Consider the following 57,671-nt stretch of genomic DNA (forward strand, 5'->3'; position numbering starts at 1 on the left):
CCGTTCCTGGTGGGGAAGGGGCAATGGCAGCTATTTTAGGTGCTGATCCAGATATGCTGAAACGAGTTACAGAAGAAGTAACAAGTGAAGGGTATGCAGTACAGATTGCAAACATGAATAGTACGAAGCAAATTGTAATTTCTGGAACAAATCAAGGGGTAGAACTTGCTTCTCAAAGAGCGAAAGAAAATGGTGCTAAAAGAGCAATTCCGCTTAAAGTAAGTGGACCATTTCATTCCTCTCTTATGAAGCCAGCTGCTGAGAAGTTTCAAAGTGTGTTAGATGAAATTACAATTCAGGATACGAATATTCCTGTTATAGCAAATGTTACAGCAGATGTTATTACACGTGGTGCAGATATTCAAGAGAAGCTAATTGAACAACTGTATTCACCTGTATTATGGTACCCATCTATTGAAACTATGGTGAAACAAGGTGTGGATATATTTATTGAAATTGGACCTGGAAAAGTACTTGCTGGGCTTATGAAGTCGATTGATTCATCAGTGAAAGCATATGCCATATATGATGAAGCGACATTAAAAGATACCATTTCAAATTTGAGAGGAGAAAACTGATGTTAAAAGGGAAAGTAGCATTAGTAACTGGTGCTTCACGTGGAATTGGTCGCGCGATTGCAATCGATTTAGCGAAACAAGGGGCAAATGTAGTAGTAAATTATGCTGGTAATGAACAAAAGGCGAATGAAGTAGTAGATGAAATCAAGAAATTAGGTTCAGATGCAATTGCGGTAAGAGCAGATGTTGCAAATGCTGATGATGTTACAAATATGGTGAAACAAACAGTAGATACATTTGGACAAGTCGATATTCTTGTAAATAACGCTGGCGTAACAAAAGATAATTTATTAATGCGTATGAAAGAAGAAGAATGGGATACAGTTATTAATACAAACTTAAAAGGTGTATTCTTATGTACAAAAGCAGTATCTCGTTATATGATGCGCCAACGTCATGGTAGAATAATAAATATTGCTTCTGTTGTTGGTGTTGTAGGAAATCCAGGGCAGGCTAATTATGTTGCTGCTAAAGCTGGTGTAATTGGATTAACAAAAACATCAGCAAAAGAATTAGCAAGTCGAAATATAACTGTTAATGCAATTGCTCCTGGATTTATTGCAACTGATATGACGGACGTATTAGATGAAAATATAAAAGGTGAAATGTTAAAAGTTATTCCGGCTGCACAGTTTGGTGAAGCGCAAGATATCGCGAATGCTGTAACGTTTTTTGCTTCGGATCAAAGCAAATATGTTACAGGACAAACGTTAAATGTTGATGGCGGAATGGTAATGTAATAAAAGAATCGATTTCATCTAGTTTTTTTGGACAATATTTAATATAATATTTGAGGGGAGGTGAATGGAATGGCAGATGTTTTAGAGCGTGTAACAAAAATCATCGTTGATCGTTTAGGTGTAGAAGAAACTGAAGTAGTACCAGCTGCAAGCTTTAAAGAAGATTTAGGCGCAGACTCCCTAGATGTAGTAGAACTTGTAATGCAATTAGAAGATGAATTCGAAATGGAAATTTCTGATGAAGATGCTGAAAAGATTGCTACTGTTGGCGATGCTGTGACTTACATAGAGAGTCATCTATAATGCTTAAGTGAAGTCCCGTTATTTAGCGGGGCTTTCTCGGCTTATATCTGGAGGGACCTATGCCGTACCGAAAATATAAAGAAAAAAAATACGAAACAAAATATCGTGAAGCGTTTAAAGTGTTTCAAGAAAAGATAGGTATTACGTTTACAGATGAAAAATTATTGACTCAAGCATTTACGCATTCATCGTATGTGAATGAGCATCGAAAAAAACCGCATGAAGACAATGAGCGTCTCGAATTTCTTGGAGATGCAGTATTGGAACTTACTGTATCGCAGTATCTGTTTCAAAAATATCCGACAATGAGCGAAGGAGAGTTAACAAAACTACGTGCAGCTATTGTATGTGAGCCATCTCTTGTTCGTTTTGCAAATGAGCTGTCATTTGGAAGCCTTGTTTTATTAGGGAAAGGTGAAGAAATGACAGGTGGACGTGAACGACCAGCTTTATTAGCGGATGTCTTTGAAGCGTTTATTGGTGCCCTTTATCTTGATCAAGGGCTAGAAACAGTTTGGGGATTCTTAAAAGAAATTGTGTATCCGAAAATTAATGAAGGTGCTTTTTCTCATGTGATGGATTATAAGAGTCAATTGCAAGAATTGATCCAGCGTGATGGTAGTGGCAACATTGAGTATCAAATTTTGCAAGAAAAAGGACCAGCCCATAATCGAGAATTTGTGTCACGTGTTACATTAAATAATGTAGCGTTAGGTCTTGGTAGTGGTAAGTCGAAAAAAGAAGCAGAGCAACAAGCTGCTGCAGAAGCATTGAAAAAATTAAAAGAACAACTATAAGGAATCCCCCTTTGAATAGGGGGATTCCTTATGCATAGAATGAAACTTTTCTTTTGTAGATAAATGAAAGGAAAGTAAATCCGTATTATAGCTTGGTTTCGTACAGACAACGTATATAACAACGGAGAATAGGAGGAAGACCTTTCGTGTTTTTAAAAAGATTAGAAATAGCAGGATTTAAATCTTTTGCTGAGCGTGTATCTGTCGATTTTGTTCCAGGTGTTACGTCTGTAGTAGGGCCTAATGGGAGCGGGAAAAGTAATATTACTGATGCAATTCGCTGGGTACTTGGTGAACAATCTGCAAAATCATTACGTGGTGCAAAGATGGAGGATGTTATTTTTGCTGGTAGTGAAACGAGGAGAGCGGTTAATGTAGCTGAAGTAACATTAACTTTAAATAATGAAGATCAACGTTTACCGATTGAATATAACGAGGTGAGTGTAACGCGCCGTGTATCTCGTTCAGGTGATAGTGACTTTTATATAAATAAACAATCTTGTAGATTGAAAGACATTATCGATTTATTTATGGACTCTGGCATGGGAAGAGAAGCCTTTTCAATTATTAGTCAGGGGAAAGTGGAAGAGATTTTAAGTAGTAAATCAGAAGAACGTCGCGGTGTATTTGAAGAAGCGGCAGGTGTGCTGAAATACAAACTTCGCAAAAAGAAAGCTGAAGGGAAATTAGCGGATACACAAGAAAACTTAAATCGTGTACAAGATATTATTCATGAATTGAGTATTCAAGTAGAACCGTTAGAGAGACAAGCTTCTATTGCGAAAGATTATCTCGAGAAAAAAGAAGAGTTAGAGAAAGTAGAAGCTGCGCTTATTGTACATGAAATTGAAGAATTGCATGAGAAATGGGAAGCGCTTCGAAGTCAGTTTGGGCATAATAAAAACGAAGAAGCTAAAATGTCAACGCATTTACAAAAAAGTGAAGAAGAGCTTGAGGAGTTACGTGGACAATTACAAGCGGTAGATGAGTCTGTAGATTCCTTGCAAGAAGTTCTTCTTCTTTCTAGCAAAGAGCTAGAAAAATTAGAAGGACAACGTGAGCTGTTAAAAGAGAGGAAGCAAAATGCTACGACGCATTGTGCACAACTTGAACAGTTAATTGTTGAATTGACAGAAAAAGCTAAAAGTTATGATGGTGAAATTGAATCAAGTACAGAAGTGTTAATGCAATTTGTAGATCAAGTAAAAGAATTGGAGAGAAATTTGCTTGATAATGAACAACTGCTTGCAACTTTTGCGGATAATTTAGAGGAACAGATTGAGAATTTAAAAGGGGATTATATTGAACTTTTAAATCAACAAGCTAGTCAGCGTAATGAATTATCTATGATTGAAGAACAGTCTAAACAGCAAAACTCTAAAAATGAACGTCTTGATGAAGAGAATGCGAAGTATGTAGAAATGCGTATGGAAATCACAGCGAAAAAGACGAAACTTGTTGAAAGTTATGAACAAGTGAAAGAAAAAATAGCTGGTATCATTTCGAACATACAGAAAACAGAAGCGGCGCTTGGGAAATGTAAGGCGCAGTATAGTGAAAATGAAACAAAACTGTATCAAGCATATCAATTTGTACAACAGGCGCGCTCACGAAAAGAGATGCTAGAAGAGATGCAAGAGGACTATTCTGGTTTCTACCAAGGTGTACGTGAAGTATTGAAAGCTAGAGAAAATAGGTTGCAAGGTATCGAGGGTGCTGTTGCGGAACTGTTAACGGTACCGAAAGAATATGAAGTTGCAATGGAAATTGCTCTAGGTGCAGCAATGCAGCATATCGTTGTACAAACAGAGGAACATGCTCGTAATGCAATTGCATTTTTAAAGCAGAATAAACATGGACGTGCAACGTTTTTACCGCAAGCTGTTATTAAAAGTAGATCGTTATCATTTGAAAAGTTACGTGTTGTGAATCAACATCCATCGTTTGTAGGAGTAGCGGCAGAACTTGTGCAGTACAATAATAAATACGAGAATGTCGTTTCGAGCCTATTAGGTACAGTTGTTGTTGCGAAAGATTTACGCGGTGCAAATGAATTAGCGAAACAATTACAATATCGCTATCGTATTGTAACACTTGAAGGTGACGTAGTGAATCCTGGGGGTTCAATGACTGGTGGAGCTGTAAAACAGGCGAAATCTTCTTTATTAGGACGTCAGCGTGAACTTGAAGAATGGACTAAAAAGCTCACTGATATGGAAGAAAAAACAACGAAGCTAGAAAACTTTGTTAAAGCAGTAAAGCAAGAGATTCAAGAAAAAGAAGTACAAATACGCGAACTACGCCAAGGTGTAGAAACTGAGCGTGCAGATGAACAAAAATTAAGAGAAGAAATTAATCAATTAGAATTAGAAGAACATCGAATTAATGATCGCTTATCTATATACGACTTAGAGATAGAAGGATTTTTACAAGATCAAGTGAAAATGCAAGGACGTAAAGGAGAGTTAGAAAAGATTTTAGCAACTCTTCAAGCAGAGATTTCGGAATTAGATAGCAAAATCGTCGCGTTAACGAAACAAAAAAGTGAGCAACATTCTTCAAAAGAAAAAGTTCAGAAGGAAATGACTGAGCTGAAAGTACAAGCGGCTGAACAACAACAACGTTTGTCTAATCAAAAAGAAAAAGTTGAACGATTAACGAAGGAAAAAGAAGAAACTGATACAACACTTGTAAAAACAAAAGAAGATTTAGCATTCTTAAAGCAAGAAATGACATCTAATTCAAGTGGTGAAGAACAAATTACGAATATGATTGAGAAAAAAGCATATGATCGTAATCAAACTTCAGAATTAATTCGCTCTCGCCGTGAACAACGTATATCATTACAAGAGAGAGTGGAGCATTTAGAACGCAATGTGAAGGAAACGTTAGGCAAACATAAATATATTCTTGAGTTGTTGAAAGATCAAGAAGTGAAAATTAACCGACTTGATGTTGAGTTGGAAAATAGATTGCAACATTTACGTGAAACATATACGATTTCATTTGAAGCAGCAAAACTGAAGTATACAATGACGATGCCTGCAGAAGATGCGCGTAAAAAGGTGAAATTAATAAAACTATCCATAGAAGAGTTAGGTACAGTAAACTTGGGTGCAATTGATGAATACGAGCGAGTAGCGGAACGTCATACGTTCTTACTAGAGCAACGAGATGATTTAGAAGAAGCGAAAGCGACATTGCACCAACTTATTACTGAGATGGATGAAGAAATGAAGAAACGTTTTTCTACTACTTTTGAAGGGATTCGAACGGAGTTTCAATCTGTATTTACTGAATTATTCGGAGGCGGTAGAGCGGATTTAGTAATGACGGATCCTGGAGACATATTAAATACTGGTATTGATATTGTTGCACAACCACCAGGAAAGAAATTGCAGAACTTAGGTTTACTGTCAGGTGGAGAACGTGCTTTAACGGCAATAGCGCTTTTATTTGGTATTTTAAAAGTACGCCCAGTACCATTCTGTGTACTAGACGAAGTAGAAGCGGCTCTAGACGAAGCGAATGTTGCTCGTTTTGCGCAATATTTAAAGAAATTTAGTGATGAGACGCAGTTTATTGTAATTACACACAGGAAAGGTACAATGGAAGAGTCTGATGTATTGTATGGTGTAACGATGCAAGAATCAGGTGTATCTAAGCTTGTTTCTGTTCGTTTAGATGACGGGGAAGAACTTGTGGCGAGTAAATAGGAAGGATGGGAAGCATGAGCTTTTTTAAAAAACTTAAAGAAAAAATTTCAAAACAAACGGATACAGTAACAGAGAAATTTAAACACGGATTGGAAAAAACGAGAAATTCATTTGCGGATAAAGTAAATGATTTAGTCTATCGTTACCGTAAAGTAGATGAAGATTTCTTTGAAGAGTTAGAAGAGATTTTAATCGGCGCAGACGTAGGGGTTTCGACTGTAATGGAATTAATTGATCAGTTGAAAGAAGAAGTGCAGCGCCGAAATATTCAGGACCCAAAAGAAGTACAAGCTGTTATTTCGGAAAAGTTAGTTGGCATTTATAAAGGTGACAGCGACTTTAGTAATGAAATCAATATGCAAGAAGATCAATTAACAGTTGTTTTATTTGTAGGTGTTAACGGTGTAGGGAAAACGACGACAATTGGTAAACTGGCACATAGATTTAAATCAGAAGGTAAGTCAGTCCTATTGGCAGCAGGAGATACGTTCCGTGCTGGCGCGATTGAACAATTAGAAGTATGGGGCGATCGCGTTGGTGTAGAAGTCATTAAACAAGGGTCTGGTTCTGACCCTGCAGCGGTAATGTATGATGCTGTACAAGCTGCAAAAGCGCGTAAAGTAGATGTATTACTATGTGATACAGCAGGACGTTTGCAAAATAAGGTGAACTTAATGAAAGAGTTAGAGAAAGTGAAGCGTGTAATTGAGCGTGAAGTACCAGGAGCTCCTCATGAAGTGTTACTAGTTATTGATGCAACAACAGGTCAAAACGGTTTAAGTCAAGCGAAAACATTCCGTGAAGCAACGAATGTTACTGGTATTGTTTTAACGAAGTTAGATGGAACTGCTAAAGGTGGTATCGTATTAGCAATTCGTAACGAAATGGATGTACCGGTGAAATTTGTTGGCTTAGGAGAGCAAATGGATGATCTGCAGCAGTTTGATCCAGAACAATATGTGTATGGTCTATTTGCAAATTTAGTAGAAACAGAAGAAGTATAAATGAAAGAAGCGGTATTACCGCTTCTTTTTCTATAAAAAATAAGTGATGTTAAGAAAAAAACTTGACACTCTTTTATACTCCATGTAAACTAATTGATGTAAAGGGAAATCACTTAACAAAGGATGATCCAACATGCTCGAGAAAACAACGAGAATGAACTATTTATTTGATTTTTATCAATCGTTGTTAACGCAAAAACAAAGAAGTTATATGTCGCTTTATTATCTAGATGATTTATCTCTTGGTGAAATTGCGGAAGAATTTGATGTAAGTCGCCAAGCCGTGTATGATAACATTAAACGGACTGAAGCGATGCTTGAAGAATATGAAGATAAATTAGTATTACTTCAAAAGTTTCAAGAGCGACAGCGACTTGTTGCAAAGCTAAAACAGCTAATCAGCGAAGAAGAGCATGTGAATGAAGAAATGAAACAAGTTGTTGAAGCTATCGAAAAATTAGATTAGGAGGGCGGCAATATGGCATTTGAAGGATTAGCCGACCGACTTCAACAGACAATGCAAAAAATCCGCGGCAAAGGAAAAGTTTCTGAAGCCGATGTGAAAGAAATGATGAGAGAAGTTCGTCTAGCTCTTTTAGAAGCGGATGTTAACTTTAAAGTAGTAAAAGATTTTGTAAAGCGTGTGTCTGAGCGTGCTGTCGGACAAGATGTAATGAAAAGTTTGACACCTGGACAACAAGTAATTAAAGTTGTACAGGAAGAACTTACAGAACTTATGGGCGGAGAGCAAAGCAAAATTGCTGTTGCTAATAAGCCACCGACTGTTATAATGATGGTTGGTCTGCAAGGTGCGGGTAAAACGACGACAACAGGTAAGCTTGCGAATTTGCTTCGTAAAAAGCATAATCGTAAACCGATGCTTGTTGCAGCGGATATTTACCGTCCAGCAGCGATTAAACAGCTTGAAACATTAGGGAAGCAATTGGACATGCCTGTTTTCTCTTTAGGAGATCAAGTAAGTCCTGTTGAAATTGCGAAACAAGCGATTGCAAAGGCAAAAGAAGATCATCACGATTATGTTTTAATCGATACAGCAGGTCGCCTGCATATTGATGAAGAACTAATGGATGAATTAGCGAAAGTGAAAGAAGTTGCGAATCCGGATGAAATTTTCCTTGTTGTCGATGCGATGACAGGACAAGACGCGGTAAATGTTGCACAAAGTTTCCATGATCAGTTAGGGTTAACGGGTGTTGTATTAACGAAACTAGATGGTGATACGCGCGGTGGTGCGGCATTATCTATTAAGGCTGTAACAAATACACCAATTAAATTTGCTGGTATGGGTGAAAAACTAGATGCGATTGAAGCGTTCCATCCAGAACGTATGGCATCCCGCATTTTAGGGATGGGCGACGTCTTAACATTAATTGAAAAAGCGCAAGCTACAGTTGATGAAGAGAAAGCAAAAGAACTTGAGCAAAAAATGCGTACGCTTTCGTTTACACTTGACGATTTCCTAGAACAACTTGGACAAGTGCGTCAACTTGGACCACTTGACGAATTGTTAGGGATGCTTCCTGGTGCAAATAAAATTAAAGGGCTGAAAAATGCGCAAGTTGATGAAAAGCAAATTGGGCATATTGAGGCAATTATTCGTTCTATGACTAAATTAGAACGTGAACAACCGGAAATAATTAACGCTAGTCGAAAAAAACGCATTGCCAAAGGTAGCGGTACAACCGTACAAGAAATCAATCGTCTAATCAAGCAATTCGATGATATGAAGAAAATGATGAAAACGATGACTGGAATGCAAAAAGGTAAGAAAAAAGGACTAGGTGGAATGAAGTTTCCATTCATGTAAGAAAAAAAGATGGCTCTGTTAAGAAAAAATACTTTACAAAGCAATAGTCTTTTTGCTAATATAATTATCTGTGTGAAATAAATTCGGAGGTGCTTTATAAAATGGCAGTTAAAATTCGTTTAAAACGTATGGGAGCTAAAAAAACTCCTTTCTATCGTGTAGTTGTTGCAGATTCTCGTTCTCCTCGTGACGGACGTTTCATTGAGGAAATCGGTACTTATAATCCGGTTGCTCAACCAGCTGAAGTTAAGATCAACGAAGAAGCAGCATTAAAATGGTTAGGAAACGGTGCTAAACCATCTGATACAGTTCGTAACTTATTCTCTAACCAAGGTATCATGGAGAAATTCCACTTATCTAAACAAGGTAAGTAATTGAGGCAATGACTATGAAGAAGTTAGTCGAGACGATTGTCAAGCCTCTTGTCGATCATCCTGAAGATGTAAAAGTTACACAGGAACTTTACAACGGAGAGATAAAGTATCGATTAACTGTACATCCTGAGGATGTTGGAAAAGTCATTGGTAAGCAAGGGAGAGTTGCGAAAGCGATTCGAATGCTCTTGTATTCAGTGGGACATCATAATGATGAAAAAGTAACACTGGAAATTCAATAAACGTAAAAAGGGCGAGGAGTTACATCCTCTCCCTTTTTTAACATTTAAAGAGAAGTTGCATGTTCCATATGTGAAATGGAGATGCTTAATTTATATAGAAACCAGGGGTGACATACTATTTATGACAAAATGGTTTAATGTAGGGAAAATTGTAAATACTCATGGCGTAAGAGGAGAAATTCGTGTTATTTCTCGTACTGATTTTCCGGAAGAGCGATATAAAGTAGGAAACACTCTATACATATCGAATGAGAAAAGTACAGACTTCCTTCCGGTGAAGGTAACTTCTCATCGTCAACATAAGACATTTGATTTATTAACATTTGAAGGATACAACAATGTAGATGAAGCAGAAAAGTTTAAAGGTTCTTTAATAAAAGTACCAGAAGAGCAGTTAGGCGAACTTGCTGAAGGTGAATACTACTATCATGAAATTATTGGTTGCAGTGTTGTTACGGAAGAAGGAGAAGCGTTAGGAACGATTAAAGAGATTCTATCTCCTGGTGCAAATGATGTTTGGGTAATTAAACGTCCAAAGGGCCAAGATCTTTTAATTCCTTACATTGATGATGTTGTACTTCAAGTTAATATTGAAAATAAATTAGTAACCATTCATGTAATGGAAGGGCTACTATAATGAAAATTGATATTTTAACGTTGTTTCCAGACATGTTTACCGGTGTATTTGGGTCTTCCATCTTAAAGAAGGCGCAAGAAAAAGAAGCGGTAAGCCTTCGTGTTGTTAACTTTCGTGATTATACAACGAGTAAGCATAATAGTGTAGACGATTATCCTTACGGCGGAGGTGCTGGTATGGTGCTTACTCCTCAGCCTATTTTTGATGCGGTGGAAGATTTAACGAAAGAAACAGAGCGTAAGCCGAGAGTTGTCTTAATGTGTCCGCAAGGGGAAAGATTTACTCAGAAGAAAGCGGAAGAGCTTGCAGAGGAAGAACATTTAATCTTTGTATGTGGGCATTATGAAGGGTATGATGAACGGATTCGTGAGCATCTCGTAACTGATGAGATTTCTATTGGTGACTACGTATTAACAGGTGGAGAATTAGCCTCTATGGTTATTACTGATAGTGTAGTACGTCTCCTGCCAGGAGTACTAGGAAATCATGCTTCACAAGTGGAAGATTCGTTTAGTACAGGGTTATTGGAACATCCACATTATACACGTCCTGCTGATTTTCGTGGTATGAAGGTACCAGATGTTTTAATGTCAGGAAATCATAAAAATATTGATGAATGGCGCCATAAAGAATCTTTGCGTCGTACGTACACACGTAGACCGGATTTATTGGAAGAAAGAGAATTATCTAAGCAAGAAAAGAAATGGTTGGAACAGATTAAAGAAGAACAATAAGGGCTTCATATATTTTCTATTGCAACAGTCCTAGCAATATGCTATTATAACATTTGTGCTACTGAAATCAGTAGCCGTATTAACGATGTTCCGCTGTAATTTAATAAGACTTTATAAGAGCATCTGTTTAAAGGAGAGAATTTAATATGCAACAATTAATCGCAGAAATTACAAAAGGCCAATTAAAAACTGACCTTCCTTCATTCCGTCCTGGAGACACTTTACGTGTACACGTAAAAGTAGTTGAGGGAACTCGTGAAAGAATTCAGCTTTTCGAAGGTGTTGTAATCAAACGTCGTGGTGGCGGAATCAGTGAAACATTCACAGTTCGTAAGATTTCTTACGGTGTAGGTGTTGAGCGTACATTCCCAGTTCACACGCCAAGAATCGCGAACATCGAAGTACTTCGCCGTGGTAAAGTACGTCGTGCTAAGTTATACTACTTACGTAACCTTCGCGGTAAAAAAGCACGTATTAAAGAAATTCGATAAGACATGTATGGGAGCTTGTAAATGCGCAAGCTCCCTTTTTCCAATCTATATAAAATTTTGGTATAATACGAGCAGCTTACATAACCGTGGAGGGGAAATACATGAAAAAAGAGACGAGTTCACTTTGGGAATGGATCAAAGCAATTTTGATTGCTGTTGTACTAGCTGGTGTTATTAGACAGTTTTTCTTTGCACCAATTCTCGTAGATGGGGTATCAATGGCGCCAACTTTACATGATCGAGATCGAATGATTGTAAATAAAATTGGTTATCACATAGGAGACCCAAAACGCTTCGATATTATCGTATTCCGTGCAACGGAAGATAAAGATTATATAAAGCGTATTATTGGCCTGCCAGGCGATGAAATAGAGTATCGGAATGACAAACTATATGTTAACGGAAAGGTTTATGAGGAGCCGTATTTAGATAAGCAGAAAAAACAGCTTGCTGATGGACCGCTTACATATGATTTTACTCTTGAAGAAATGACGGGAAAGAAAACTGTTCCAAAAGATCAATTATTTGTTTTAGGGGATAATCGTCGTTTTAGTAAAGATAGCCGTTCGATTGGTACGATTTCAATGGATCAAGTACTTGGTAAAGCCAATATGCTATATTGGCCGTTAAAAGATGCACGTATTGTGAAATAAATGAAAAAGAAGGTGGCAACATGGTAATTCAATGGTTTCCAGGGCATATGGCTAAGGCTAGACGCCAAGTAACAGAAAAATTAAAATTAATTGATGTTGTAATTGAACTTGTAGATGCTCGATTACCATTATCATCTAGAAACCCGATGATTGATGAGATTATTACACATAAGCCAAGGCTTGTTGTTTTAAATAAAGCGGATATGGCAGATGATCGTCTAACGAAAGAATGGATTGCATATTTTAAAGAAAAAGGGCATATGGCAATTTCAATTAATGCGCAAGCTGGACAAGGTATGAAGGAAATTACTGCGGCTTGTAAAGTGCTTGTTAAAGAGAAGTTTGATAAGATGGTTGCGAAAGGGATTAGACCGAGAGCAATTCGTGCTTTAATTGTCGGTATACCGAATGTTGGTAAATCTACGTTAATTAATAAATTGGCGAAGAAAAACATTGCTAAAACAGGAGATCGTCCAGGTGTGACAACAGCTCAACAATGGATTAAAGTTGGGAAAGAAATGGAACTGTTAGATACACCAGGTATTCTGTGGCCTAAATTTGAAGATCAATTAGTGGGTCTTCGTTTAGCGACAACGGGTGCAATTAAAGATTCAATTTTAAATTTACAAGATGTAGCTGTTTATGCATTACGTTTTATGGAGAAACACTATCCAGAACGTTTAAAAGAGCGATATAATTTAGATGAAATTCCAGAAGATATTGTAGAGTTATTTGATGCAATTGGAAAATACAGAGGCTGTTTAATGGGCGGCGGAATGATTGATTATGATAAAACATCTGAACTGGTACTTCGTGAACTTCGCGGTGGAAAACTTGGTAAAATGACGTTTGAAACACCAGAAGAGTTTGTGGAGCAAGTAGAAGAGGTAGAGAAAATAGAAGAAGTATAAGACGTGCGTTTGTGCGTCTTTTCTTTTTGTATACGTTTATAAAGGAGTGTACTTATATGCAAAAAATGACAATACAAGAAGCGGAGAATTTACTGCAAGAAATTATGAGTGAAGAAGATGATCGCTTTCAAATGTTAATGAAAGATGAACGAAAGGGCATTCAAAAACTTATTTTGAAGTGGTACAAACAAAAAGAGTTAGCACAAAAGGAAAAAGAAAAATTTCTAGAAATGTCTAAGTATGAAAATGCGTTACGTGAAAAAGGAATCACATATATTGCTGGCATTGATGAAGTAGGGCGTGGACCATTAGCTGGGCCCGTTGTGACGGCAGCTGTCGTTCTTCCAGATAATTTTTATATTCCAGGGTTAGATGACTCAAAAAAGCTGAGTGAAGCGAAGCGAGAGCGTTTTTATGATGAAATAAAAGCACAAGCAATTGCGATTGGAGTTGGAATTGTATCACCGCAAGTCATAGATGAGATAAATATTTATCAAGCGACGAAACAAGCGATGTTAGATGCTGTTGCGAATTTATCTTGTACACCACAATATTTATTAATTGATGCGATGAAGCTTCCTACATCAATTCCACAAACATCCATTATTAAAGGTGATGCGAAAAGTGTTTCTATTTCAGCTGCATCTATTATTGCGAAGGTGACGAGAGATCGTATGATGAAAGAGCTTGGGGAAAAGTATCCTGCATATGGATTTGGACAACATATGGGGTATGGAACGAAACAGCATTTAGAAGCGATTGAAGCGCATGGAGTATTAGAGGAACACCGGAAATCATTTGCGCCAATTAAAGATATGATTCAAAAATAAGCTGTGAATATACAGCTTATTTTTTTATTTTGGTATATGAACATTATTATTTTCGAAAAAGAATAAAGCGATTTCAGTTTTCTGACACTTTATTGTAGACAGCGTGCCAATCATCTTATACAATGGCAATGTAATGTTTTTTAAACATTAAAAAACTTTTCGAGTAAAACAGGAAAACAGGGGAGGATGGGACCATGAATATCCATGAGTACCAAGGTAAGGCAGTCCTTAAAAGCTATGGGGTTAGCGTTCCGAACGGGAAAGTTGCATTTACAGTAGAAGAAGCTGTAGAAGCAGCGAAAGAATTAGGAACGGATGTATGTGTAGTTAAAGCGCAAATTCACGCTGGTGGACGCGGCAAAGCTGGCGGTGTAAAAGTTGCGAAAAATTTAGAAGAAGTTCGTACATATGCAGAAAGCATTTTAGGAACTACACTTGTAACGCATCAAACAGGTCCTGAAGGTAAGGAAGTAAAACGCTTACTTATCGAAGAAGGTTGCGATATTAAGAAAGAATATTATGTAGGTCTAGTGTTAGATCGTGCAACTTCTCAAGTTGTTTTAATGGCATCTGAAGAAGGTGGAACAGAAATTGAAGAAGTAGCAGAAAAAACACCTGAAAAAATCTTTAAAGAATATATTGATCCAGCAGTAGGTTTACAAGGTTTCCAAGCGCGTCGAATCGCATTTAACATCAATATTCCAAAAGAGCTTGTAGGACAAGCTGTGAAGTTTATGATGGGCTTATATCGTGCGTTTATTGAAAAAGATTGCTCTATCGCTGAAATTAATCCACTTGTTACAACAGGTGACGGTAAAGTAATGGCGTTAGATGCAAAATTAAACTTTGATTCTAATGCATTATATCGTCATAAAGACATTTTAGAGCTGCGTGATCTTGATGAAGAAGATTCAAAAGAAGTTGAAGCATCTAAATATGACTTAAACTACATTCCTTTAGATGGAAATATCGGTTGTATGGTAAATGGTGCAGGTTTAGCGATGGCTACAATGGATATCATTAAACATTACCATGGTGACCCAGCTAACTTCTTAGATGTTGGTGGCGGTGCAACGGCTGAAAAAGTAACAGAAGCATTCAAAATTATCCTTTCTGACAAAAATGTAAAAGGTATCTTCGTTAACATTTTTGGTGGCATTATGAAGTGTGATGTTATCGCAGAAGGTGTTATTGAAGCAACGAAGCAAGTAGGTCTTGAATTACCTTTAGTTGTACGTCTTGAAGGTACAAACGTAGAATTAGGTAAGAAAATTTTAAATGAGTCTGGCTTAAATATTGTTGCAGCAGAATCTATGGCAGACGGTGCACAGAAAATTGTTTCACTAGTGGGCTAATAGAAAGCGGGGGAGAAAAATGAGCGTATTAGTTAATAAAGATACAAAAGTTATTGTTCAAGGTATTACTGGTTCTCAAGGATTATTCCATACAAAACAAATGATTGAATACGGTACGAAAATTGTCGGTGGTGTAACACCTGGTAAAGGCGGCACTGATATTGAAGGTGTACCAGTATTTGATACAGTAGAAGATGCTGTGAAAGCAACAGGCGCAAACGCTTCAGTTGTATACGTTCCACCCGCTTTTGCTGCTGATGCAATTATGGAAGCAGTTGATGCGAAGATTGATTTAGTAGTATGTATTACTGAAGGAATTCCTGTATTAGATATGGTTAACGTAAAGAGATATATGGCTGGTAAACATACACGTTTACTTGGACCAAACTGTCCAGGTGTCATTACACCTGATGAATGTAAAATCGGTATTATGCCAGGATACATTCACAAAAAAGGTCATGTAGGTATCGTATCTCGTTCTGGTACATTAACATATGAAGCTGTACACCAGTTAACACAAGAAGGTATTGGCCAATCTACTGCTGTAGGTATCGGTGGGGACCCTGTTAACGGTACAGACTTTATTGATGCGTTAAAAGCATTTAATGAAGATGAAGAAACACATGCTGTAATTATGATTGGTGAAATCGGAGGTACAGCAGAAGAAGAAGCAGCTGAATGGGTAAAAGCTAATATGACAAAACCAGTTGTAGGCTTCATTGGTGGCCAAACAGCGCCTGAAGGCAAACGTATGGGTCATGCGGGGGCAATCATTTCTGGCGGCAAAGGAACTGCTGCTGAAAAGATTAAAACAATGGAAGCTTGTGGTATTAAAGTGGCTGAAACACCAGCTGTTATGGGTGAAACGTTAATCTCTGTTTTAAAAGAAAAGGGATTATTTGAAACTTGTAAAAACTATTAATCTTTTTGAAAGGCACCTTCTTATTTGAGGGTGTCTTTTTACAATTTTTCTGTTTACATAATAAAAATTATGGGTAAGGAGAATTAGGATGAAAAGAGAGCGATTATTACATCTGCATTACGTGTTAGCGGATCATTGGAAGGCGATGGAGAGGCTGCTATATGTCGATCCAGAATTGAAGGTAATATACAATTTTAACCAAAAACAAATAGAAAACTACACTGGAATATCCCCGAAAAAATCTGCAGAACTAGTACATTTCCTCCAAAATTCAAACCTTTTGCAATATATATCTTATTTAGAGAGAAATCAAATCTTTTATGTGACTATATGGGATGAAAATTACCCGCAATTATTACGTGAAATACAAGACCCTCCTTTTGTTTTATATGGAAAAGGAGAGAAGAATTTTCTAAATAAAGTAAATAAATTAGCGGTTGTTGGAACGAGAGAACCGTCGTTATACAGTCATGAGAGTATGGAGTTTATTTTACATCCTTTATTAGAAAGAGAATGGCTTATTGTGAGCGGATTTGCAAAAGGGATAGATACAATATCTCATGAAGTTACAGTAAAGAAACATCGTCCGACTATTGCGATATTGGGACACGGATTATCTTATATGTATCCGAAAGAGAATAGACGTTTATATGAAAAGTGGGAGGAATATATATTGCTATTAACAGAGTATCCTCCGCACTATGCACCGAAAAAATGGTATTTTCCAAAAAGAAATCGAATTATTAGCGGGATAAGTAAAGGGGTTTTAGTTGTAGAAGCAAAATCAAGAAGTGGGTCACTTATTACGGCAGACCTTGCATTAGAGCAAAATAGAGAGGTATTTGCGCTTCCTGGACCAATATTGATTGATAGTGCATCGGGAACGAATCAGCTTATTCAACAAGGTGCAAAACTAGTACGAAATGCAGAGGATATCTTTGAAGAAATAATAAATTAACCTTATATTTTTATGTTTTTATTAAACAATTATTGACAAATGGTAGATTGGCACTGTATGGTATATTCATTCTTGATTGACAAAAACAAGAGAAATCAATAAGATTAATGAAGACTTGAATCCACCTCTTAAGGAGGCACTAGCATGTCAGATTACCTCGTAATCGTGGAGTCGCCTTCTAAGGCGAAGACCATTGAGAAATATTTAGGGAAAAAATACAAAGTCGTTGCGTCCATGGGACATGTTCGCGATTTACCTAAAAGCCAAATGGGGATAGAAGTAAAGAACAACTTCACCCCGAAGTATATTACCATTCGTGGTAAAGGTCCCGTTTTAAAAGATTTAAAATCAGCGGCAAAAAAAGCAAAGAAAGTCTATCTCGCGGCCGATCCAGACCGTGAAGGAGAAGCAATTGCTTGGCATTTAGCGAATACGTTAAATGTGGATGTTGAATCAGATTGTCGAGTTGTCTTCAATGAAATTACAAAAGATGCAATAAAAGAATCATTTAAACATCCTCGTGCAATTAATATGGATTTAGTAGATGCACAACAAGCAAGACGTATACTTGATCGTCTAGTTGGTTACAATATTAGTCCTTTATTATGGAAGAAAGTAAAAAAAGGATTAAGTGCAGGTCGTGTACAATCTGTAGCAGTTCGTTTAATTATCGAACGTGAAAGGGAGATTCAAAACTTTGAGCCTGAAGAATTCTGGACAATTAAAACAGAGTTTGTAAAAGGGAAAGATACATTTGAAGCAAGCTTTTACGGTGTAGATGGTGAAAAGGTTCAATTAACGAATGAAACGCAAGTGAATGAAATAATTGAACAGATGAAAGATAATGCGTTTTCAGTTGAAAATGTAACGAGAAAAGAGCGAAAACGTAATCCTGCTTTACCGTTTACAACATCTTCCTTGCAACAAGAAGCAGCACGTAAGTTAAATATGCGAGCAAAGAAAACAATGATGCTTGCACAGCAACTGTATGAAGGGATAGATCTTGGGAAACAAGGGACTGTGGGTCTTATAACGTATATGAGAACTGACTCAACGCGTATCTCAGAAACAGCTCAAACAGAGGCTCGTACTTACATTACTGAGGCGTATGGTGCGGAATACATAGGAACAGAGAAGAAGAAAGAAACGAAAAAATCAAATGCACAAGATGCGCATGAGGCAATTCGTCCTACTTCGGTAATGAGAAAGCCAGAGGAACTAAAAAGTTTCTTAGGTCGTGACCAACTTCGGTTGTATAAATTGATTTGGGAGCGATTTGTTGCAAGTCAAATGGCGTCTGCTATAATGGATACTGTTACAGCGAAACTCATTAATAACAATGTTCAGTTCCGTGCAAGTGGCTCGGTTGTAAAGTTCCCGGGGTTTATGAAAGTGTATGTTGAGTCAAAAGATGATGGTGCGGAAGAAAAGGATAAGATGTTGCCACCGTTAGAAGTGGGAGAAACGGTATTTTCAAAAGATATAGAGCCGAAACAACACTATACCCAGCCACCGCCACGTTATACAGAGGCTCGTTTAGTAAGAACACTTGAAGAACTTGGGATTGGAAGACCATCCACTTATGTGCCGACACTTGAAACAATTCAAAAACGCGGTTATGTTGCTTTAGATAATAAACGTTTCGTTCCAACTGAATTGGGTGGAATAGTAATCGAACTTATTTTAGAGTTTTTCCCAGAAATTATTAACATTGAATTCACAGCTAACATGGAGCAAAGCCTTGATGAAGTGGAAGAAGGAAATGCGAATTGGGTGAAAATTGTTGATGATTTCTACGTAGGATTTGAACCGCGCTTAGAAAAAGCGGAAAAAGAAATGCGTGAAGTGGAAATTAAAGATGAACCAGCTGGGGAAGACTGTGAATTATGTGGTCATCCAATGGTCTTTAAAATGGGTAAATATGGGAAGTTTATGGCTTGCTCGAATTTCCCTGATTGTCGTAATACAAAACCGATTGTGAAAGAAATCGGTGTAATTTGTCCGAAGTGTGAAGAAGGACAAATTATTGAACGTCGTAGTAACAAAAAGAAACGTCTTTTCTACGGATGCGGTACGTATCCAGAATGCGACTTTGTATCTTGGGATAAGCCGATTGGCCGTAAATGTCCGAAGTGTGAAGGGATGCTTGTAGAGAAGAAGTTGAAAAAAGGCGTGCAAGTACAATGTATTTCGTGTGATTATGAAGAAGAACAACAAATGTGAGCGTAACTGCTCACATTTTTTTCGGGAAGAAAAGGAAAGGTGATATATATATGACAACACAAGTAGTAAACATCATTGGCGCAGGTCTTGCAGGAAGTGAAGCAGCTTACCAAATTGCAAAACGTGGTGTCCAAGTAAAATTATATGAAATGAGACCAGTAAGGCAAACGCCAGCTCATCACACAGATAAGTTTGCTGAATTAGTGTGCAGTAACTCATTACGTGCAAACACATTAACAAATGCCGTTGGAGTTATTAAAGAAGAAATGCGTTTAATGGATTCTGTCATTATTCGTGCAGCTGATGAGTGCTCTGTACCAGCTGGAGGAGCTTTAGCAGTTGACCGTCATGAGTTTGCAGCTAAAGTGACTGAATACGTAAAGAATCATCCGAATGTAACTGTAGTGAATGAAGAGCTTACTGAAATTCCAGAAGGACCAACAATTATTGCAACAGGTCCACTTACATCTCCTGATCTTGCTGCACAATTAAAAGAACTAACAGGTGAAGATTATTTCTATTTCTACGATGCAGCAGCACCAATCGTTGAAAAAGACAGCATTGATATGAACAAAGTATATTTAAAGTCTCGTTATGATAAAGGAGAAGCGGCATATTTAAACTGTCCTATGACAGAAGAAGAATTTGATCGTTTTTATGAGGCTTTAATTGCTGCTGAGACAGTACCTTTAAAAGAATTTGAAAAGGAAATTTTCTTTGAAGGTTGTATGCCAGTGGAAGTTATGGCAAGCAGAGGAAGACAGACGCTAGTATTTGGACCAATGAAACCTGTTGGATTAGAAGATCCGAAAACAGGGAAAACGCCATATGCTGTTGTTCAGTTACGTCAAGATGATGCAGCGGGAACGTTATACAATATCGTAGGTTTCCAAACGCATTTAAAGTGGGGACCACAAAAAGAAGTGTTACAGTTAATTCCAGGACTGGAGAACGCAGAAATTGTACGCTACGGTGTAATGCATCGTAATACGTTTATTAATTCACCTAATTTACTTCGTCCGACGTATCAATATAAACAACGTGATGATTTATTCTTTGCTGGTCAAATGACTGGAGTAGAGGGATATGTTGAATCGGCGGCATCAGGGTTATTAGCAGGTATTAACGCTGCTCGACTTGTAAAAGGCGAAGAGCCAGTTGTATTACCACCTGTAACTGCAATGGGAAGTATGGCAAATTATATTACTGCGACAAATGCGAAAAACTTCCAGCCTATGAATGCAAACTTCGGTCTATTTGCACCGTTAGAGAAGAAGATCAAAAAGAAGGCAGAACGAAATGAAGCGTATGCTACACGCGCTTTAGAAACAATTCAAAATTTTGTAAATATTTAGTTAAATTTCTTGCAAAGGCTACTAAGTTGTGATACGATTTAGTAGCCTTTATTGAGGTGAGTTATGTGAATGTGAAGAAATTGTTACAATTATTCGTTGGATATTTACAAATTGAAAGAAATTATTCAAAATATACAATTGCAAGTTATCAAAATGATTTAGAACATTTTGTGCAATTTATGGAGCGAGAAGGCATATCCTCTTTTTTAGATGTTACATACGCGGATGTTCGTTTGTACTTAACGACGTTGCACGATGAAAAGTTAGCCCGTAAATCTGTCGCAAGAAAAGTGTCAAGCTTACGAAGTTTATATCGTTTTTTAATGCGTGAAGGTTATCGGAAAGATAACCCGTTTGCACTTGCGTCACTCCCCAAAAAAGAATTGTCAATCCCAAAGTTTTTATATGCTGAAGAATTAGAGGAATTATTTGAAGTTTCTGATACGGAAACGCCGCTAGGTCAAAGGAATCAAGCTTTATTAGAGTTGATGTATGCGACGGGGATCCGTGTGAGTGAATGTGTCAACCTACAACTTACCGATATCGACTTTGCAGTGGGAACAATTTTAGTGATGGGAAAAGGAAAAAAACAAAGGTATATTCCGTTCGGAAGTTATGCACAAGATGCTTTAATTACTTATATGGAGAACGGGAGAAAACAGTTAGCTAACAAGACTGAAGAACAATCTCATATGGTATTTTTAAATGCGAAAGGTACGCCGCTAACAAGTCGTGGTGTGCGCTATGTATTAAACGAACTCATTAAGAAGGCTTCATTGACAATGCGGATAAGTCCCCATATGTTAAGGCATACATTTGCTACACACATGTTAGATGAAGGGGCAGATTTACGTACTGTACAGGAGCTGTTAGGTCATGAAAATTTGTCGACGACACAAATTTATACGCATGTCTCTAAAGAAAGATTGCGTTCTGTTTACATGAAGCATCACCCGCGGGCATAAATTGCTTTTAAAGCTATAAAAACATATAAAGGAGTTTTTTCTATGGGAAATTTCCACGCTACAACGATATTTGCAGTTCATCATAATGGAGAATGTGCAATGGCTGGAGATGGCCAGGTAACGATGGGGAATGCTGTTGTAATGAAACATACAGCTCGTAAAGTTCGTAGACTTTTCCAAGGGAAAGTTTTAGCTGGTTTTGCAGGTTCAGTTGCGGACGCATTTACTCTTTTTGAAATGTTTGAAGGGAAATTAGAAGAGTATAACGGGAACTTGCAGCGTGCTGCAGTTGAAATGGCGAAACAATGGCGTGGGGATAAAATGCTGCGTCAGTTAGAAGCGATGCTCATTGTCATGGATAAAACAACTATGCTCCTTGTTTCGGGCACAGGAGAAGTAATTGAACCGGATGATGGTATTTTAGCAATTGGATCTGGTGGAAATTATGCACTTTCTGCAGGTCGTGCTTTAAAACAATATGCAAGTGAACATTTAACTGCGAAGCAGATTGCGAAAGCGAGTCTAGAAATTGCAGGCGATATTTGTGTTTATACGAACCACAACATAATTGTTGAAGAATTGTAGAATCGTAAGGGAGGCATTTTATATGCATTTACATTTTACTCCGCGCCAAATTGTGGAAAAATTAGATCAATACATCATCGGTCAAAAAGATGCAAAGAAAGCGGTTGCTGTAGCTTTGAGAAATCGATATCGTCGCAGTAAACTAGCTGAAAATTTACGTGATGAAATTGCACCTAAAAATATTTTAATGATTGGACCGACAGGTGTTGGTAAAACAGAGGTAGCACGACGAATGGCGAAACTCGTTGGAGCACCTTTTATTAAGGTTGAAGCTACTAAATTCACAGAAGTTGGATATGTAGGGAGAGATGTAGAGTCGATGGTACGTGACCTTGTAGAAACGTCAGTACGCATCGTGAAAGAAGAAATGGTAGTTAAAGTTCAAGATAAAGCAGAAGAGCAAGCGAACCAACGTCTTGTTGAAATTTTAGTGCCAAGTCCGGAGAAGCAATCTGGATTTAAAAATCCATTAGAAATGCTTTTTGGCGGTGCTCAAAATTCGAATCAAACATCCGATGAGCAAGAAGATGTTGAAATCGAAAAGAAACGTCAAGACGTGGAAAGAAAGCTTGCTGCAGGACTTCTTGAAGATGAAATTGTATCGATTGAAGTGACTGAGCAACAGTCTTCAATGTTTGATATGTTACAAGGAACTGGTATGGAACAAATGGGAATGAATTTCCAAGATGCATTAGGAAGTTTTATGCCGAAAAAAACGAAAAAACGTAAACTTTCTGTAAAAGAAGCAAGAAAACTCTTGACAAATGAGGAAGCACAGCGCTTAATTGATATGGATGAAGTTACACAAGAGGCTGTTTATCGTGCTGAACAGCTCGGGATTATTTTTATCGATGAAATTGACAAAATTGCTGGTAAGCAGTCGAATAGCGTAGATGTATCACGTGAAGGTGTGCAACGTGACATTTTACCAATTGTAGAAGGATCGAATGTTGCGACAAAATACGGATCAGTAAAAACGGATTATATTTTATTCGTTGCAGCTGGAGCGTTTCATATGTCTAAACCGTCGGATTTAATTCCGGAATTGCAAGGGAGATTTCCGATTCGAGTAGAATTAACGAAATTATCGACAGATGATTTTGTTAAAATATTAATCGAGCCTGACAATGCGTTAATTAAACAGTATATGGCATTATTAGCGACTGAAGGTATAGAAATTGAATTTTCAGACGAAGCTATTCGTAAGATTGCTGAGATTGCTTATCAAGTTAATCAGGATACAGATAATATTGGAGCAAGAAGACTCCATACGATTATGGAGAAGCTCCTTGAAGATTTATCGTTTGAAGCATCTGAAATTACGTTAGAGAAAATAACGATAACACCTCAATACGTTGAGGAGAAATTAGCAACAATTGCTAAAAATAAAGATGTGAGCCAGTTTATTTTGTAATAGTGTCATCAGGTGACTCGCCCTAGTTTCCAAGTGATGAAAAAATATGTGAGTAACATGTAGGAGGAACTTTTGAAATGGAATTATTAGCAAAAACAAGAAAATTAAATGCGTTATTACAGAGCGCAGCAGGAAAGCCTGTAAACTTTAGAGAAATGTCTGACACAATGTGTGAAGTAATCGAAGCGAACGTATTCGTAGTAAGTCGTCGTGGTAAATTACTAGGTTATGCAATTCACCAACAAATCGAGAACGAGCGTATGAAACAAATGCTTGCAGAGCGTCAATTCCCAGAAGAATATACGCAAAGCTTATTCAATGTAACGGAAACATCTTCAAACTTAGATGTAAACAGTGCTTACACAGCATTCCCAGTAGAAAATAGAGAATTATTCGGTCAAGGTTTAACTACAATCGTACCAATCGTTGGTGGCGGTGAGCGTCTAGGTACATTAGTGTTAGCTCGTCTTGGTCAAGAGTTCTTAGATGATGATTTAATCCTTGCTGAATACAGTTCAACTGTAGTAGGTATGGAAATCTTACGTGAAAAAGCAGAAGAAATCGAAGAGGAAGCACGTAGTAAAGCTGTTGTTCAAATGGCGATTAGCTCATTATCTTACAGTGAGTTAGAAGCAATTGAGCACATTTTCGAAGAGTTAAACGGAACAGAAGGTCTACTTGTTGCAAGTAAAATTGCTGATCGTGTAGGAATCACTCGTTCTGTGATTGTAAATGCACTACGTAAATTAGAAAGTGCTGGTGTAATCGAGTCTCGTTCTTTAGGTATGAAAGGAACATACATTAAAGTATTAAACGACAAATTTTTACATGAACTTGCTAAATTAAAAACAAACTAATTTATAAAAACTCTCCTCAAATGAGGAGAGTTTTTTTGTATATAAGAGATTGATGTTGTTTGTGAAAAGCGCCATAATCGTGTTCTTTGGAAAACTATGAATTGAATTTTATTTTTTCGCTTAAAAGAAATACAGGTTGGTAATACTAGAATTCGAGTGTGAATAAAGAAAGTTTTACATTGTTCGCATTTTCGACTTGATTGTAATATTTCAGTATGATATAGTAAGCAGTGGTGTCAGTACAAAGTACACACGTTTACTGATTTAAGTGTTGGTGCTACGGTTGTAGTTTCGCTTAGAGATGAAGTAAACGGAGGATATCAAAAACCATTTAGGAGGAACTATATTATGTCAGTAATTTCTATGAAGCAATTGCTTGAAGCTGGTGTTCATTTCGGACATCAAACACGTCGTTGGAACCCAAAAATGAAGCGTTACATTTTCACAGAGCGTAACGGTATCTACATTATCGACTTACAAAAAACTGTGAAAAAAGTTGAGGAAGCTTACAGAACGATGCGCGACATCGCTGCTGAAGGCGGAGACATTTTATTCGTAGGTACTAAAAAACAAGCACAAGAAGCTATTAAAGAAGAAGCAACTCGTGCTGGTATGTACTTCGTTAACCAACGTTGGTTAGGTGGAACTTTAACAAACTTCCAAACAATCCAAAAGCGTATCAAGCGCCTTAAAGACATCGAAAGAATGCAAGAAGATGGTACTTTCGAAGTACTTCCTAAGAAAGAAGTTGTTCAACTTAAAAAAGAGTTAGAGCGTCTTGAGAAATTCTTAGGCGGTATTAAAGATATGAAAGGTCTTCCAAGTGCATTATTCGTAGTAGACCCTCGTAAAGAGCGTATTGCAGTTGCTGAAGCACGCAAATTACACATTCCAATCATCGGTATCGTTGATACAAACTGTGATCCAGACGAAATCGATCACGTTATCCCAGCAAACGATGATGCAATTCGTGCTGTAAAACTTCTTACATCTAAAATGGCAGACGCGATCCTTGAAGCAAAACAAGGTGAAGAAACTGTTACTGCGTAACAAATTTGGAAAGGTGATAAGGGGTTCGGCCTTTTATCACCTTTTTTAAGGTATAAAAACCTTGTTAAAAGGTATAAATACATATTTTAGGAGGATGAAAAACATGGCAATCACTGCACAAATGGTAAAAGAACTTCGTGAAAAAACAGGCGCAGGTATGATGGACTGCAAAAAGGCTTTAACTGAAACAAACGGCGACATGGAGAAAGCAATTGACTTCTTACGTGAAAAAGGTATTGCAAAAGCTGCTAAAAAAGCTGACCGCATCGCTGCTGAAGGTTTAACTTTCATCGAAACAAACGGTAACGACGGTTTAATCTTAGAATTAAACTCTGAAACTGATTTTGTTGCGAAAAACGAAGGTTTCCAAGCTTTAATTAAAGAATTAGCTGCTCACTTATTAGCTAACAAACCAGCTAACGTTGAAGAAGCTATGGCTCAAACAATTGAAGGCGGTAAAACAGTAGAAGAGCACATCAATGAAGCAATTGCTAAAATTGGTGAAAAACTTACACTTCGTCGTTTCGAAATCGTATCAAAAACGGATGCTGATGCATTCGGCGCTTACCTACACATGGGTGGACGTATTGGTGTATTAACAGTTCTTGAAGGTTCTACTGACGAAGCAGCTGCTAAAGATGTAGCAATGCACATTGCAGCAGTTAACCCTAAATACATTGACCGTGATGCTGTAACAGCTGAAGAAGTTGAGCATGAGCGTCAAGTATTAACACAACAAGCTTTAAACGAAGGCAAGCCTGAAAAAATCGTTGCAAAAATGGTAGAAGGCCGTCTTGGCAAATTCTTCGAAGAAATTTGCTTACTTGACCAAGCATTCGTTAAAAACCCTGATATGAAAGTTCGTCAATTCGTTGAGTCTAAAGGCGGAACATTAAAAGGATTCGTTCGCTATGCTGTTGGTGAAGGTATCGAAAAACGCGAAGACAACTTTGCTGAAGAAGTAATGAACCAAGTAAAAGGTAACAACTAATACAGATTAGGGAACACATTGTGTTCCCTTTTTTAAAATAAAGATGTAAGCAATTGGAGGTTCATTATGAGTAAACCGAAATATAATCGTGTCGTTTTAAAGCTGAGCGGAGAAGCTTTAGCTGGCGAGCAAGGATTTGGAATTAACCCAGCTGTTATCAAGTCAGTTGCGGAACAAGTGAAAGAAATTGCAGAACTTGATGTAGAGGTTGCTGTTGTTGTTGGTGGCGGTAACATTTGGCGTGGGAAAATTGGAAGCGAAATGGGCATGGATCGTGCAGGAGCAGATTACATGGGCATGTTAGCGACAGTTATGAATTCACTAGCTCTTCAAGATAGTTTAGAGAATATTGGAATTCAAACTCGCGTTCAAACTTCAATTGAGATGCGTCAAGTGGCAGAGCCTTACATTCGTCGTAAAGCAATTCGTCACTTAGAGAAAAAACGTGTTGTTATCTTTGCCGCAGGTACTGGTAACCCATACTTCTCTACAGATACGACAGCAGCATTACGTGCAGCGGAAATCGAAGCGGACGTTATTTTAATGGCGAAAAATAATGTGGATGGCGTATATAGTGCAGATCCATCTATTGATCCAACTGCTACGAAGTACGAAACGCTTACTTACTTAGATGTATTAAAAGAAGGTTTAGGTGTAATGGATTCTACAGCTTCTTCTCTATGTATGGATAATGATATTCCATTAATTGTATTCTCGGTTATGGAAAAAGGTAATATTAAACGTGCCGTTTTAGGCGAAAATATCGGAACAGTCGTAAGGGGGAAATAATTATGGGACAACAAGTATTGAAGTCTTCAAATGAAAAAATGGAAAAAGCAGTTGCTGCTTATTCTCGTGAATTAGCAACAGTTCGCGCTGGTCGTGCAAGCTCGTCTGTATTAGATAAGGTACAAGTTGATTACTATGGTGCACCAACACCAGTTGTGCAATTAGCGAACATTACAGTTCCAGAAGCACGTTTGCTTGTAATTCAACCGTATGATAAAACTTCTATCGGTGATATTGAAAAAGCAATTTTAAAAGCAGATTTAGGCTTAAATCCTTCTAATGACGGAACTGTAATTCGTATTGCATTCCCTGCATTAACAGAAGAGCGTCGTCGTGATCTTGTAAAAGTTGTGAAAAAATATGCTGAAGAAGCAAAAGTTGCGGTTCGTAACGTACGTCGTGACGGTAACGATGATCTTAAGAAGCTTGAAAAAGCTGGCGAGATTACGGAAGATGATTTAAGAGGATATACTGAAGATATCCAAAAAGAAACAGATAAATATATTGCAAAAGTTGACGAAATCGCAAAAAACAAAGAAAAAGAAATCATGGAAGTGTAATAGCGATAACTTCGCAAATATGACCCTCTTCTTAAGGGGGTCTTTTTACACTTTTAGGCATATGTCTGCTTGCTGGAGGGTATGAATGATGTTTAAAAACTTTCCTTTTTTTAAAAGTAAAAAGGACGCATCGTTTGATCATCTCGTTGAAGAAGTGAAAAAAGGGTATATACCAGAACATATTGCCATCATTATGGATGGTAATGGAAGATGGGCAAAGAGGAGAGCTATGCCTCGTATTGCGGGACATCATGAAGGTATGCAAGTTGTAAAGAAAATCACAAAATTTGCAAGTAAGCTTAATGTGAAAGTGTTAACTCTTTATGCTTTTTCAACTGAGAACTGGAAAAGACCGAAAAAGGAAGTTGACTATTTAATGAGGCTTCCAGAAGAATTTCTAGGTACATTTTTACCAGAATTGATTGAAGAAAACGTACAAGTCCGAGTAATAGGGCAAAAAGATCGTCTTCCTACGCATACACGCAGAGCGATGGAAAAAGCCATGGAAGATACGCAAGAGAATACGGGATTAATTCTCAATTTCGCGTTAAACTATGGAAGTCGAGATGAAATCGTTTCTGCTGTGCAACATATGATGAAAGATAGTGAGGAAGGAAAAATTCGTGCTGAAGAGATAAGTGAAGAAATGATTTCTTCCTACTTAATGACGGGTTCTTTACCTGATCCAGAGTTGTTAATTCGTACAAGCGGAGAGCTACGTATTAGTAATTTCATGTTATGGCAAATTGCATATTCGGAATTTTGGTTTACGGATGTGTATTGGCCAGACTTTACGGAAGAACATTTGCTTAGTGCGATTACAGACTTTCAACATAGAGGGCGCAGATTCGGAGGCGTGTAGAAAGAGAGGGTTTGGTAGTGAAACAGAGAATTATTACTGGAGTGGTTGCTGCCGCGCTATTCATTCCCATCGTAATTTACGGTGGCGTGCCTTTTACGGTTTTAGTGTATGCACTTGCTTCTATAGGTTTATATGAGTTAATTCGAATGAATAAGCTTACGCTTATTTCAGTACCAACAGTTTTAGCTGCGGTATTATTATGGACTATTTTAGTTCCAAGTAGTGCATCAGAACTATTTAGGTGGATTGGATTAGGTAAATTAGAAATTACGTTTGTGATTGTTTTATTACTTTTATCATATACAGTCCTTTCTAAGAATACATTTACTTTTGATAATGCTTCATTTTTACTTATGGCAACAACATATGTTGCAATGGGATTCTTATATCTGAATGAAACGAGAATATTAGGAATTAAATATGTGTTTTGCGCATTATTTGTTATATGGGCTACTGATTCAGGTGCATATTTCGTAGGAAAAGCATTAGGAAAAAGAAAATTATGGCCAGAAATTAGTCCAAATAAAACGATTGAAGGTTCAGTAGGTGGCATCGTTTGTGGAATTATTGTGGCACTTGTATACAACGTGTTCTTCCCAGTTGAATCGAATGTAGTAATTTTAATTGTGCTGACAATTATCATTTCTATTTTTGGACAAATTGGTGATTTAGTACAATCTGCATTTAAACGTCATTATGGCGTAAAAGATTCAGGTACAATTTTACCTGGACATGGTGGTATATTAGATCGAACAGATAGTTGGTTATTTGTGTTACCAATTCTCTACTTCTTATTGCAATACAATTAATAAATGAACGAGGGGTTGGAGTCATGAAAAACATTAGTTTATTAGGTGCAAGCGGATCAATTGGTACACAAACTTTAGATGTGTTACGCTCGCACCCAGACCAATTCCGTCTCGTTGCTTTTTCTGTAGGGAAAAATATTGACTACGCAGTAAAAGTAATTCAAGAATTTTCTCCGCAAATCGTTTCTGTGCAAAGAGCAGAAGATGTTATAAAATTACAAGCTGTTTCTGGTAATACAAAAGTTGTGTATGGTAGTGAAGGTCTTTTAGAAGTAGCATTACATCCAGATGCGGAGATTTTAGTAAATGCCGTTGTAGGTAGCGTAGGGTTGTTACCAACACTTCGTGCAATTGAGGCGAAAAAAACAATTGGAATTGCAAATAAAGAAACGTTAGTAACTGCAGGGCATCTAGTAATGGAAGCGGCGCGAAAACATAATGTTTCGTTACTTCCGGTAGATAGTGAACATTCAGCTATTTTTCAATGCTTGAATGGTGAAAATGAAAAAAGAATTTCTCGACTCATTATAACGGCTTCTGGTGGAAGTTTCCGTGATAAAACGAGAGATGAATTGCATCATGTGACCGTAGAAGATGCGCTTCGACATCCAAACTGGTCAATGGGTTCGAAAATTACAATTGATTCTGCTACAATGATGAATAAGGGACTAGAAGTAATTGAAGCACATTGGCTTTTTGGTATCCCTTATGAGCAAATTGATGTTGTTTTACATAAAGAAAGTATTATTCATTCTATGGTTGAATTTGAAGATCGTAGTGTAATGGCGCAGCTTGGCACACCTGATATGAGAGTACCAATTCAATACGCGCTTACATATCCTGATAGATTACCTCTTTCAGATACAAAACAGTTAAACTTATGGGAAATGGGAACATTGCATTTTGAAAAAATGAACCAAGAACGTTTCCGTTGTCTACGTTTTGCGTATGAGGCTGGGAAAACAGGTGGAAGTATGCCAGCTGTAATGAACGCTGCAAATGAAGTAGCTGTTGAAGCTTTTTTACAAAAGAGAATTGGTTTCTTAACAGTGGAAGACCTCATTGAAAAAGCAATGAACCATCACAATGTCATTGCACGTCCGAGCTTAGAGGAAATTCTGGAAATTGATGCAGCCACAAGACGGTTTGTGATGGAACAAATTTAGCAAAGGTGGTTATGGAATTGAATACAGCGATTGCCTTTATATTAATTTTCGGTGCACTCGTATTTTTCCATGAGCTAGGGCATCTATATTTCGCGAAAAGAGCAGGCATTTTATGCCGCGAGTTTGCGATTGGTTTTGGTCCGAAAATATTCTCATTTGAAAAGAATGAAACGGTGTATACGATTCGATTACTGCCCCTTGGTGGCTATGTAAGAATGGCTGGCGAGGATGCGGACACAGTTGAGTTAAAGCCAGGGAAAAAGGTTGGCCTTGTGCTAAATGAAAAAGACGAAGCTGTGAAATTAGTTTTTGATGGATATGAAAAATATCCAAATGTTCGTGTTATTGAAGTCGAACAAGCAGATTTAGAGCATAATCTAACGATTTCAGGCTATGAAGAGTATGAGGAAGAGCTTCAAACATTCCGAGTGAATGAAAAGGCTCGTATCATTACTGCTGGAGAAGAAATTCAAATTGCTCCGTATAACAGGCAATTTGGCTCTAAAAAATTGGGTCAACGTGCTTTAACAATCTTTGCGGGTCCTGCAATGAACTTCATTTTAGCATTTGTTATTTTTGTGATTCTTGGATTTGTACAAGGGGTTCCCATTGACAAACCAATGGTCGGAAAAATAATGGAAAATAGTGCAGCGCAGCAAGCTGGATTAAAAGAAAACGATACAATTCAAGCAATTGATGGGAAAAGTACAAGTACATGGAAAGATGTTGTTGCCATTGTACGTGAAAACCCGAATAAAGAAATTACGTTACAAGTAAAGCGTGATAATGAACAGCTTAATGTAAAAGTAACTCCAACACTCGATAAAGAAGGTAAAGAAGAAGTTGGTAGAATTGGTGTTTACTCTCCTGTAGAGAAAACAGTGATGGGTTCGATTAAATCAGGATTTGAACAAACGTACGAATGGACGAAACTAATTTTTGAGTCTCTTGTGAAATTAGTAACTGGTCAATTTTCTATTAATGAGTTGTCAGGTCCAGTAGGAATTTATAATCTAACAGATCAAGTCGTAGATTATGGATTTACGCGTGTGCTAAGTTTAGCGGCAGTTTTAAGTATAAACCTTGGTTTATTTAATCTATTACCAGTCCCTGCTTTAGACGGTGGACGTTTATTCTTCTTCCTAATCGAAGCGTTACGAGGAAAACCGATTGACCGTCAAAAAGAAGGAATGGTCCACTTTATTGGTTTTGCATTATTAATGTTACTAATGTTAGTTGTAACATGGAATGACATTCGTAAGTTTTTCTTGTAAAATAAAGTGAAACTTATAATGAAATAGAGCTCGTAGAATAAAATCCCTCACCTAACCCGAGGTGAGGGGTTTTACTGCGTGTAAGAGTAAAATGAAGAGGTGCGAATAAATGAAACAAAGTATGGTATTCAGTCCTACATTACGTGAAGTTCCAGCTGATGCTGAAATTAAGAGTCATCAATTATTACTTCGCGCAGGTTTTATGCGTCAAAATGCTTCTGGTATTTATAGTTTTCTACCATTTGGTTTAAAAGTACTACACAAAGTAGAACGTATCGTTCGAGAAGAAATGGAACGCGCAGGAGCTGTAGAATTATTAATGCCAGCGATGCAAGCTGCAGAATTATGGCAAGAATCAGGCCGTTGGTATTCTTACGGATCTGAATTAATGCGTATGAAAGATCGTAACGCTCGTGAATTTGCTTTAGGGGCGACACATGAAGAAGTAATTACTGATCTTGTACGTGATGAAGTAAAATCATATAAAAAATTACCGTTAACGCTATACCAAATTCAAACAAAGTTCCGTGACGAACAAAGACCTCGTTTCGGTTTATTACGTGGAAGAGAGTTTCTAATGAAAGATGCCTATTCTTTCCACGCTACGCAGGAGAGCTTAGATGAAGTGTATGATCGCTTATATAAAGCATACTCTAACATTTTTGCTCGTTGTGGCTTAAATTTCCGTGCGGTTATTGCTGACTCTGGAGCAATGGGCGGAAAAGATACACATGAATTTATGGTATTATCTGATGTTGGTGAAGATACTATTGCATACTCGGATACATCCAATTATGCAGCGAACATCGAAATGGCTCCTGTTGTAGCTACGTATACGAAGAGTGACGAAGCAGAAAAGGCACTTGAAAAAGTAGCAACGCCAGATCAAAAAGCAATTGAAGAAGTATCTGCATTCTTAAACATTGAAGCAGAACAGTGTATTAAGTCTATGGTATTTAAAGTAGACGAGAAATTAGTAGTTGTACTTGTTCGTGGTGATCATGAAGTAAACGATGTAAAAGTGAAAAATGTATACGGCGCTTCAGTTGTTGAGCTTGCTTCTCATGAAGAAGTAAAAGAATTATTAAATTGTGAAGTTGGTTCATTAGGACCGATTGGTGTAACAGGTGATATCGAAATTATTGCTGACCATGCTGTAGCATCAATTGTAAACGGATGTTCAGGAGCGAATGAAGAAGGGTTCCATTATGTAAATGTAAATCCAGAACGTGACTTTAAAGTAAGTCAATATACAGATTTACGCTTCATCCAAGAAGGAGACCAATCTCCAGATGGAAACGGAACAATTCTTTTCGCACGCGGAATTGAAGTTGGTCATGTATTTAAATTAGGAACTCGCTATAGTGAAGCGATGAACGCAACATTCCTAGATGAAAACGGGAAAACACAAGCACTTATTATGGGTTGTTACGGTATCGGTGTATCTCGTACAGTGGCAGCAATTGCAGAGCAGTTTAATGATGAGAACGGCTTAGTTTGGCCAAAAGCTGTAGCACCGTTCCATGTGCATGTAATTCCAGTAAATATGAAATCTGATGCACAACGTGAAATGGGTGAAAATATTTACAACTCATTACAAGAGCAAGGATATGAAGTATTACTAGATGATCGTGCAGAACGTGCAGGTGTTAAATTTGCAGATGCAGATTTATTTGGCCTTCCAGTTCGCGTTACGGTTGGTAAAAAAGCAGATGAAGGTATTGTAGAAGTGAAAGTACGTGCTACAGGCGAGTCTGAAGAAGTGAAAGTAGAAGAACTTCAAACATATATTGCTAATATTTTAAAATAAGAAGAGGTACCTCGTAATGAGGTACCTTCTCTTTCTTTGTAAACGTATTTTGTAAAAGAAGAAGGGAGACATCTTTCTTTGTAGTACGTTTCAATTTATAATAGCAAATGGAAGGAGAGTGCTTATGTCATTAACAAATGAACAACAAGAGCGATTTCAAATTTTGCTCCAGCAGTTGCAAATACCAGAAGACCTTATAAATCAATATTTACAGGGCGGTGGTATTGAAAAGCTAGTTATTGATAAAGCGAATAAAGGTTGGCATTTTGACTTACAAGTGCCACGTATTTTGCCGACAGAATTATATGAATTGCTAGAAGTGAAGCTTAAGCAATCATTTTCTCATATTGCAAGAACAACATTTGCATTACAAGCAGAGAATAAACAATTTACAGAAGAAGAAGTGAAGGCATATTGGCCGCTTTGTACGGAGCGAATTACATTTTCACCTATGTTTGCTTACTTAAAGAAGCAACTACCTCAGGTAAATGGAGTGAAGTTGTTAATAAATGTGAATAACGAGTTAGAATCTACTGCTTTAAAGAAAAATGTTACGAAACCAGTAGGTGATCAATACGAAGCTTTTGGATTCCCACGTTTTCAGTTAGACACACATATAAAGCAAAATGCAGAAGAAATGCAAAAGTTTCGTGAGCAAACTCAGCAAGAAGACCGTGAGCGTGTAATACAAGCTATGGAAGAAATGGCGAAGAAGCAAGCTGAAGAAAGTAGCGTTGTGCATGAAGGACCGGTTGTACTCGGATATCTTATTAAGCCAGATGAAGAGATTACACCGATGCGAGAAATTCAAGATGAAGAACGAAGAAAAACGGTTCAAGGATATGTATTCCATGTAGAAACAAAAGAGCTTCGTAGTGGGCGTACGTTATTAACTTTAAAAATAACGGACTATACGGATTCTATTATGATCAAAATGTTTTCGCGTGACAAAGAAGATATTCCAATGCTGCAATCCTTGAGAAAAGGAATGTGGGTGAAAGCACGTGGTTCTGTTCAAAATGATACATTTGTTCGAGATTTAGTAATGATTGCAAACGATATTAATGAAATAACAGGACCATCTCGTAAAGATAAGGCGCCAGAAGGTGAAAAACGTGTAGAGCTTCACCTTCATACCCCAATGAGTCAAATGGATGCTGTTACGCCTGTCTCTAGGCTTGTTGCTCAAGCTGGTAAATGGGGACATGAGGCTATTGCAGTTACAGACCATGCTGTTGCTCAGTCTTTCCCAGAAGCATACTCTGCGGGTAAAAAGGCTGGGGTTAAAGTTATATACGGTGTAGAGGCAAATTTAGTTAATGATGGTGTACCGATCGCATATAACGAAGCGCATCGTTTACTTGCAGAGGAAACGTATGTTGTTTTCGACGTTGAGACGACAGGTTTATCAGCTGTATACGATACAGTCATTGAGTTAGCTGCCGTAAAGATAAAAGGTGGCGAAATCATTGATCGTTTTGAATCTTTCGCAAATCCGCATCAACCATTATCTGCGACGATTATTGAATTAACAGGTATTACAGATGATATGTTAACTGATGCACCAGAAGTGGACGAAGTGTTTAAAAAGTTTGAGGAATGGATGGGTGACCATACACTTGTTGCTCATAACGCAAGCTTTGATATGGGCTTTATTAACGTAGGTTTTAAAAAGGCAGGGCTAGCAAAAACGAATAACCCTGTTATTGATACGTTAGAACTTGCGCGGTTCTTATTTCCGGAAATGAAAAACCATCGATTAAATACGATGTGTAAAAAGCTTGATATTGAATTAACGCAACATCACCGTGCGATTTATGATACTGAAGCAACGGGATACTTACTTGTGAAAATGCTAAAAGATGTAATTGAAAAGGGATTTGAATATCATGATCAATTAAATGATAGTATGGGACAAGGGGATGCGTATAAACGTGGGCGTCCAAGTCATATGACATTACTTGCTACATCAGATGTTGGATTGAAAAATTTATATAAACTTGTTTCATATTCTCACCTGAATTATTTTTACCGTGTGCCACGTGTACCAAGGTCACTATTAAAAAAATATCGTGAAGGAATTTTAGTAGGAACGGCTTGTGATAAAGGTGAAGTGTTTGAGGCAATGATGCAAAAAGCACCTGAAGAAGTAGAAGAAATTGCGCAATTCTATGATTACATTGAAGTAATGCCTCCAGAGGTGTTACGTCATTTAGTAGAACGTGAACTTGTTCGAGATGAAGGACAATTAAAAACAATTATTTCTAACTTAGTAAAACTGGGTGAGACGTTAGATAAACCGGTTGTCGCTACAGGGAACGTGCATTATTTAGATCAAGAGGATGCTATGTATCGTAAAATTTTAGTGAGTTCGCAGGGCGGAGCAAATCCGTTAAATCGACATTCATTACCGCCGGTACATTTCCGTACAACAGATGAGATGTTAGAGTGTTTTTCATTTTTAGGTGAAGACAAAGCGAAAGAAATTGTAGTAACGAATACACAAAAGGTTGCGTCATTAATTGGTGATGTTCATCCAGTAAAAGATGATTTATACACACCGAAAATTGAAGGTGCTGATGATGAAACGCGTGATATGAGTTATAAAATGGCGCGTAGCATTTATGGGGAAGAGCTACCAGAAATCGTAGAAGCCCGATTGGAAAAAGAATTAAAAAGTATTATCGGACATGGATTTGCTGTAATTTATTTAATTTCACATAAGCTGGTGAAAAAATCGTTAGTAGACGGATATTTAGTAGGTTCGCGTGGATCTGTAGGTTCATCATTCGTTGCAACGATGATGGAAATTACAGAAGTAAATCCATTACCACCACATTATGTATGTCCGAAGTGTAAGCAATCAGAATTCTTTAATGACGGCTCGGTAGGTTCTGGTTTTGATTTACCAGATAAAGAATGTCCAACATGTAATGTTTCATATGTAAAAGATGGACATGATATTCCGTTCGAAACGTTCCTTGGATTTAAAGGAGATAAGGTACCCGATATCGATTTGAACTTCTCCGGCGAATACCAACCACGTGCCCATAACTATACGAAAATACTGTTCGGTGAAGATTATGTATATCGTGCAGGAACGATTGGTACAGTTGCAGAAAAAACGGCTTATGGATATGTAAAAGGTTATGCAAATGATCATAATTTAACGATACGAAATGCAGAAATTGACCGCTTAGTAGCAGGGTGTACCGGTGTAAAACGTACAACTGGACAGCATCCAGGTGGTATTATCGTTGTGCCAGATTACATGGACATCTTTGATTTCTCACCAATACAGTATCCGGCAGATTCAATAGGGGCTGAGTGGAGAACGACACACTTTGATTTCCACTCAATTCATGATAATTTATTGAAACTTGATATACTAGGACACGATGATCCGACAGTTATTCGTATGTTACAAGATTTAAGTGGTATTGATCCGAAAACAATCCCAACAGATGATCCGGAAGTAATGAAAATTTTCTCAGGTCCGGAATCATTAGGAGTAACGGAAGAACAAATTAACTGTAAAACAGGTACACTTGGTATACCGGAATTCGGTACGAAATTCGTAAGACAAATGTTAGAAGAGACAAAACCAACGACATTCTCAGAGTTAGTCCAAATCTCTGGACTATCACATGGTACGGACGTATGGCTCGGTAATGCAAACGAGTTAATTTATAACGGTACATGTACGCTGAGTGAAGTTATCGGTTGTCGTGATGACATCATGGTATATTTAATCTATCAAGGTTTAGATCCATCATTAGCCTTCAAAATTATGGAGTCGGTTCGTAAAGGTAAAGGTGTACCGGAAGAATGGGAAGAGGACATGAAAAGTAATAATGTACCAGGTTGGTATATTGATTCATGTAAGAAGATTAAATACATGTTCCCTAAAGCCCATGCGGCTGCTTACGTACTTATGGCTGTACGTATCGCATATTTTAAAGTACATTTTGCACTTTTATTCTATGCGGCATACTTTACGGTTCGTGCAGATGACTTTGATGTAGAGGCGATGGCAAAAGGTTCAGCATCTATACGTGTAAAGATTGATGAAATTGCGCAAAAAGGATTAGATGCAGCGCCGAAAGAGAAGAGTTTATTAACGGTACTAGAAATGACACTTGAAATGTGTGAGCGTGGATACTCATTCCAAAAGGTTGATTTATATCGCTCGCATGCAACAGAATTCATTATTGATGGAGACTCATTAATTCCTCCATTTAATGCGGTGCCTGGTCTTGGTACAAACGCAGCTTTAAGTATCGTAGAAGCTCGTAAAAATGGAGATTTCTTATCAAAAGAAGATTTACAGCAGCGCAGTAAGGTTTCTAAAACGATTATTGAGTATTTAGATAGTCAAGGTTGCTTAGGTGATCTACCTGATCAAAACCAATTATCACTGTTCTAGCAGGTAGGAAAAGTCTTTGCAAATCAGTATTTGCTATGGTATACTATTAACCGAGATAACCATGTCATGTATATTGTGTGAAAAAAAGAGTGGGGAAACCCACTCTTTCGTGTTACTATCTACGTTTTATTGATGTAGAGAGGTAAGAAATTTCTGTCGTATATACATATTTTGTTACAAGTTTTACTTCTTAAATTTGGTAATACTAAGACAGATATTCCCTGCTTAACGGCAGGGGCTTTTGTTAGCTAACGAGAAAGAATAAGATAGACCGTTTTTATGGACGGAATCTTTTCTTGTAAATGGTACATGGCGGCAGGAAGGAGGCTGTTTATGGATAAGAAAGTCACAGAAGTTGTAGAAGCATTTGCGCAGCCGATCGTTGAAGAGTTAAATCTTGAACTTGTAGATGTAGAGTATGTGAAAGAAGGACAGGACTGGTTCTTACGCGTATTCATCGATTCTGAAAAGGGAGTCGACATTGAAGAATGCGGTGCGGTAAGTGAACGTTTAAGCGAAGCTTTAGATAAAGAGGATCCAATTCCTCATCTTTACTTTTTGGATGTATCATCTCCTGGAGCAGAACGCCCATTAAAGAAAGAGAAAGACTTCCAGCAAGCGGTAGGAAAACAAGTGGCAATTAAAACATATGAGCCGATTGATGGTGAAAAAATGTTTGAAGGAAAGCTACTTTCCTACGATGGTACTACAATTACACTATTATTAACAATTAAAACACGTAAAAAAGAAATCCAAATTCCAATGGATAAAGTTGCAAATGCGCGACTTGCTGTTACGTTTTAGTTAGAAGGGGGATCTTCATGAGCACTGAGTTGTTAGATGCCTTGCTCGTATTAGAGTCAGAAAAAGGAATTAGCAAAGATATTATTATTGATGCGATTGAAGCAGCATTAATCTCTGCTTATAAACGCAATTTTAACCAAGCACAAAACGTTCGTGTGAGCTTTAACCCAGAAGTGGGAACAATTCAAGTTTTAGCACGTAAAGACGTTGTTGATAATGTGTTTGATCCACGTCTTGAAATTTCTGTTGAAGAAGCAAGACAAATTAATCCAAACTATCAAGATGGTGACGTACTAGAAATTGAAGTAACACCAAAAGATTTCGGCCGCATTGCAGCACAAACTGCAAAACAGGTTGTAACACAACGAGTGCGTGAAGCAGAGCGTGGTGTTATTTACTCGGAGTTTAGTGACCGTGAAGAAGACATCATGGTTGGTATTGTACAACGTCAAGATGCTCGTTTCATCTATGTAAGCTTAGGGAAAGTAGAAGCTTTATTACCTGTAAGTGAGCAAATGCCAAACGAACAATACAAACCACATGATCGCATTCGCGTATTCATTACGAAAGTAGAAAAAACAACGAAGGGACCACAAATTTACGTATCACGTACACATCCTGGTCTTTTAAAACGTTTATTCGAAATGGAAGTTCCTGAGATTTATGATGGAACTGTTGAAATTCGTTCTGTGGCACGTGAAGCAGGCGATCGTTCTAAAATTTCTGTACATGCAGAGAACATTGATGTTGATCCAGTAGGCTCTTGTGTAGGACCGAAAGGACAACGTGTACAACGCATTGTAGATGAATTAAAAGGTGAAAAGATTGACATCGTTCGCTGGTCAAATGATCCAGTAGAATATGTTGCAAATGCTTTAAGCCCATCACAAGTTGTTAAAGTACTTGTAGATGAAGAAGAAAAAGCAACAACTGTTGTTGTTCCAGACCACCAACTTTCATTAGCTATCGGTAAGCGTGGACAAAACGCGCGTCTTGCAGCTAAATTAACAGGTTGGAAAATTGATATTAAGAGTGAGTCTGATGCGAAACAACTAGGTATTGTAACAGAAGAAGATAGCGTAATCGCATTCGGATTCGATTCAGTTGAAGACGAAATCGAATAGAGGTGATGAGTATGAGCAATCGAAAAGTTCCGTTACGAAAATGTGTTGCAACGCAAGAAATGAAATCAAAACGAGAGCTCGTTCGCATTGTTCGTTCCAAAGAGGGAGAAGTGTCCATTGATTTAACTGGAAAGAAATCAGGACGAGGTGCTTATTTATCGAAAGATAAAGAAAGTATTCTTCAAGCTCAAAAGAAAAATGTTTTGGAACATCATCTAAAAGCGAAAATCGACGGTTCTCTATACGAAGAGCTTCTTGAGCTTGTTGAGAAGGAGTCGAAATAAGTGTCCGATTGGAAATCGTTTTTAGGACTAGCAAACCGGGCTCGGAAAATTATTTCGGGTGAAGAACTTGTTTTAAAAGAAGTACGAAGTGGCAAAGCAAAGCTTGTGTTGCTATCTGAAGATGCGTCAGTGAATACAACAAAACGCATGACGGATAAAACGACGTATTACAACGTACCAATGAGAAAGGTCGAAAATCGACAACAATTAGGGCATGCGATTGGGAGAGATGAGCGAGTCGTTGTAGCTGTGTTAGATGAAGGCTTTGCGAAAAAGCTGCGTAGCATGCTCGATACAAATTACCGGGGGTGAAGGTATGAGTAAAATTCGAGTGCATGAATATGCAAAACAACATAATATCTCAAGTAAAGATCTTATGACAAAACTAAAAGAAATGAATATCGAGGTTTCGAATCATATGACAATGTTAGACGATGAAGTAGTAAACAAATTAGATAATGAGTACCAAGAAGAAAAACCTTCTGTTGCAGATGAGTTTGAAGTAGAAGAGAAAGTTGTTCGCAGTAAAAAGAACAGTAATAAGAAGAAGAAAAAAGGCAAAGATAACGAAGACAAGCGTCAAGATAACTTTGCTGGAAGACAACAAACGCAAATTGTAGAAACACCAGATAAAATTACTTTCTCTGGAAGCCTTACAGTGGGTGAGCTTGCTAAAAAATTAAGCAAAGAGCCGTCTGAAATTATTAAGAAGCTCTTCATGCTAGGAATTATGGCAACAATTAACCAAGACTTAGATAAAGATACAATTGAGTTAATTGCTACTGATTACGGTATTGAAGTAGAAGAAGAAGTAGTTGTAAGTGAAACTGAATTCGAAACATTCATCGATGAGCAAGATGATGAAGAAAACTTAAAAGAGCGTCCAGCTGTTGTTACAATTATGGGACACGTTGACCATGGTAAAACAACTTTACTTGACTCTATTCGTAATTCAAAAGTAACTGCTGGCGAAGCTGGTGGGATTACTCAGCATATTGGTGCATACCAAGTTGAAGTAAACGATAAGAAAATTACATTCTTAGATACGCCTGGTCACGCAGCATTTACAACGATGCGTGCTCGTGGGGCACAAGTAACGGATATTACAATTCTTGTTGTTGCAGCTGATGACGGTGTTATGCCACAAACAGTGGAAGCAATTAGCCATGCGAAAGCAGCTGGAGTACCAATTATTGTTGCTGTGAATAAAATGGATAAACCAGCGGCAAATCCTGATCGCGTAATGCAAGAATTAACAGAATATGAATTGGTTCCAGAAGCATGGGGCGGAGACACAATTTTCGTACCAATCTCTGCAATTCAAGGCGAGGGAATTGACAACTTGCTAGAAATGATTCTTCTTGTGAGTGAAGTAGAAGAATATAAAGCAAATCCAAATCGCTATGCAACTGGTACTGTAATTGAAGCGCAGCTTGATAAAGGTAAAGGAACTATCGCGACATTACTTGTTCAAAACGGTACACTTCGAGTTGGAGATCCAATTGTTGTTGGAACATCATTCGGTCGTGTTCGTGCAATGGTAAGTGATATTGGTCGTCGAGTAAAAGTTGCTGGTCCATCAACTCCTGTTGAAATTACAGGTTTAAATGAAGTACCACAAGCGGGAGATCGTTTCATGGCATTCGCTGATGAGAAGAAAGCTCGTCAAATCGGTGAATCACGTGCACAAGAAGCGTTAGTTGCTCAACGTGGTGAAAAATCTAAATTAAGCCTTGAAGATTTATTCCAACAAATCCAAGAGGGCGATGTAAAAGAAATTAACTTAATTGTGAAAGCAGACGTACAAGGTTCTGTTGAAGCAATGGCTGCATCACTTCGTAAGATCGATGTTGAAGGCGTAAAAGTAAAAATCATTCACACTGGTGTAGGTGCGATTACAGAATCTGATATTATTTTAGCTTCTGCATCTAATGCAATTGTAATTGGATTTAACGTACGCCCTGATGTGAATGCGAAGCGTACAGCTGAATTAGAGAACGTTGATGTTCGTTTACACCGTATTATCTATAAAGTAATCGAAGAAATCGAATCAGCAATGCAAGGGATGCTGGATCCAGAATTCGAAGAAAAAGTAATCGGTCAAGCGGAAGTACGCCAAACGTTCAAAGTAACAAAAGTTGGAACAATTGCAGGTTGTTACGTAATAGACGGTAAAATCACACGTGATAGTGGCGTTCGTATTATCCGTGATGGCGTAGTAATCTTCGAAGGACAACTTGATACGTTAAAACGTTTCAAAGACGACGTAAAAGAAGTTGCACAAAACTATGAGTGTGGTATTACAATTGAGAGATATAATGATCTTAAAGAAGGGGACATCATTGAAGCATACATTATGGAAGAAGTGAAGCGATGATTATCGCTTCACTCTCATTCGAGTGTATGATTTACGATGTGCATTCTTTAAAAGAGAAACGAGCAATTTTGCAAAGGGTGCTCACTCGTGTGAAGCAGCGTTATAACGTAGCTGTTTCAGAAGTAGGGCATCAAGATGTATGGCAACGTACAGAAATTGCAATTGTTTCCGTATCCTCAAATCGTGTTATCTGTGAAAAAGAAATGAATCGTGTACTTGAGTACATCGATTCATTTCCTGAAATTGAACGTACGATAACACAATTGGAATGGTACTGAATGAGGTGAAGAGTTATGAAATTACGTGCAAACCGTGTAGGCGAGCAAATGAAAAAAGAATTAGGCGACATTATCAGTCGTAAAATTAAAGATCCACGTGTCGGATTTGTTACAGTAACAGATGTGCAAGTGAGTGGAGATTTACAAATCGCTAAAGTGTATATTTCTGTTTTAGGTGACGATGAACAGAAAGAAAGTACATTAAAAGGTTTAGCGAAGGCAAAAGGCTTCATTCGTTCAGAAATCGGCCAACGTATTCGTCTTCGTAAAACACCGGAAATTTCTTTCGAATTTGATGAGTCTATTGGATATGGTCATCGAATTGATACACTTTTACATGAAATTAATAAAGACGGTAAACGTGAAGAATAATGGATAGACATTTGTCTATCCATTTTTTCAATGAAAAATAAGTTTGGATAATTATTATGAAAGAATTATGATGAGGTGAACATATATGGAAGGTGTAGTATTATTACATAAGCCAAAAGGCATGACATCACATGATTGTGTATTTAAATTAAGAAAGATATTACGTGAGAAACGAATTGGTCATACGGGAACATTAGATCCAGATGTAACAGGGGTATTACCGATTTGTGTTGGACGAGCAACGAAGATTGCACAGTTTTTAACGAGTGAAACAAAAACATATGAAGGTGAAGTAACATTAGGATTTTCAACAACAACTGAAGATGCTTCTGGTGAAGTTGTTGAAACGACAAATGTAGATCGTAGTATTACTCGTAAGGAAGTAGAAGGAGTTCTCGCAGCATTAACAGGTACGATTGAACAAACGCCTCCAATGTTTTCAGCTGTAAAAGTTAACGGAAAAAAATTATATGAATATGCAAGAGCGGGACAAGAAGTTGAACGTCCAGTTCGTACCATTACAATTCATGAATTCGTATTACTTGATGACCGTGAAATGTTTGAAGGGGAAAACATTTCATTCCGTTTCCGTGTAACGTGTAGTAAAGGGACATATGTAAGAACGCTAGCAGTAATGATTGGTGAAAAACTAGGTTTTCCATCACACATGTCCCATCTTGTAAGAACGGCATCTGGTGAATTTTTACTAGAAGATTGCATATCATTTGAAGAAATTGAAGAAAACGTGCAAAATGGAACAGTAGAGTCTATCTTCATTTCAATTGATGAAGCGTTAAGTAAATTCCCAAAAATGGTTGTAGATGAAAAGCAAGCAGAAAAAATAAAAAATGGTATGTTCTTAAAGAATGAATTAGAAATAACAGCACCATTCATTACAGTATTTGATAAAAATGACCGTTGCTTAGCGATTTATGAGCATCATCCAAAACACCCTGGTATGCTAAAGCCAATGAAAGTACTTGTGAATAATCAAGAACTAAAGCTATAATGAATTATTGGAAGGATTATTACAGAAAAAGGTGAATTCAAGCGTGAAACTTATTCATTTAACTCATCCACATGAACAAAATAAATTAGAATTACCACCTACTGTAATGGCATTAGGATTTTTTGATGGCATTCATTTAGGGCATCAGTGTGTGATTCGAACTGCGAAACAAATAGCGGATGAACGCGGATATAAAAGTGCAGTTATGACATTTCATCCCCATCCATCTGTTATTTTAGGGAAAAAGGAAGCGCATGTGGAGTATATTACACCGATGCGTGATAAAGAAAAAATAGTCGAAAACTTAGGAATCGATATATTATATGTTATTAAATTTGATGAATCGTTTGCAGGTTTATTGCCACAGCAATTTGTAGATGATTATATTATTGGTTTAAATGTAAAGCATGTAGTAGCAGGGTTTGATTATTCATATGGACGTTTAGGAAAAGGGAAGATGGAGACTTTACCATTTCATGCAAGAGGGGAGTTTACACAAACTGTGATTGAAAAAGTTGAATTTCAAGAAGAGAAGGTAAGTTCTACAGCATTACGAAAGTTAATTCGAAATGGTGAAATGGAACAAATTCCATCTATTTTAGGTAGAGCCTATACAGTGGGAGGAACGGTTGTACATGGCGATAAACGTGGACGACAAATTGGTTTTCCAACCGCTAATGTAGGTTTAAGTGATGAGTATTTATTGCCACCTGTAGGTGTTTATGCAGTGAGATTAAAAGTTCACGATGAATGGTACGATGGTGTATGTAATATTGGATATAAACCAACTTTTAAAGAAAATGAGCGTCAATTATCTATTGAAGTACACTTATTTGAATTCAATAAAGACATATATGATCAAAGTGTTACAGTTGAGTGGCATATGCGTATAAGAGAAGAGAAGAAATTCAATGGTATTGATGAGCTAGTTGAACAAATCGCAAAAGATAAGAAAACAGCACAAGAATATTTTGCGAGTGAAAAGAATATACTTGCTTTTTCAAATGAAAAGTAGTATTCTATGTTATGTACTTTATGACAACCATTGCTTGGCATTGCGACTCACCGACGCTTGCTCGGTAATTGGGGGTTTAATTAATAGGAGGTGAAATAGGATGGCTTTAACACAAGAACGTAAAAATGAAATCATTGCACAATTTAGAACTCATGAGACTGATACTGGTTCTCCAGAGGTTCAAATTGCTGTCCTAACGGAGCAAATTAACACTCTAAACGAGCACTTACGTACTCACAAGAAAGATCATCATTCACGTCGTGGTCTATTAAAGATGGTTGGTAAACGTCGTAACTTACTAACTTACCTTCGTAATAGCGATATCACACGTTACCGTGAATTAATCACAAAGCTTGGCTTACGTCGATAGTCAAAGAAGCGGGAATATTCCCGCTTTTTTGTTAGGTAAAAATATATCTTCTACGCTTTATAGCTTACTTAATTTTCGGCAATACTAGAGGTAGAATATTGTGATATACTATCCATTTACATAGAAGAATTGAATACTTTAAATTGAGAGGGGTACTTAAATGAGTCAAGAAAAGCAAGTCTTCTCGATAGATTTAGCTGGTCGCCAGCTAACAGTTGAAACTGGTCAGCTTGCAAAACAAGCGAACGGGGCAGTATTAGTAAGATATGGCGATACAGCGGTTCTATCTACAGCAACTGCATCAAAAGAGGCTAAAAATGTAGATTTCTTCCCACTTACAGTAAACTATGAAGAGCGTTTATATGCAGTCGGAAAAATTCCAGGCGGTTTTATTAAACGTGAAGGTCGTCCAAGTGAAAAAGCAATTTTGGCAAGTCGTTTAATCGACCGTCCAATTCGTCCACTTTTCGCAGATGGTTTCCGTAACGAAGTACAAGTTGTCAGCATTGTAATGAGTGTTGATCAAGATTGTTCTTCTGAAATGGCAGCTATGCTTGGTTCTTCATTAGCGTTATCGATTTCAGATATTCCATTTGAAGGCCCAATCGCTGGTGCAACAGTTGGTCGTATTAATGGCGAATTCGTTATTAATCCAACAGTAGAACAGCAAGAACAAAGTGATATTCACCTTGTTGTAGCTGGTACAAAAGATGCAATTAACATGGTTGAAGCAGGAGCAGATCAAGTACCTGAGGAAACAATGTTAGAAGCAATTATGTTTGGACATGACGAAATTAAACGTCTAATTGCATTCCAAGAAGAGATTGTACAAGCTGTGGGTAAAGCGAAATTAGAAATAAAACTATATGAAGTTGATGCTGATCTTAACCAAGCTGTACGTGAGATGGCTGAGAAGGATATGCATTCTGCAATTCAAGTACATGAGAAACATGCACGTGAAGATGCAATCAACGTAGTGAAAAAGCGTGTAATTGAGCATTACGAAGCTGAGGAAGCTGACGCTGACACATTAGGACAAGTAAATGAGATTTTATATAAAATTGTAAAAGAAGAAGTACGTCGTCTTATAACAGTTGAAAAAATCCGCCCAGATGGCCGTAAAGGTGATGAAATTCGTCCTTTAGCATCAGAGGTTGGTATTTTATCTCGTACACACGGTTCTGGTTTATTCACACGTGGACAAACACAAGCATTAAGTATTTGTACATTAGGCGCTTTAGGCGATGTGCAAATTTTAGATGGTCTTGGTGTAGAAGAATCAAAAAGATTCATGCACCATTACAATTTCCCATCGTTTAGTGTTGGTGAAACAAGACCGATGCGTGGACCAGGTCGTCGTGAAATTGGTCACGGTGCACTAGGAGAACGTGCTCTTGAGCCTGTAATTCCATCTGAAAAAGATTTCCCATATACAGTACGTCTTGTATCTGAAGTGTTAGAATCAAATGGTTCTACTTCACAGGCAAGTATTTGTGGTAGTACTTTAGCAATGATGGATGCTGGTGTTCCACTTAAAGCTCCAGTTGCTGGTATTGCAATGGGTCTAGTTAAATCTGGTGAGCATTACACAATTTTATCTGATATTCAAGGTATGGAAGATCATTTAGGTGATATGGACTTTAAAGTAGCAGGTACAGCACAAGGTGTAACTGCACTGCAAATGGACATTAAAATCGATGGTTTATCTCGTGAAATTTTAGAAGAGGCATTACAACAAGCGAAAGTTGGTCGTGTGCACATTCTAAATCATATGCTATCTGTTATTGCAGAGCCACGTACTGAATTATCAGCTTACGCTCCAAAGATTATTACAATGACAATTAATCCAGATAAAATCCGTGACGTTATTGGACCGAGCGGTAAACAAATTAATAAAATTATTGAAGAAACTGGAGTTAAAATTGACATCGAGCAAGATGGTACAGTATTTATTTCTTCAATAAATCAAGAAATGAATGACAAAGCTAAGAAAATTATCGAAGATATTGTTCGCGAAGTACAAGTAGGTGAAATCTACGAAGGAAAAGTGAAACGTGTTGAGAAATTCGGTGCTTTCGTTGAATTATTCAGCGGTAAAGATGGATTAGTTCACATTTCTGAACTTGCACTTGAGCGTGTAGGTAAAGTAGAAGACGTTGTGAAAATCGGTGATGTAATTACAGTTAAAGTTATCGAGATTGACAAGCAAGGTCGCGTAAATCTATCTAGAAAAGTATTGCTAAAAGAAGAGCAAGAAAAAGAAGCTGCTAAAGAAGAAAACAAACAAGAGCAGCAATAAGTAAAAGCCAGTTCAACTGGCTTTTTTGTTATGTAAAAAACATGATGTACACATATTTTTATGTCAGTATAGGTATAGTTTTCATTATAACGCTCAAATTAACAAAGATAAGAAGAAAAATATTTTTTATTTAGTTAATGGGAGGGTTTATATGAAAGTTCGTATATTGGCATACATATGTGTATTTTTTTTATATGTCAGTTTAGGCTCTTATTCCGTTTTTGCACAGGATAACTTGTATGAAGAAATTCAAAAACATGCAAAACAATATGAGATTGCACCTCAAAATGCGATCATTGATAAGATATGGAAAGCAACACCTGGATATAATGGAAGACAAGTCGATATTGAAGCATCCTATAACAATATGAAGAAGCTAAAGAAATTTGATCAAAAACATCTTGAATTCAAGGAAGTATCACCGAGTGTCCATTTAGCAGATTTATCACCAGCCCCAATTTACAGGGGACATCCAAATAAAAAGATGGTTGGATTAACAATAAATGTGGCATGGGGAAATGAGTATTTGCCTCGTATATTAGAGATATTGAAAAAACATGATGTGAAGGCAACTTTCTTTTTGGAAGGACGTTGGGTGAAAGAAAATTTACGATTTGCAAAAATGATTGTCGATGCAAATCAAGAAGTTGGAAATCACTCTTACACACATCCTAATATGAAAACATTATCGTCTGATGAAATACGAGAACAGTTACAAAAAACAAATCGAATGATAGAAGCAGCCACCAATCAAAAAGTAAGATGGTTTGCCCCGCCTAGTGGAAGTTTTCGAGATGAAGTCGTACAAATTGCAGATGATTTCCAAATGGGAACGATTATGTGGACAGTAGATACAATTGATTGGAAGCGACCAGAGCCAGACGTATTATTGCAGAGAGTAATGAGAAAAATACATTCAGGTGCCATTGTATTAATGCATCCTACTTCATCTACAGCAGAAGCATTAGATACAATGATTACAAAATTGAAGGAACAAGGATATAGAGTGGGGAATATAACAGAATTACTGGATGAAAAACGTGTGGATTAAATACATTTGCATGACATTCATCCTTAAACTTGTTATCATTAAATAATAGCGTTAATTTAGAGAAACTGGTAGTAGGAGGAAAGTTTTTGATTAAAAAATATACTTGTAAAAATGGTGTAAGAATAGTTATGGAGAACATACCAACTGTAAGATCGGTTGCGATTGGTATTTGGATCCATGCAGGATCAAGAAATGAAAATGAAAAAAATAACGGGATTTCCCACTTTTTAGAGCATATGTTCTTTAAAGGGACGGAAACACGTAGTGCGCGCGAAATTGCGGAATCATTTGATAGCATTGGTGGGCAAGTAAATGCTTTTACTTCAAAAGAATATACATGTTACTATGCAAAAGTGTTAGATGAGCATGCTAAATATGCTTTAGATGTTTTAGCAGATATGTTCTTTAATTCAACATTTGATGAGGAAGAACTGAAAAAAGAGAAGAATGTCGTATGTGAAGAAATTAAAATGTACGAAGACGCTCCAGATGATATTGTGCATGATATGTTAACGAAAGCGACATATGAAACGCATCCGCTTGGATATCCTATTTTAGGAACAGAAGAAACGCTTGATACGTTTACAGGTGATACACTACGTCAATATATAAAAGATCATTATACACCTGAAAATGTAGTTGTTTCAGTTGCAGGAAATATTGATGAAGCATTTTTACAAACAGTAGAGCAATATTTCGGTAGTTATGAAGGAACAACAAACCGTGAACAAGTACATAGCCCAATTTTCCATTTTAATAAGGTAGCACGTAAAAAAGAAACAGAACAAGCTCATTTATGTTTAGGATATAAAGGCTTACAAATGGGACACGAAGATATTTATAACTTAATCGTATTAAATAACGTTTTAGGCGGTAGTATGAGTAGCCGTTTATTCCAAGAAGTACGTGAGCAACGTGGGTTAGCTTACTCGGTATTTTCTTACCACTCTTCTTATGAAGATACAGGTATGTTAACACTGTACGGTGGAACAGGTAGCCAACAATTAGATACACTGTATGAAACGATGCAAGAAACACTAGAAACATTGAAAAATACAGGTATTACAGAAAAAGAGCTTATGAATAGTAAAGAGCAATTAAAAGGAAACTTAATGTTAAGTTTAGAAAGTACGAATAGTCGTATGAGCCGTAACGGTAAAAATGAATTGCTGCTTCGTAAGCATCGTTCACTTGATGAGATTATTGAAAGTGTAAACACTGTAACAAAACAAAATGTAGATGAGTTAATCCGCAATATGTTTACGGATGAATTCTCTGCTGCACTTATTAGTCCAGATGGAAAACTTCCAAAAGGAATAAAACTATAATTGATTTTTGTGATGTACTCGAAAATAACCGTATCTCTTTTAAATGAGATACGGTTATTTTTTTTAGACATACAGAATAGGTACTAATAATGGATAACTTAAATTGAAAATTCGGTAGGGGGAGAGTGTATGCGATTAAGTGAATTAAATGGTAAAGAAATTGTAGATTTAGAAAGAGCGGAAAAAATGGGGATTTTAGGGCATCTAGATTTAGAAATTAATGAGAGCGATGGACAAATACAAGCGCTTATCATACCTGTTACAAAATGGGGAGGTTTTAAAAAAGGACAACAAGAGGTAAGGGTGGAATGGAGAGATATTAAGAAAGTGGGGCATGACATGATACTTTGTGATATATCTGACCATTCAAATTCGGAGTGAAAGATGGCCATTTCGGCCGTCTTTTTTTTGTATATATAAAGCTGATAAATCATATGTGCTTTTTGTTTTTCAATCACCTCAAACTCGTACATTACATATGATGTGGAGGAAAAAGAAAAAGTAGGCACTTTTCTTATAAATGACAGAAAAAGAAGGTGAATTAGGGAATGTTGACTGAGATGCATATTGCTGTCATAGGAGGAGATGCAAGGCAGCTAGAAGTAATTCGTAAACTAGTTGAATTGGATGCGAAACTTTCATTGATAGGGTTTGATCAGTTGGATCATGGCTTCACAGGGGCAGCAAAAGAAAGTATACAAAATTTAGATTTTACTTCTGTAGATGCAATCATTTTGCCAGTTGCAGGTACAAATGCCAAAGGAGAAGTAGATACTATTTTTTCAAATGAAAAAGTTTCTATAACGAAAGAACAAATTGAAAATACACCAGAACACTTTACTATATATTCAGGTATTGGTACGCCTTACTTGGAAAATCTCGTATCTACTACAAACCGAAAACTTGTTAAATTATTTGATCGTGATGATGTGGCAATCTACAATTCTATTCCGACTGTAGAAGGCACATTAATGATGGTAATTCAACATACCGACTATACAATTCATGGGTCCAATGTAATGGTTTTAGGATTTGGTAGAACAGGGATGAGTGTTGCCAGAGCATTTCAATCATTAGGAGCCCACGTCAAAGTTGGAGCAAGACGATCGGAACATATTGCACGTATTACAGAGATGATGTTTTCTCCTTTTCATATGCAAAACATTGAGAAAGAAGTAGGAAATATGGATATTGTGATTAACACAATTCCACATCTCGTTGTGACAGCGAATGTTATTTCAAAAATGCCAGCTCATACGTTAGTAATTGATTTAGCTTCTAAACCAGGTGGTACCGACTTTAGATACGCAGAAAAAAGAGGAGTTAAAGCGCTATTAGCACCTGGATTGCCAGGGATTGTTGCTCCGAAAACAGCAGGACAAATTTTAGCGAACGTTCTTTCTCAGTTATTAGCAGAAGACGTAATAGCAAGAAAGGAGAATGGGGAATGAATTTAAAAGGGAAAAGAATTGGATTTGGTTTTACAGGTTCACATTGTACGTATGAAGAAGTGATGCCTCATTTAGAGAAATTAATTGCTGAGGGAGCAGAAGTACGTCCCGTTGTTTCTTACACTGTTCAATCAACAAATACGAGATTTGGTGAGGGAGCAGAGTGGATTAAAAAGATTGAAGAAACAACAGGATTTAAAGCAATTAATTCAATCGTTGGCGCAGAACCGCTAGGACCTAAAATTCCATTAGACTGTATGGTAATTGCACCACTAACAGGAAATTCGATGAGTAAATTTGCAAATGCAATGACAGATTCTCCAGTATTAATGGCAGCAAAAGCGACGCTGAGAAATGGTAAGCCTGTCGTATTGGCGGTTTCGACGAATGATGCTTTAGGATTAAACGGGGTAAATCTAATTACACCAACAAGGTGACGACAAAGCATAAACGTTTATATGTCGCCATCTTGAGGGAGCTTAGGGTAAAGCACAAGTTCGAAATCATCGAGTCTTTGCCACTTTTCCTTCTTATAAACAGCCTTTTCTAAAACCGACTTTAGGAGGCTGTTTTTCTTTTTGGGATCATCTGTTTTAAAGTATAGATCAAGAACATGCTCTACTTGAGGTATTGTATCTTTCTTCACTTTTTCCTTCTTAATTTCTGTTTTAATTTCTTTTTTTAAGTTTTCCATCGTGGAAGTAATTTCAGTAATACGATCAGAAACTACATTCGAGCGTTCTAAAAACATATCGACTGTGTAAACGCCACGTTCTAATAAATCATGTAAATTACTTTTTTGTTTTTGGACATCCACTAATTCTTTTTCAAGCTTACGTAACGCAGCTTCATTCATTTGAATAACTTGTGTTTCTTTTAACTTGTCATCTTGCTTATGTTTTTCAAAATCAGCTTTATAATTGATATACCATTCTTTTAAAGCCTCAAGTAAACGCTTCTCGATTAATTCAGTATAGCTTGATTTGTTTTCACAGCCACGGTGTTTACAATCCATCGTTTCTTTTCGGTTCTTTGGATAACGTTGTACCATACTGTAACCACATTTAGCGCATTTAATAATACCGGCCAATGGATTCTTTATTCCGTTCGTATTGTAGGGAATGTGATATCTTGAGTTTAATTTTTCTTGCACTTGTTCAAACAAGCTTTCGGGTATGATAGGCTCATGTTTTCCATTGGCAATAATCCAATCTGATTTATCTTGTCTTGCACAGCTACGTTTCACAGCGTCAGGACGTTTTACTTCTTTTCGTTTTTGCCAAGTTACCTTTCCGATGTACACATTGTTTTTTAATATATCCAAGATGCTATAAGGGTTCCATTCATTACCTAATTTACTTTTGTAACCAAAATCATTTAACTTATTTCTGATTGCGCTAGCGCCCATATCCTTGTTTGCGTACCAATCAAATATCATTCTGACGACAGAAGCTTCTTCTGAATTAATCGTTAACGTACGCTCTCGCTTATTTAAACGGTGGATATCATAACCATAAGGGGCATGGGTACCGAGGTAATTACCAGACTCCACGCTTGCTATACGGCCGCGTTGCATACGACGTGTAATGATCTTTAATTCTTTACGTGCCATAAATGCTTCAAATTCGCTGTATTCTTCGTCCCACTCATCATTAAGGTCATAAGTCTTCCTAGGGGTCATAATCTTTGTATTCGAGCGTTTAAACGTCTCTAAAATGATTCCTTGTTCTTTCATGCCACCACGACCTAAACGGTCCATATCCATACAAAGGACAACATCGTATTTATTATCTTCAATTTCTTCAAGCAGTGCTAACATCTCAGGACGTTTCACTAAGCTCTCACCAGAAACGATTTCCTCACGGACAGATAAAACATTTAAGTTCATTTCCTTGGCAATTTTCAGCAGGGTAGTTCGATGTTTTGCTAACGTTTCACCTTCGCCGCGTGCTTCGGCTTCGAGATCAGCACGGGATTTTCTTAGGTAGATAGCAGTTTTCATAATATAGAAACCTCCTCATTTATAAAATTATACGAATTGTAATTTATAGAAAGACGTAAATAATTACTGGAAAAATTTCCTGATAGTAGAGTTTCTATTCCTTTAATTGTTATCAACTGCTTTTCGAGAACCTCTATATTGTTATGTAAGTAAAAGGGGATTAAATAAATTTAGGGTGTAGTTAGACATGCGCTAGAAAATCCTTTTTGTAAATGGCTAGCTAATAATTGATTTTCATAATGTAACAAGCGTTTATGTGCGATTTCAAATGATACATTAAAGGTCTTTGCAATCAGGTAAATTGCTTCCATTCTTGTGCTAGGGAAATCTATTTTTCTTAACATAAAAGTTGGTACACAAAATTGCAACATGAAATTTTGTGCTTTTGCTTCTTGGTAATCTATAAAAGTTTTCGGTATATGTAGTTGATTACCTGCATGAAATAGAATATGACAAAGTTCATGTCCAAAATCTTCCCATTGATGGTGAAATGATTTTCGACTATCAATAATAATACTTGGTAAATCATTTCTGTATATAGCACGACTTCCGAAAGGCGCAAAATGTAACCAAACATTTAATTTTTCGGAAATCCTTACCATATCTATCTCTTCAGGTAAAAAAATAGAAACTGATTGATATAATTTTTTGATGGAATCTTCAATTTGTGTTGTGTAGTAAGGCTTTGTTTTATGCATATTATATCACTCCATAGATAAAATACGAACGTAAGTTCTAATTATATCAAAAAAAGAAAAGTCTTTTCCAGACTTTTCTTTTTTTGATATTTAAACAAATTGAATTTTGTTTAAGAGACACATAACTCATGTGTGTTTAATTTTGTAAGATACTCATTTAAGGTTTTTCGAGAAAAGATGGTGTAAACATCATAGGAAGTTATTAGTTTCCAAGTGATAAGTAAATCATCTTTATAAATTAGTTCTTCAACGGTTTTGGTTAAACCCTCAACATAACTAGTTGTGATATTAACAGTCAGGTACCCGTTTGTACCTGTTTGATAAGATACATCGAGTAGTTTTCCACCTTTTTTGATATTGCTAGCTATTAAATCAAGATAGTACATACCTTGATAAATAAGGCTCCTTTCTGTATTACATTGTATCATTTCGGATTCCTCCTAGTACTATTTTTGACCGTATTGGCTAAAGTAGTAGTCTAATTTTTCTAAGAAACGTTTTTTTGCAACTGCAAAATCTTCAGGTAAATATGAGCTGAAATGTTTTTTTGTTGTACTATATAATCCTTGTTTAAAGTTTCTTACAATATATCCTATATTATTTATACGGTCATTATCAATACTATTTTCTTTCTCGTGTAGCTCAAATCCTTCTTTTTCTAGAACGGATGTTCTGAAAAAAGAATCCAATTTTGAGTGCATCCATGTTGTAAAATCTTTACGAATTGTTTCGGATAATATTAATTTTTGGTATTCATCAAATGATCTATTATGTTGTTCTTGAGTTGTTGATTCTAGATTTTGAATAAGAAGATTTGCTTGATCTTTATCAATTAAACCCTCACGTTCCATATCATTTATTTTCTCAATTTTTTCTTGTAGTAGTTGCTGTTCTTCAATAATCAAATTATAGGTAGCATGTTTAAATTGTTCATATCCATTTGTTGTAAATGAATCTTGTGCACCTAATCCGTTAGATGAATATGAACTTACCGATCCAATTTGGACAGTAATAGGATTTGGGTCTAAATCAGCCGAATGAATTTTTCCGAGTACTGGTTCTTTTTCTATAAAACCTATTTCATCAAAGGCAAAAGATAATTGTTGTGAAATTTCTTCAACTTGTTTTTTAAATTTTTTACCATATTCTTCTTGTGATTTGTAGTAATACCACAGTTTTTCAAGTCCAAGTTCCTGATGATACACGACATTACAGAAATTATTTACAGTATTGTGTTCTTGTCCATGAATTCTTCTTAAGCCACGACCTATAGCTTGTGCGTAAGGAGAAAGTGTTTTAAATGGTCTGAAAATAGACACTATAGAAATATTAGGATTATCGTAGCCTTCGCCTAACATTTGGATACTCACCATAACGTCATATTGGCCATTTGCAAAATCATTTAAGCGAATTTCTATTTGTTCTGGAGATAATCTACTACTTACATAAGTGCATGAAAGGCCACAATCTTCAAACCAATTTGTAACTAATTGAGCGTGTTCATCATTACATGTAATTGCTAAAACTTGATGTTTTGGATAGCTTTTTCTTTTTAGCTCTAAAATCTCTTTTGTGTGATTAATTACTTGTTTAGAGCATGCTTCATCCATTGCAATTGTTCTATTAACCCAGTCATTTCCTAGTTTTCTTTTAGCTTCTTCTAATGAGTAATTCTGACCACTTTTCGGATCATGAAAGTTTAATTTCCCAGGTATTCCTTCGGCTTTTACAACATTTTTTAGTAAACCATCTTCAATCGCTTCAGCTAAAGTATATTCAAAAATTGGATCATATTCATGAGTAGAGATTTTTAAATTATCACTACGGAAGGGTGTAGCAGTTAGTTTAATAATTTTTGATGCGTTAAAATAATCTAAAGTTTTTTGCCACATATCAGCTGCAGCATGATGTGCTTCGTCGATAATAATCATGTCAAAAAAATTAGAATCTACTAACTCTTTTAAATTAACGTCTTCACTACTACCAATAATCTTATGGATATTGGTAATTACAATATCTGAAAGGTTTAATTTTCTTAGGGTTTGTTGTTTAGCTTCTTCATCTTTACTGTTAAACCCTTGATATAAGTAACTTTTTGGGAATTTACTTCTATCAAGAATAACTTTTCTTTTATACCAAAATGTATCTTCTGGATTTGTAATTGAGTCAAATTCTTTAAATACGGTTTTTCGGACAATTTTCCCAGGAGTGATAATTAAAACTCGTCCGTTACTTAATCCAAAAGGTAGCATCGCCATAACACCAGTTTTTCCAGAGCCAGTAGGCATTACAATTAAGCTTTCCCTATATTTGAAATCTGAGAACTCTTCATAATGTGAAATAGCTGCTTGATAAGCATCGATTTGTGGTGAATAAAGATTGGGATTCCCTTGAATTAATGGTTTTGTCGTTTGAAAAATGCTCATTTATTTCATCCTTTCTTTTGGTAAAGTGTAATGATTTTATATTAAGAATTTACAAAAAATTAATCAGAGAAATAGATTATAGATAGAATAATAAATAGAAAACTAAAATTATGTAGTTCAGGGATTATTAACCATGATAATGCAAATAAAAAAACGCAATAAGCGTAGGGGTTACTAGATTAAAAAGAAAATAAATTGATGTATTTATATAGATGATGAATTTAGAAGTAGAATTGCAAATTAAGTTGTAAATTATTTATTACAACTTAATTTGAAATTCATTAACTATAGTCAATGAATTGCGCAAAAAATACGCATTTACTATATACCCTATTCAATTAACGCTGTTTATCCCCAATTTTACGATTTTTTTCTTTATCTTTAATAAAATCCCAAAATAGTTTAAGTTCTTCCTGTTTTTCAGGAGAAGCATCTTTAATATCTTTGAACCATATGCCTAGCTCAGGGTCTAATAGGGGGTTATAGGTATCAATGTCTTTTTGAGTAACATTTCTACCTAAAAGATAGTCAGTTGAAACCTCAAAGAAATCTGCAAACTTATTTAAAGTATCAT

The 57,671-nt window shown here is 36.8% G+C and carries 55 protein-coding genes and 1 pseudogene (2 of these 56 cut by a window edge); 51 read left to right on the forward strand and 5 right to left on the reverse strand.

Annotation, left to right across the window (positions count from 1 at the left end):
* The 51 genes and pseudogenes from fabD to dpaB form a co-directional block, all read left to right on the forward strand.
* Positions 1–578, forward strand: partial view of an ACP S-malonyltransferase gene (gene fabD, locus JDS98_RS17995; protein WP_061529569.1) — the 3' portion only. Its footprint begins 367 nt before the window's first position; only the last 578 of its 945 coding nucleotides appear in the window; its start codon lies off the left edge, out of view; its stop codon occupies positions 576–578.
* Positions 578–1,318: a 3-oxoacyl-[acyl-carrier-protein] reductase gene (gene fabG / locus JDS98_RS18000; protein ID WP_199634171.1), complete on the forward strand. Its 741-nt coding sequence runs from the start codon at positions 578–580 to the stop codon at positions 1,316–1,318. Before fabD ends, fabG begins: the two co-directional genes overlap by 1 nt.
* A gap of 69 nt (positions 1,319–1,387) precedes the next feature.
* Positions 1,388–1,621, forward strand: coding sequence for an acyl carrier protein (acpP, locus tag JDS98_RS18005; RefSeq protein ID WP_000786062.1), 234 nt, complete (start codon positions 1,388–1,390; stop codon positions 1,619–1,621).
* 59 nt (positions 1,622–1,680) lie between these two features.
* The gene (gene rncS, locus JDS98_RS18010) at positions 1,681–2,418 is read left to right on the forward strand and encodes a ribonuclease III (protein WP_097956958.1); all 738 of its coding nucleotides are present in this window, start codon (positions 1,681–1,683) and stop codon (positions 2,416–2,418) included.
* A 146-nt stretch (positions 2,419–2,564) separates the two neighbouring features.
* The gene (smc, locus tag JDS98_RS18015; protein ID WP_097956960.1) at positions 2,565–6,134 is read left to right on the forward strand and encodes a chromosome segregation protein SMC; all 3,570 of its coding nucleotides are present in this window, start codon (positions 2,565–2,567) and stop codon (positions 6,132–6,134) included.
* A 14-nt stretch (positions 6,135–6,148) separates the two neighbouring features.
* Positions 6,149–7,138, forward strand: coding sequence for a signal recognition particle-docking protein FtsY (gene ftsY / locus JDS98_RS18020; protein ID WP_000007643.1), 990 nt, complete (start codon positions 6,149–6,151; stop codon positions 7,136–7,138).
* Between the two features lie 133 nt (positions 7,139–7,271).
* A complete protein-coding gene (locus tag JDS98_RS18025; RefSeq protein ID WP_000891061.1) occupies positions 7,272–7,604 on the forward strand; it encodes a putative DNA-binding protein in 333 nt (110 codons plus the stop codon).
* Between the two features lie 12 nt (positions 7,605–7,616).
* On the forward strand, positions 7,617–8,966 hold the full coding sequence (gene ffh, locus JDS98_RS18030) for a signal recognition particle protein (RefSeq protein WP_000863463.1): 1,350 nt from the start codon (positions 7,617–7,619) through the stop codon (positions 8,964–8,966).
* A 101-nt stretch (positions 8,967–9,067) separates the two neighbouring features.
* Positions 9,068–9,340, forward strand: coding sequence for a 30S ribosomal protein S16 (gene rpsP / locus JDS98_RS18035; RefSeq protein ID WP_000268750.1), 273 nt, complete (start codon positions 9,068–9,070; stop codon positions 9,338–9,340).
* A 14-nt stretch (positions 9,341–9,354) separates the two neighbouring features.
* Positions 9,355–9,582 (forward strand): KH domain-containing protein, encoded by a 228-nt coding sequence (locus JDS98_RS18040; protein WP_000737399.1) that lies wholly within the window; start codon positions 9,355–9,357, stop codon positions 9,580–9,582.
* 121 nt (positions 9,583–9,703) lie between these two features.
* Entirely contained in the window at positions 9,704–10,219 is a 516-nt protein-coding gene (rimM, locus tag JDS98_RS18045; RefSeq protein WP_000170280.1) for a ribosome maturation factor RimM, read from the forward strand.
* Positions 10,219–10,953 (forward strand): tRNA (guanosine(37)-N1)-methyltransferase TrmD, encoded by a 735-nt coding sequence (gene trmD, locus JDS98_RS18050; protein WP_000686907.1) that lies wholly within the window; start codon positions 10,219–10,221, stop codon positions 10,951–10,953. Before rimM ends, trmD begins: the two co-directional genes overlap by 1 nt.
* 146 nt (positions 10,954–11,099) lie before the next feature.
* Positions 11,100–11,444: a 50S ribosomal protein L19 gene (gene rplS / locus JDS98_RS18055; protein ID WP_001186517.1), complete on the forward strand. Its 345-nt coding sequence runs from the start codon at positions 11,100–11,102 to the stop codon at positions 11,442–11,444.
* A gap of 101 nt (positions 11,445–11,545) precedes the next feature.
* Positions 11,546–12,097, forward strand: a complete 552-nt coding sequence (gene lepB / locus JDS98_RS18060; protein WP_000712442.1) for a signal peptidase I — start codon at positions 11,546–11,548, stop codon at positions 12,095–12,097.
* A 20-nt stretch (positions 12,098–12,117) separates the two neighbouring features.
* The gene (ylqF, locus tag JDS98_RS18065) at positions 12,118–13,008 is read left to right on the forward strand and encodes a ribosome biogenesis GTPase YlqF (RefSeq protein WP_000236689.1); all 891 of its coding nucleotides are present in this window, start codon (positions 12,118–12,120) and stop codon (positions 13,006–13,008) included.
* A gap of 56 nt (positions 13,009–13,064) precedes the next feature.
* Positions 13,065–13,838 (forward strand): ribonuclease HII, encoded by a 774-nt coding sequence (locus tag JDS98_RS18070; RefSeq protein WP_001171133.1) that lies wholly within the window; start codon positions 13,065–13,067, stop codon positions 13,836–13,838.
* 194 nt (positions 13,839–14,032) lie between these two features.
* Entirely contained in the window at positions 14,033–15,193 is a 1,161-nt protein-coding gene (gene sucC / locus JDS98_RS18075) for an ADP-forming succinate--CoA ligase subunit beta (RefSeq protein WP_001020779.1), read from the forward strand.
* A gap of 19 nt (positions 15,194–15,212) precedes the next feature.
* Complete coding sequence (sucD, locus tag JDS98_RS18080) at positions 15,213–16,115, forward strand: succinate--CoA ligase subunit alpha (protein WP_000115185.1); 903 nt, start codon at positions 15,213–15,215, stop codon at positions 16,113–16,115.
* A gap of 88 nt (positions 16,116–16,203) precedes the next feature.
* Positions 16,204–17,073 (forward strand): DNA-processing protein DprA, encoded by an 870-nt coding sequence (gene dprA, locus JDS98_RS18085; RefSeq protein WP_199634172.1) that lies wholly within the window; start codon positions 16,204–16,206, stop codon positions 17,071–17,073.
* A 144-nt stretch (positions 17,074–17,217) separates the two neighbouring features.
* On the forward strand, positions 17,218–19,296 hold the full coding sequence (topA, locus tag JDS98_RS18090; protein ID WP_001286961.1) for a type I DNA topoisomerase: 2,079 nt from the start codon (positions 17,218–17,220) through the stop codon (positions 19,294–19,296).
* Between the two features lie 50 nt (positions 19,297–19,346).
* Positions 19,347–20,651 carry an FADH(2)-oxidizing methylenetetrahydrofolate--tRNA-(uracil(54)-C(5))-methyltransferase TrmFO gene (trmFO, locus tag JDS98_RS18095; RefSeq protein WP_199634173.1) on the forward strand — a complete coding sequence of 435 codons (1,305 nt, stop codon included), beginning with the start codon at positions 19,347–19,349 and terminating at the stop codon, positions 20,649–20,651.
* Between the two features lie 65 nt (positions 20,652–20,716).
* Entirely contained in the window at positions 20,717–21,616 is a 900-nt protein-coding gene (gene xerC / locus JDS98_RS18100; RefSeq protein WP_001101240.1) for a tyrosine recombinase XerC, read from the forward strand.
* A gap of 42 nt (positions 21,617–21,658) precedes the next feature.
* Complete coding sequence (hslV, locus tag JDS98_RS18105) at positions 21,659–22,201, forward strand: ATP-dependent protease proteolytic subunit HslV (RefSeq protein WP_000526274.1); 543 nt, start codon at positions 21,659–21,661, stop codon at positions 22,199–22,201.
* Between the two features lie 22 nt (positions 22,202–22,223).
* The gene (gene hslU / locus JDS98_RS18110; protein ID WP_000550076.1) at positions 22,224–23,615 is read left to right on the forward strand and encodes an ATP-dependent protease ATPase subunit HslU; all 1,392 of its coding nucleotides are present in this window, start codon (positions 22,224–22,226) and stop codon (positions 23,613–23,615) included.
* 77 nt (positions 23,616–23,692) lie between these two features.
* The gene (codY, locus tag JDS98_RS18115) at positions 23,693–24,472 is read left to right on the forward strand and encodes a GTP-sensing pleiotropic transcriptional regulator CodY (protein WP_000421291.1); all 780 of its coding nucleotides are present in this window, start codon (positions 23,693–23,695) and stop codon (positions 24,470–24,472) included.
* Positions 24,473–24,820: 348 nt separating this feature from the next.
* Positions 24,821–25,522, forward strand: coding sequence for a 30S ribosomal protein S2 (gene rpsB / locus JDS98_RS18120; protein WP_000111485.1), 702 nt, complete (start codon positions 24,821–24,823; stop codon positions 25,520–25,522).
* A 103-nt stretch (positions 25,523–25,625) separates the two neighbouring features.
* On the forward strand, positions 25,626–26,513 hold the full coding sequence (tsf, locus tag JDS98_RS18125) for a translation elongation factor Ts (protein WP_001018579.1): 888 nt from the start codon (positions 25,626–25,628) through the stop codon (positions 26,511–26,513).
* 66 nt (positions 26,514–26,579) lie between these two features.
* Positions 26,580–27,302: a UMP kinase gene (pyrH, locus tag JDS98_RS18130; protein WP_000042662.1), complete on the forward strand. Its 723-nt coding sequence runs from the start codon at positions 26,580–26,582 to the stop codon at positions 27,300–27,302.
* Positions 27,303–27,304: 2 nt separating this feature from the next.
* On the forward strand, positions 27,305–27,862 hold the full coding sequence (gene frr / locus JDS98_RS18135) for a ribosome recycling factor (protein WP_000531505.1): 558 nt from the start codon (positions 27,305–27,307) through the stop codon (positions 27,860–27,862).
* An 85-nt stretch (positions 27,863–27,947) separates the two neighbouring features.
* Complete coding sequence (gene uppS / locus JDS98_RS18140) at positions 27,948–28,724, forward strand: isoprenyl transferase (RefSeq protein ID WP_000971308.1); 777 nt, start codon at positions 27,948–27,950, stop codon at positions 28,722–28,724.
* A gap of 17 nt (positions 28,725–28,741) precedes the next feature.
* Complete coding sequence (cdsA, locus tag JDS98_RS18145; RefSeq protein WP_000813595.1) at positions 28,742–29,533, forward strand: phosphatidate cytidylyltransferase; 792 nt, start codon at positions 28,742–28,744, stop codon at positions 29,531–29,533.
* 23 nt (positions 29,534–29,556) lie between these two features.
* Positions 29,557–30,699, forward strand: coding sequence for a 1-deoxy-D-xylulose-5-phosphate reductoisomerase (dxr, locus tag JDS98_RS18150; protein ID WP_199634174.1), 1,143 nt, complete (start codon positions 29,557–29,559; stop codon positions 30,697–30,699).
* A 17-nt stretch (positions 30,700–30,716) separates the two neighbouring features.
* Positions 30,717–31,973, forward strand: a complete 1,257-nt coding sequence (gene rseP, locus JDS98_RS18155; protein ID WP_001090232.1) for an RIP metalloprotease RseP — start codon at positions 30,717–30,719, stop codon at positions 31,971–31,973.
* A 109-nt stretch (positions 31,974–32,082) separates the two neighbouring features.
* Entirely contained in the window at positions 32,083–33,783 is a 1,701-nt protein-coding gene (locus tag JDS98_RS18160) for a proline--tRNA ligase (RefSeq protein WP_000814324.1), read from the forward strand.
* A 124-nt stretch (positions 33,784–33,907) separates the two neighbouring features.
* On the forward strand, positions 33,908–38,209 hold the full coding sequence (locus tag JDS98_RS18165; RefSeq protein WP_000060011.1) for a PolC-type DNA polymerase III: 4,302 nt from the start codon (positions 33,908–33,910) through the stop codon (positions 38,207–38,209).
* A gap of 333 nt (positions 38,210–38,542) precedes the next feature.
* The gene (gene rimP / locus JDS98_RS18170) at positions 38,543–39,013 is read left to right on the forward strand and encodes a ribosome maturation factor RimP (RefSeq protein WP_000359095.1); all 471 of its coding nucleotides are present in this window, start codon (positions 38,543–38,545) and stop codon (positions 39,011–39,013) included.
* Between the two features lie 17 nt (positions 39,014–39,030).
* Positions 39,031–40,137: a transcription termination factor NusA gene (gene nusA / locus JDS98_RS18175; RefSeq protein ID WP_000102596.1), complete on the forward strand. Its 1,107-nt coding sequence runs from the start codon at positions 39,031–39,033 to the stop codon at positions 40,135–40,137.
* An 11-nt stretch (positions 40,138–40,148) separates the two neighbouring features.
* Positions 40,149–40,421: an RNase P modulator RnpM gene (gene rnpM, locus JDS98_RS18180; protein ID WP_000071127.1), complete on the forward strand. Its 273-nt coding sequence runs from the start codon at positions 40,149–40,151 to the stop codon at positions 40,419–40,421.
* Positions 40,422–40,733, forward strand: coding sequence for a YlxQ family RNA-binding protein (locus JDS98_RS18185; protein ID WP_001286525.1), 312 nt, complete (start codon positions 40,422–40,424; stop codon positions 40,731–40,733).
* A 4-nt stretch (positions 40,734–40,737) separates the two neighbouring features.
* Entirely contained in the window at positions 40,738–42,798 is a 2,061-nt protein-coding gene (gene infB / locus JDS98_RS18190; RefSeq protein WP_000036352.1) for a translation initiation factor IF-2, read from the forward strand.
* The gene (locus JDS98_RS18195; protein ID WP_000582364.1) at positions 42,795–43,076 is read left to right on the forward strand and encodes a DUF503 domain-containing protein; all 282 of its coding nucleotides are present in this window, start codon (positions 42,795–42,797) and stop codon (positions 43,074–43,076) included. The genes infB and JDS98_RS18195 overlap by 4 nt, the downstream gene beginning before the upstream one ends.
* 15 nt (positions 43,077–43,091) lie before the next feature.
* A complete protein-coding gene (rbfA, locus tag JDS98_RS18200; protein WP_000776439.1) occupies positions 43,092–43,448 on the forward strand; it encodes a 30S ribosome-binding factor RbfA in 357 nt (118 codons plus the stop codon).
* Positions 43,449–43,533: 85 nt separating this feature from the next.
* On the forward strand, positions 43,534–44,457 hold the full coding sequence (gene truB / locus JDS98_RS18205; protein ID WP_000399360.1) for a tRNA pseudouridine(55) synthase TruB: 924 nt from the start codon (positions 43,534–43,536) through the stop codon (positions 44,455–44,457).
* A gap of 43 nt (positions 44,458–44,500) precedes the next feature.
* Positions 44,501–45,472 carry a bifunctional riboflavin kinase/FAD synthetase gene (gene ribF, locus JDS98_RS18210; protein ID WP_000766713.1) on the forward strand — a complete coding sequence of 324 codons (972 nt, stop codon included), beginning with the start codon at positions 44,501–44,503 and terminating at the stop codon, positions 45,470–45,472.
* Between the two features lie 100 nt (positions 45,473–45,572).
* Complete coding sequence (rpsO, locus tag JDS98_RS18215) at positions 45,573–45,842, forward strand: 30S ribosomal protein S15 (RefSeq protein WP_001229392.1); 270 nt, start codon at positions 45,573–45,575, stop codon at positions 45,840–45,842.
* Between the two features lie 160 nt (positions 45,843–46,002).
* Positions 46,003–48,141: a polyribonucleotide nucleotidyltransferase gene (gene pnp / locus JDS98_RS18220; protein WP_000076735.1), complete on the forward strand. Its 2,139-nt coding sequence runs from the start codon at positions 46,003–46,005 to the stop codon at positions 48,139–48,141.
* A gap of 151 nt (positions 48,142–48,292) precedes the next feature.
* A complete protein-coding gene (locus JDS98_RS18225; protein ID WP_000868234.1) occupies positions 48,293–49,192 on the forward strand; it encodes a polysaccharide deacetylase family protein in 900 nt (299 codons plus the stop codon).
* 86 nt (positions 49,193–49,278) lie between these two features.
* Positions 49,279–50,520 carry a M16 family metallopeptidase gene (locus tag JDS98_RS18230; RefSeq protein ID WP_000592990.1) on the forward strand — a complete coding sequence of 414 codons (1,242 nt, stop codon included), beginning with the start codon at positions 49,279–49,281 and terminating at the stop codon, positions 50,518–50,520.
* Between the two features lie 129 nt (positions 50,521–50,649).
* A complete protein-coding gene (locus tag JDS98_RS18235) occupies positions 50,650–50,901 on the forward strand; it encodes a YlmC/YmxH family sporulation protein (RefSeq protein ID WP_199631497.1) in 252 nt (83 codons plus the stop codon).
* A gap of 167 nt (positions 50,902–51,068) precedes the next feature.
* Positions 51,069–51,971: a dipicolinic acid synthetase subunit A gene (dpaA, locus tag JDS98_RS18240; RefSeq protein WP_000954741.1), complete on the forward strand. Its 903-nt coding sequence runs from the start codon at positions 51,069–51,071 to the stop codon at positions 51,969–51,971.
* A pseudogene (gene dpaB, locus JDS98_RS18245) lies at positions 51,968–52,393 on the forward strand (dipicolinate synthase subunit B); the annotation flags it as partial. The gene dpaA and the pseudogene dpaB, both read left to right, overlap by 4 nt.
* A gap of 32 nt (positions 52,394–52,425) precedes the next feature.
* On the opposite strand, the gene JDS98_RS18250 reads toward dpaB, so the two are convergent.
* The 5 genes from JDS98_RS18250 to JDS98_RS18270 form a co-directional block, all read right to left on the reverse strand.
* Positions 52,426–53,973 (reverse strand): recombinase family protein, encoded by a 1,548-nt coding sequence (locus tag JDS98_RS18250; protein ID WP_199634175.1) that lies wholly within the window; start codon positions 53,971–53,973, stop codon positions 52,426–52,428.
* A 170-nt stretch (positions 53,974–54,143) separates the two neighbouring features.
* A complete protein-coding gene (locus JDS98_RS18255; RefSeq protein WP_199634176.1) occupies positions 54,144–54,671 on the reverse strand; it encodes an ImmA/IrrE family metallo-endopeptidase in 528 nt (175 codons plus the stop codon).
* 110 nt (positions 54,672–54,781) lie between these two features.
* Positions 54,782–55,099, reverse strand: a complete 318-nt coding sequence (locus JDS98_RS18260) for a hypothetical protein (RefSeq protein WP_199634177.1) — start codon at positions 55,097–55,099, stop codon at positions 54,782–54,784.
* An 18-nt stretch (positions 55,100–55,117) separates the two neighbouring features.
* On the reverse strand, positions 55,118–57,097 hold the full coding sequence (locus tag JDS98_RS18265; RefSeq protein WP_199634178.1) for a DEAD/DEAH box helicase: 1,980 nt from the start codon (positions 57,095–57,097) through the stop codon (positions 55,118–55,120).
* A 338-nt stretch (positions 57,098–57,435) separates the two neighbouring features.
* Positions 57,436–57,671: the 3' portion of a helix-turn-helix domain-containing protein gene (locus JDS98_RS18270; protein WP_097872869.1), read on the reverse strand. It continues 127 nt past the right edge of the window; only the last 236 of its 363 coding nucleotides appear in the window; its start codon lies off the right edge, out of view — the gene reads right to left on this strand; the stop codon is at positions 57,436–57,438.

The organism is Bacillus cereus group sp. N11 (assembly GCF_016483605.1).
GTDB lineage: Bacteria > Bacillota > Bacilli > Bacillales > Bacillaceae_G > Bacillus_A > Bacillus_A toyonensis.

Bases quoted from the DNA above. Each gene is read 5' to 3' on its own strand.
- fabG (WP_199634171.1), top strand. From the start codon at position 578: ATGTTAAAAGGGAAAGTAGCATTAGTAACTGGTGCTTCACGTGGAATT.
- acpP (WP_000786062.1), top strand. From the start codon at position 1,388: ATGGCAGATGTTTTAGAGCGTGTAACAAAAATCATCGTTGATCGTTTA.
- rncS (WP_097956958.1), top strand. From the start codon at position 1,681: ATGCCGTACCGAAAATATAAAGAAAAAAAATACGAAACAAAATATCGT.
- ftsY (WP_000007643.1), top strand. From the start codon at position 6,149: ATGAGCTTTTTTAAAAAACTTAAAGAAAAAATTTCAAAACAAACGGAT.
- JDS98_RS18025 (WP_000891061.1), top strand. From the start codon at position 7,272: ATGCTCGAGAAAACAACGAGAATGAACTATTTATTTGATTTTTATCAA.
- ffh (WP_000863463.1), top strand. From the start codon at position 7,617: ATGGCATTTGAAGGATTAGCCGACCGACTTCAACAGACAATGCAAAAA.
- rpsP (WP_000268750.1), top strand. From the start codon at position 9,068: ATGGCAGTTAAAATTCGTTTAAAACGTATGGGAGCTAAAAAAACTCCT.
- JDS98_RS18040 (WP_000737399.1), top strand. From the start codon at position 9,355: ATGAAGAAGTTAGTCGAGACGATTGTCAAGCCTCTTGTCGATCATCCT.
- rimM (WP_000170280.1), top strand. From the start codon at position 9,704: ATGACAAAATGGTTTAATGTAGGGAAAATTGTAAATACTCATGGCGTA.
- trmD (WP_000686907.1), top strand. From the start codon at position 10,219: ATGAAAATTGATATTTTAACGTTGTTTCCAGACATGTTTACCGGTGTA.
- rplS (WP_001186517.1), top strand. From the start codon at position 11,100: ATGCAACAATTAATCGCAGAAATTACAAAAGGCCAATTAAAAACTGAC.
- lepB (WP_000712442.1), top strand. From the start codon at position 11,546: ATGAAAAAAGAGACGAGTTCACTTTGGGAATGGATCAAAGCAATTTTG.
- ylqF (WP_000236689.1), top strand. From the start codon at position 12,118: ATGGTAATTCAATGGTTTCCAGGGCATATGGCTAAGGCTAGACGCCAA.
- JDS98_RS18070 (WP_001171133.1), top strand. From the start codon at position 13,065: ATGCAAAAAATGACAATACAAGAAGCGGAGAATTTACTGCAAGAAATT.
- sucC (WP_001020779.1), top strand. From the start codon at position 14,033: ATGAATATCCATGAGTACCAAGGTAAGGCAGTCCTTAAAAGCTATGGG.
- sucD (WP_000115185.1), top strand. From the start codon at position 15,213: ATGAGCGTATTAGTTAATAAAGATACAAAAGTTATTGTTCAAGGTATT.
- dprA (WP_199634172.1), top strand. From the start codon at position 16,204: ATGAAAAGAGAGCGATTATTACATCTGCATTACGTGTTAGCGGATCAT.
- topA (WP_001286961.1), top strand. From the start codon at position 17,218: ATGTCAGATTACCTCGTAATCGTGGAGTCGCCTTCTAAGGCGAAGACC.
- trmFO (WP_199634173.1), top strand. From the start codon at position 19,347: ATGACAACACAAGTAGTAAACATCATTGGCGCAGGTCTTGCAGGAAGT.
- hslV (WP_000526274.1), top strand. From the start codon at position 21,659: ATGGGAAATTTCCACGCTACAACGATATTTGCAGTTCATCATAATGGA.
- hslU (WP_000550076.1), top strand. From the start codon at position 22,224: ATGCATTTACATTTTACTCCGCGCCAAATTGTGGAAAAATTAGATCAA.
- codY (WP_000421291.1), top strand. From the start codon at position 23,693: ATGGAATTATTAGCAAAAACAAGAAAATTAAATGCGTTATTACAGAGC.
- rpsB (WP_000111485.1), top strand. From the start codon at position 24,821: ATGTCAGTAATTTCTATGAAGCAATTGCTTGAAGCTGGTGTTCATTTC.
- tsf (WP_001018579.1), top strand. From the start codon at position 25,626: ATGGCAATCACTGCACAAATGGTAAAAGAACTTCGTGAAAAAACAGGC.
- pyrH (WP_000042662.1), top strand. From the start codon at position 26,580: ATGAGTAAACCGAAATATAATCGTGTCGTTTTAAAGCTGAGCGGAGAA.
- frr (WP_000531505.1), top strand. From the start codon at position 27,305: ATGGGACAACAAGTATTGAAGTCTTCAAATGAAAAAATGGAAAAAGCA.
- uppS (WP_000971308.1), top strand. From the start codon at position 27,948: ATGATGTTTAAAAACTTTCCTTTTTTTAAAAGTAAAAAGGACGCATCG.
- dxr (WP_199634174.1), top strand. From the start codon at position 29,557: ATGAAAAACATTAGTTTATTAGGTGCAAGCGGATCAATTGGTACACAA.
- JDS98_RS18160 (WP_000814324.1), top strand. From the start codon at position 32,083: ATGAAACAAAGTATGGTATTCAGTCCTACATTACGTGAAGTTCCAGCT.
- JDS98_RS18165 (WP_000060011.1), top strand. From the start codon at position 33,908: ATGTCATTAACAAATGAACAACAAGAGCGATTTCAAATTTTGCTCCAG.
- rimP (WP_000359095.1), top strand. From the start codon at position 38,543: ATGGATAAGAAAGTCACAGAAGTTGTAGAAGCATTTGCGCAGCCGATC.
- nusA (WP_000102596.1), top strand. From the start codon at position 39,031: ATGAGCACTGAGTTGTTAGATGCCTTGCTCGTATTAGAGTCAGAAAAA.
- rnpM (WP_000071127.1), top strand. From the start codon at position 40,149: ATGAGCAATCGAAAAGTTCCGTTACGAAAATGTGTTGCAACGCAAGAA.
- infB (WP_000036352.1), top strand. From the start codon at position 40,738: ATGAGTAAAATTCGAGTGCATGAATATGCAAAACAACATAATATCTCA.
- JDS98_RS18195 (WP_000582364.1), top strand. From the start codon at position 42,795: ATGATTATCGCTTCACTCTCATTCGAGTGTATGATTTACGATGTGCAT.
- rbfA (WP_000776439.1), top strand. From the start codon at position 43,092: ATGAAATTACGTGCAAACCGTGTAGGCGAGCAAATGAAAAAAGAATTA.
- truB (WP_000399360.1), top strand. From the start codon at position 43,534: ATGGAAGGTGTAGTATTATTACATAAGCCAAAAGGCATGACATCACAT.
- rpsO (WP_001229392.1), top strand. From the start codon at position 45,573: ATGGCTTTAACACAAGAACGTAAAAATGAAATCATTGCACAATTTAGA.
- pnp (WP_000076735.1), top strand. From the start codon at position 46,003: ATGAGTCAAGAAAAGCAAGTCTTCTCGATAGATTTAGCTGGTCGCCAG.
- JDS98_RS18225 (WP_000868234.1), top strand. From the start codon at position 48,293: ATGAAAGTTCGTATATTGGCATACATATGTGTATTTTTTTTATATGTC.
- JDS98_RS18235 (WP_199631497.1), top strand. From the start codon at position 50,650: ATGCGATTAAGTGAATTAAATGGTAAAGAAATTGTAGATTTAGAAAGA.
- dpaA (WP_000954741.1), top strand. From the start codon at position 51,069: ATGTTGACTGAGATGCATATTGCTGTCATAGGAGGAGATGCAAGGCAG.
- JDS98_RS18250 (WP_199634175.1), bottom strand. From the start codon at position 53,973: ATGAAAACTGCTATCTACCTAAGAAAATCCCGTGCTGATCTCGAAGCC.
- JDS98_RS18255 (WP_199634176.1), bottom strand. From the start codon at position 54,671: ATGCATAAAACAAAGCCTTACTACACAACACAAATTGAAGATTCCATC.
- JDS98_RS18260 (WP_199634177.1), bottom strand. From the start codon at position 55,099: ATGATACAATGTAATACAGAAAGGAGCCTTATTTATCAAGGTATGTAC.
- JDS98_RS18265 (WP_199634178.1), bottom strand. From the start codon at position 57,097: ATGAGCATTTTTCAAACGACAAAACCATTAATTCAAGGGAATCCCAAT.